Raw genomic sequence first — 44,920 nt, 5'->3', positions numbered from 1 at the left:
GGGCAAACCCAAGCTCGTCGCCCTCATCGCCGTCGCCAGAAAGCTCATCACCATCCTCAACGCCATCGTCCGGGATCAGCAACCATGGCGCGAACAAACCGCTTGACTAACAAGACAGTCGCTCACCCCGGCCCTCTCCCGCGAGGGGAGAGGGGGCGCGAACGGGTGGGCCGGCGCCTTGGTTCGGGAGTGCGGAAGCAGACGGCGATGCCCGCCCGTTAACTCCTCCCCCTCGCTTTGGACGGACGCCCGGCTCCCCTCTCCCCTCGTGGGAGAGGGGTCGGGGGTGAGGGGGAGGCGCCCTGCGCCTGATGCCGCCGATGAATACCCCGCGCCCCCCCCTCACCCCGACCCTCTCCCGCAAGGGGAGAGGGGGCGCGAACGGGTGGGTCAGCGCTTTATTCGGCAGAGGGCGTAAGCAGAGGCCGATGCCCGCCCGTCGACACCTTTCCCCTCGCTTCGGACGGACGCCCGGCTCCCCTGTCCCCTCGTGGGAGAGGGGTCGGGGATGAGGGGGAAGCGCCCTGCGCCTGATGCCGCCGATGAACACCCGGCGCATCGCGCTTCCGCCAGGGAATATAGGGCGCGAACGGGTGGGGTGGCGGCATGCGCGCCGGCCTCAGTTACCGCCGCCGCCTTCTCCCCCGCCTCCGCCGTCCCCGTCTCCGTCTCCCGAGCCGCCGCCGCTGTCGTCGCCATTCTCGGCGTCGTCGCGGGCGCTGGTGGAATTGCCGTGGGCACGCGAGGCAGCATAGCCGACGATCACCGCGCCGCCGGCCGCCGCCGCCATGGCCCCGGCATTGCTCGCCGGGGCCTCGCTCGCCGTGTCCGCGCCGGAGCGCCCGCTCGCCTCGCGCGAGAGGCCGTAGTCGGCGGGCGCGGTTGCGCGCGGGTCGGGCTTCTGCTGGGGCGCCGGCGCGCCGCGCCCCCGCACCACCAGGAAGCCCGCGAGCAGGACCAGCGCGAACGCCAGCCCCGCGACGAAGCCGATGTCGCCGAGCCCGTCCATGGGATCAGCGCTGCTCCCGCCGCTGCAGGAAGGCCAAGCGCTCGAACAGGTGCACGTCCTGCTCGTTCTTCAGCAGCGCGCCAGCCAGCGGCGGGATCGCCTTGCGCACGTCCTTCTCGCGCAGCGTGTCGGCGTCCACGTCCACGTCCTCGGACACCAGCAGCTTCAGCCAGTCGATCAGCTCGGAGGTGGACGGCTTCTTCTTCAGCCCCGGCACCTCGCGCAGGTCGTAGAACAGCCGCATCGCCTCGGAGACGAGGCGCGGCTTGATGCCGGGGAAGTGCACATCGACAATCGCGCGCATGGTGTCGGCGTCGGGGAAGCGGATGTAGTGGAAGAAGCAGCGGCGCAGGAAGGCGTCCGGCAGCTCCTTCTCGTTGTTGGAGGTGATGATGACCACCGGGCGCCGGTGCGCCTTCACCTGTTCGCCGGTCTCGTAGACGTGAAACTCCATGCGGTCGAGTTCCTGGAGCAAGTCGTTGGGGAACTCGATGTCCGCCTTGTCGATCTCGTCGATCAGCAGCACCGGCCGCGCCTCGGCGGCGAACGCCGTCCACAGCTTGCCCTTGCGGATGTAGTTGGCGATGTCGTGCACCCGCGGGTCGCCGAGCTGGCTGTCGCGCAGGCGCGCCACCGCGTCATATTCGTAGAGGCCCTGCTGCGCCTTGGTGGTGGACTTGATGTGCCACTCGATGAGGTCGGCGCCGAGCGCCTTGGCGATCTCCTGTGCCAGCACGGTCTTGCCGGTGCCCGGCTCGCCCTTCACCAGCAGCGGGCGTTCGAGGACGATGGCCGCGTTGACCGCCACCTTCAGGTCATCCGTGGTGACGTAGCTTCCCGTTCCCTCGAACCGCATGTGCCTTGCCCTCGTCGTCGCCGGCCATTCCGCGCTGCGGCAAGGTCGGCACCCTGCGGCGCGCCGTCAAGCCCCGGTGCGGCCGGCGTGCGGTGCGAACGGCGGTTGTCGCGGCGTGCGGGCGTCGATATAAGCGCGGCGACCTTGGAGTTCGCTTGCGCCCGTGCCGGCACCGGCCGGATGGGGTGAGGGGGCTCCGGATCGTTGATGGGGCAGGGGTCTCGCGTGCGCCGCTCATCTCCGGGTGGGGCACGGGACGCACCTGCGCCACGGGGATCAGCGACGTTGTAGCGAGGACATGGCTGATGTCGATCCAAATCGACGAGGACTATCGCCCCCGCGAGGACGAGCCCTTCATGAACGACCGGCAGCGGGAATATTTCCGCCAGAAGCTGCTGCGTTGGAAGGACGACATCCTCAAGGAGGCGCGCGAGACCCTGCAGCACCTTCAGGACGAGAACCAGAACCACCCCGATCTGGCGGACCGGGCCTCGTCCGAGACCGACCGTTCCATCGAGCTGCGCGCCCGCGACCGCCAGCGCAAGCTCATCGCCAAGATCGACGCCGCCCTCCTGCGCATCGAGGACGGCACCTACGGCTATTGCGAGGACACGGGTGAGCCCATCGCGCTGAAGCGACTTGAGGCGCGCCCCATCGCTACCCTCTCGGTGGAGGCCCAGGAGCGGCACGAGCGGCGCGAACGGGTCTACCGGGACGATTGAGCCCCGCCCTCGCGGGCGCCGGGATCGCCAGGCAGGACAAAAGAAAAGGCCGGCGCGGGATGTCCCGCGCCGGCCTTTCACATTCGGCGGCCCGCTGGCCGGCCTCAGCGGCCGGAGCCGCGGCCGAGCAGGTTCGCCATCTCCGAATCGAGATCGTTGAACGGATCGTTGGCCGGGCTCGGCGGCGGCTCGGACGGCTTCTCCGCCTTGACCACCGGCGCGGCCGGCTCGGCCTCGGGCCGGGCCGCCACGGGCGGGCTCTCCCACCGGCGCGGCGGGCTCAGCGGCGCGGGGCGCGCCGGTGCCTCGTCGGGCTTGCGCTCGGCATCGCGGCGCAGCGGCTCGCGCAGGCGCGCCACCGACGGACCACGGTCGAGGGAGGGGCGCTCCAGAGCGGGGCGATCCGGGGACGCGCGATCCAGGGCCGGGCGCGCACCCGGCTCGGCCGCGGGACGCCGCAGCGCATCGAGCCGCGGGGTTTCGCGCGCAGGGACTTCGCGCGGAGGGGCTTCACGCGGAAGAGCTTCACGCGGGGGACGGGCGGCGGCATCGCTGGGGCGGAAGGCGAACTCGCGCGGGCGCTGGCCCGGCTCGCGCACCGAAGGCTCGCGCACGGACGGCTCGCGCGGCGCGAAGTCGGGACGGGGCGACGGCTCCAGCCGCGGTGCCGGCTCCAGGCGGGGGCGTTCGGTGCGCTCCGGACGCTCGCCGGCCGCCGGCAGAACCGGGCGGATGTCGCGCAGCCGCTCGCGCGGGCGCTCGACGGGGGCGGCTGCGAGGGGCGGCTCGATCTCGGCGCTCTCGATGGTATCGGCCTCGGAGACGACGATCTCCGGCGCTTCCATCTTCGGCGCCTCGACCTTGGGCGCCTCGGCGGCAACGGTTGGGGCCTCGTCGGTCGCTTCGGCCTGCGCGCCGATCACCTCGAGATCAAGCTCGGCCGCCAGCTCGGAAACGAGATCGATCTCGATCCGGTCGGCAGCCTGGGCGGGAGCCGCCGGCTCGGCCGGCTCGTCCAGGAGGTCGGAGAGGCTGAGGCGCGGGGCCTCGGCGGCGGGCTCGGCCAGAGCGAGGTCGAGCTTCTGCGCGATGTCGTCGAAGTCGGGCTCCGGCTTCGGGGCCGGTTCGGGAGCGACGGCGACCACGGCCGCGCGGGCGGCGTCCGCAGTGGGAACGGTCTCGGGTGCCGCGGCGAGCGGCACGAGGGCCGGGCGCTCCAGCGCCGGGCGGCGCTCCGCCTGCGGCTCGTGGGCGGGTGCGGAGGTGCTGCGGCCCATGGCGGCGGCGGTGCCGCGCGACAGGCTGGGCCGGGGCGCCGGCGCCGGGGCGGGCGTGGCCGGCCGGCCGGACAGGCTGCCGTCGGACCGCGGCAGCGGGCGGCGCGCCGGCATCGGCCGGCGGATCTCCTGGGCCGGTGCCTCCTCGGGCGCCGGAACGGCGGCTTCGGCAGCCGGCAGCGCGTCGAGCGCGGGCGCCGGGGCGATGCGCGGCGCGGCGGGCTCGCGCGCCAGCGCAGGCCGGGCCTGCGGGGCCTGGATCTGCGCCGCCGGGGCGGCCGGCTCGCGTGTCTCGAACGCCGGCTGCGCCACGGCGACGGCCTCGGCCTTGCCGATGTCCGCCTCGACGACGATGTCGCTTGTGCCGCCGATGAGGATCAGGTGCTCCACATCGTCGCGGCGCACCAGCATCAGCTTGCGGCGGGCGTCGACGTTCAGGCTGTCCACAAGCGTCAGGCGGGGGCCGGAGCGGCCCCGCGTCATGATCGCCCGCCGCCCGCCGATGGCGCGCATGAGCATGACCGTCGCGCCGAGCAGCACGGCGATGACGAGGATAGCGACCCCGAGCCGGACCGGAAAGTCGAGCTGGGTGCCGAAAATCTGCTGCAACATCATGCCTCCGCTGGCTGCATGCGGGAACGGGAGTCAGGGCGGACGGATGACCATAGGGCCACGATGCACGATCTTGCGCGTCCAGGCCCTAAGGTTTTCTTGATAATCATGGCAGGATTTAAACCGGACGCGAATCTAGAGGCGTTTGAACCCATTTGCGCGGGGCGCCGGGGAGGGGCCGACCATGGCTGACGCAACGCGAGGGGCCCGCCGCCAGCGGGCGCGGGCGAGCGCCGAACTGCTGCCGCGCGGGCCCGGAGGCTATTTCTTCCTCGCTCTGGCGGCCCTGGCCGGCGGCCTGCTCGCCACCGGGGCGTTCGCCGGCGACGTCGGCGGCATCAAGGCCGCCGTGGTCGGCATGTTCGCCGTGCTGGGCGCGCTCGCGGCGCTCGCGGGGGTGGCGCGGACCTTCCGCCGGCGCGGTGCGGAGACCGACCGGCTCGGCGCCGCCGCGCTCGCCGCGACCGGCGACGCAATGGCGGTGGTGGAAAACGGCACCGCTGTGGTGGAGGCCAATGCCGCCTATCGCCGCCTGTGCCACGGCGGCGCCGGCGATCTGCCGGTGCCTGAGACCGTGCTCGGCCGCATTCCGGGCGCGCAGGCGCTCGCCGCGGAACTGCTCAACGCGGTGGCGGACGGGCGCGCGCACCAGTCGTCCACCGCCTTCGACGCCGCCGACCCGGCGCGCAGGCTGCTCGCCTCGGTGGCGCCGCTCGACGGCCCGCAGCGGGTGCTGTGGACCCTGCGCCTGCCGCCGGAGCCGGCGTCCCCGCTGCCGGGACCCGTGGCGCCCCCGGCGCGCGTCCAGCCGCCCGTTGTTCCAATCCCTGCCGCAGCCGCGGCGCCCTCCGGCGCCATTCCCGCTGCCTCCTTTGCCGCTGGCGCCGTGGCACCCGGCGCGGCGGAGGCCGCGACACTGGTGCCCGCAATGCCCGCCGCTTTTCCGGTGCGCGAGTCGCTCCGCGCCGAGATGCTGCGGCAGGACGCGGCGCGGCACGAAAGCCAGCGCGCGGAGAGCCGCGCGGATGCCCTGGTGGAGGCGTGGGAGCAGGCGCCGGCTGGCGTCGCGCGCCTGTCCCAGCGCTTCGTGCGCACGCCGAGCGCCGCCTTCTGCCGCATGCTGGGCTATGGCCTCACCGCCTGGGAGCCGGCCGGCAAGGCGATCGAGGAGGTGTTCGCGCCGGCCGACGTCGCCACCCTGCGCGGCCGCCTCGCCCGCAAGGACACCGTCGCGGAGGTGCTGCCGGTGACGCTGGTGATGCAGGACGCGCGCCGGGTTCCCGGTCTCGTCGCGCTCGGCCCGAGCGACGCGGCGGGTGAGGCCACCATGGTGATCCTGCCCGGCGCGGGCCGCGCGGCGCTGGCGGGGGCCAGGGCGCCGGAGCCGGGCGGAAGCAGGGGCGAAGCGTCGGGCGCGAGCAAGGGGGAGGAGGAAGGCCGCTTCTTCCTCAACGCGCCGCTCGCCATGGCGCTCACCGACGCCGCCGGCGGCATCCGCGCGGCCAATGCCGCCTTCGACCTGCTGTTCGCGCGCTCCGGCGCGGCGCCGCAGGCGCGGCTCGCCGATCTCGTGGGAGCGGCCGACGCCGCCGCGGTAGCCGCGCTGCTGGACGGCGCCCAAGCGGGCCGCACCGCGCCGTGCGACGTGGTGCGGGGCGGCGAGGGCGGGCGCAGCGCGCGCCTCTATGCGGCGCCGCTCGGCGGCGGCGAGATCGCCCTGTGCGCCATCGACACCACCGAGCAGAAGGCGCTGGAGGCGCAGTTCGCCCAGTCCCAGAAGCTCCAGGCGGTGGGGCATCTGGCCGGCGGCATGGCGCACGACTTCAACAATCTTCTGACCGCCATCATCGGCTATTGCGACCTGCTCCTGGTCAGACACCGCCCGTCCGACCCGTCTTTCCCGGACATCATGCAGATCAAGCAGAACGCCAACCGGGCCGCCGGCCTGGTGCGCCAGCTTCTGGCCTATTCCCGCCGCCAGACCCTGCGTCCGCAGGTGATCGAGCTGTCGGACGTGATCGCCGACACTTCCGAACTGCTGCGCCGGCTGATGGGCGAGCGGATCGCGCTGGAGGTCGAGCACGGGCGCGGCCTGTGGCCGGTCAAGGTGGACCTGAACCAGTTCGAGCAGGTGATCGTGAACCTCGCCGTCAATGCGCGCGACGCCATGCCCGAGGGCGGCACGCTGCGGGTGCGCACGCGCAACGTGCCGGCGGACGAGGTTGCCGCCATCGGCGCCAGGGACCTGCCGGCGGGCGATTATGTTCTGGTGGAGGTGGAGGACACCGGCACCGGCATCCCGCCGCACATCATGGACCAGATCTTCGAGCCGTTCTTCACCACCAAGGAGGTGGGCAAGGGCACCGGGCTCGGGCTCGCCACCGTCTACGGAATCGTCCAGCAGACCGGCGGCACCATCCTCGCCTCCAGCGTGGAAGGGCAGGGCACCACCTTCCGTGTTCTGCTGCCGCGCCACGAGGGCGGCTCCGACGCCGAGGCCACGCCCGCGGCCGAAGCCGAGCCGCGCGCCGCCGACCTCACCGGCCAGGGCACCGTGCTGCTGGTGGAAGACGAGGACGCGGTGCGCGCCTTCGCCAGCCGCGCTCTGGCAGGGCGCGGCTATGACGTGCTCACCGCGGCGAGCGGCGTCGAGGCGCTGGAGGTGATGGAAGGCTGCGGCAAGCGGCTCGACCTCGTGGTCTCGGACGTGGTGATGCCGGAGATGGACGGCCCGACGCTGCTGAAGGAATTGCGGGCGCGCGATCCGCGTCTCAAGGTGGTGTTCATCTCCGGCTATGCCGAGGAGGCGTTCGCGCGCAACCTGCCGCCGGGCGAGGATTTCGCCTTCCTGCCGAAGCCCTTCTCGCTCAAGCAGCTGGTGGCAGCGGTAGGCGAGGCGCTGAAGGCGTGACGGCGCCGCCGGCGACCCGCCTGCCCTGTGGCGCTTGAGCCATGTCATTTTGTTCGGGCTCGCGCGGCGCGAGCCTGAAATCGGCCGATATTCCATGTGCCTTAATTGGGCTCACGCATGGCCGGGGCGAGAGGTGCGCCCCGCGCCCGCGATGGAGAAGACGATGAAGCAGCACGGGCGGCGTTGGGGGGCGGCGGGCTGGTCCCGGCTCGCGGTGGCCCTGACCCTGGGGTGGACGTCGAGCCTTTATCCCGCGCTGGCGCAGACGCCCGCCGGCACCGGCTCGGCGGCCGGCAGCCCGGTTCCGGCCGGATCGTCCTCCACCGCGTCGCCGGTCCAGCCGCTTCCGGCCCCGAACGCCCCAGCCCAGGCCCCCGCCCAGGCGGCGCAGCCGCCGGCCGCGGATGCGTCCGGCCAGACTGCCGTCACCCCCCCTGCGGCCGCGCCGGATGCTGTGTCGCCGGCCGTCCCGCCGCAGAGCCCCGCCAATGCCGCTGCGCCGCCGCCGCCGGCGCAGGTTCCCCAGGCGCCTGTGCCGACGGATGCCGCCCAGGCGCCGCCCGCATCCGGCACGCCCGCGCCGCCTGCCGGCCAGCAGCAGACGACCTATTCGGAAGCCGAGCTCCAGCAGCTTCTGGCGCCCTATGCGCTCTATCCCGACACGCTGCTGGCGCAGATGCTGCCGGCGACCGCCTATCCCATCGAGCTGGTGCAGGCGCAGCGCTGGCTGGAGCGCAACAAGACCGCGGTGAAGAAGGGCAACTTCTCCGGGGTCGACAGCCAGAGCTGGGACCCGGCGGTGAAGGCGCTGGCGCGCTTTCCCACCGTGATCGCCAAGCTCAACGAGAACCTCGACGCCACCACCGCCCTCGGCAGCGCCTTCATCTACCAGCCGGAGGACGTGAGCGTCGCCATCCAGGTTCTGCGCGCCAAGGCGGAGGCCAACGGCGCGCTCAAGACCAACAAGCGCCAGAACGTGACCAGCCGCAGCGAAAACGGGCGCAACACCATCTACATCACCTCGGCCGATCCGAACGTGGTGTACGTGCCGTATTACGACACCGACATCTATACCGTCGCCGGTGTGGGGCTGCTGACCTTCGGCGCCGGCGTGGTGGTGGGCAATGCCTGGTGGGGCTCCTGGAACTGGTGGAACGGCTGGGTCTATCCGCCGTACTGGCCGGGCTATCCCGGCTGGCGTCCGTGGGTGGGACCGCGTCCGCCGTGGCCCGGCCCCGGCCCCTGGCCGGGTCCTGGACCCTGGCCCGGACCTGGCCCCCGTCCGCCGTGGGGTGGGCCCGGTCCCTGGCCGGGTCCCGGCGGCCTGAAGCCCTGGCAGCCCAATCCCATCAAGCCGCTGCCCGGCCGCCCGGGCGGTCCCGGCGGAGTCTGGGGGCCGGGCCGTCCCGGCCTCGCACCGGGGCTCCGCCCCGGCGGCCCGCTCGCGCCCGGCGTGCGTCCGGTGCTGCCCGGACGGGTTCCCGGCGCGGCCGTGCGGCCGGGCGTGGTCAACCCGGCGCTGAACCGCGGGACGACTCAGATGCGTGCCCAGCAGTTCCGCAACCAGCAGCTCCGCACGCAGCAGCTTCGGACCCAGCAGTTTCGGTCGCAGCAGATGCGCACCCAGCAGTTCCGCTCCCAGCAGCTGCGCACCCAGCAATTGCGCACGCAGCAGTTCCGCGGCCAGCAATTCCGGGGCCAGCAATTCCAGGCGCAGCAGTTCCGGGGCCAGCAGTTCCGCGCGCAGCAGTTCGGCGGGGGCGGGGCGCAATTCCGCTCCGCGCCGCAGTTCCGCGGCGGCGGAGGGGCCATGGGCGGCGGCTTCCGCCGGCGCTGATCGAGAGGGGGCGGCGGGTTGCGCGTTGCGTCTCGCCGTCCCGATCCTCACATCCCGTCGGGTATGAGCGCGCGGCGCGGCGAGAATCACGCTGCTCCCGTGGTGAAGATGCCGCACCGGCAGGTCGGCTGAAGAGGGGACCCGCGGCGGCAGAGGGCCGCTTCTGCCGTTTCTTTTCCTGTGGGCGGCCGCATCCGGCGCCCGCCGGAAGGCGCCATGGACGGCAGCAGGGTGCCGCCGTCCCCGTTTGTGGCGCTGCAGCAAGATCACGGCTCCGAGGTGTCGCGAGCGCGGCGCCGCCGCGGCCAAGGACCCGGGGGGCGGCTTCAGGTTCTAGGCCGAAGCGCGCTCTTGCCTCCCATCTGGCGCTGCGATAAGGCTGCCTCGTCGTTTCGAACTCCTCCAACCGAGGCCGGCGCGGTAACGCTTCAGGCGGATCGCCCACGCGCCCCGAGGTGCGGACCAATGAACGCATTGCTCATGGACTACCTGCCGGTGGTCATCTTCATCGGCGTCTCGCTGGTGATAGGCTTGGCCCTGCTGGTGTCGCCCTTCATCGTCGCCTACCAGAACCCGGACCCGGAGAAGCTCTCCGCCTATGAGTGCGGCTTCAACGCATTCGACGACGCGCGCATGACCTTCGACGTGCGATTCTATCTGGTGGCGATCCTGTTCATCATCTTCGACCTGGAAGTGGCCTTCCTGTTCCCCTGGGCCGTGACGTTCGGCGGCCTCGGCGATCTCGGCTTCTGGTCCATGATGATGTTCCTCGGCGTATTGACGGTCGGCTTCATCTACGAGTGGCGCAAGGGAGCTTTGGAATGGGATTGACCCCTTCAGCCACGGTGCCCGACGTCGAGACCGACCATCAGGGCATCGTCGACCCCTCCACCGGCCGCCCCGTGGGCGCGGACGATCCCTTCTTCCAGGAGATCAGCGCCGAGCTGGCCGACAAGGGCTTCCTCGTCACCACGGTGGACGACCTCATCACCTGGGCGCGCACCGGCTCGCTCATGTGGATGACGTTCGGCCTCGCCTGCTGCGCGGTGGAGATGATGCAGGCCTCCATGCCGCGCTACGACGTGGAGCGCTTCGGCTTCGCGCCGCGCGCCTCGCCGCGCCAGTCGGACGTGATGATCGTCGCGGGCACGCTGACGAACAAGATGGCCCCGGCGCTGCGCAAGGTCTATGACCAGATGCCGGAGCCGCGTTACGTGATCTCCATGGGGTCGTGCGCCAATGGCGGCGGCTACTATCACTTCTCCTACTCGGTGGTGCGCGGCTGCGACCGCGTCGTGCCCGTGGACATCTACGTGCCCGGCTGCCCGCCTACGGCGGAAGCGCTGCTCTACGGCATTCTGCTGCTGCAGAAGAAGATCCGCCGTATCGGAACCATCGAACGCTGAGCCGCCACGCGGTCCAGAACGGGACGTGTCGAGATGGACGAGACGTTGAATGACCTTGCGGCCCACGTCACCGGCGCCGCTGCGGTTGCGGGCGCGGTGCGGGCGTGGACGCTCGCGCACGGCGAACTGACCCTTGAGGTCGAGCCGGCCCAGATCGTGAAGCTCGCAACCTTCCTGCGGGACGACCCGGCCTGCCTGTTCCAGTGCATCGTCGACGTGTGTGGTGTGGACTATCCGGCGCGCGAGAAGCGCTTCGACGTGGTCTACCACCTGCTCTCGCTGAAGCAGAACCTGCGCATCCGCCTCAAGGTGGCGACCGACGAGGACACCCCGGTGCCCTCCATCACCTCGGTGTTCCCGGGCGCCAACTGGTTCGAGCGCGAGGCCTACGACCTCTACGGCATCCTGTTCACCGGCCATCCGGAGCTGCGGCGCCTTTTGACCGACTACGGCTTCGACGGCCACCCGCTGCGCAAGGACTTCCCGACCACCGGGTTCGTGGAGGTGCGCTACGACGACGAGCTGAAGCGCGTGGTCTACGAGCCGGTGCGCCTGCCGCAGGAGTTCCGCAACTTCGACTTCCTCTCTCCCTGGGAGGGCGTCGAATACGTCCTGCCGGGCGACGAGAAGGCGCCGCCGCCCGCGCCGCCCAAGGCCGGGTGAGGGACAAGGCCATGGCACAGACCCTCGACGACATGAAGCCCGTGGACAAGGTCCGCAACTTCCAGATCAATTTCGGCCCGCAGCATCCCGCGGCGCACGGCGTGCTGCGCCTCGTGCTGGAGCTGGACGGCGAGGTGGTGGAGCGGGTCGATCCGCATATCGGCCTGCTGCACCGCGGCACCGAGAAGCTGATCGAAACCAAGACCTATCTCCAGGCCGTGCCCTATTTCGACCGGCTCGACTATTGCGCGCCGATGAACCAGGAGCACGCTTTCTGCCTTGCGGTGGAGAAGCTGCTGGGCATCGAGGTGCCGAGGCGCGCCCAGCTCATCCGCGTGCTCTATTCCGAAATCGGGCGGCTGCTGTCGCATCTGCTCAACGTCACCACGTTCGCCCTCGACGTGGGCGCGCTCACCCCTCCTCTGTGGGGGTTCGAGGAGCGCGAGAAGCTCATGATCTTCTATGAGCGCGCCTCGGGCAGCCGCATGCATGCCGCCTATTTCCGCCCCGGCGGCGTGCACCAGGACCTGCCGCGCCAGCTCGTCGAGGACATCGGCGCCTTCTGCGACCCGTTCCTGAAGCTGGTGAAGGACCTCGACGACCTCGTCACCGAAAACCGCATCTTTAAGCAGCGCACCGTGGACATCGGCGTGGTGTCGCTGGAGGACTGCCTGGCGTGGGGCTTCTCCGGCCCGGTGCTGCGCGCCTCCGGCGCGGCGTGGGACCTGCGCCGCGCGCAGCCCTACGAGTGCTATTCGGAGCTCGAGTTCGACATCCCGGTGGGCCGCCACGGCGACTGCTACGACCGCTACGCGGTGCGCATGGAAGAGATGCGCCAGTCCACCAGGATCATGAAGCAGTGCGTCGAGCGCCTGCTGAAGGAGAGCGGCCCGGTGCACACGCCGGACCACAAGGTGGCGCCGCCGAAGCGGGGCGAGATGAAGCGCTCCATGGAGGCGCTCATCCATCACTTCAAGCTCTACACCGAGGGCTTCCACGTGCCGGAAGGCGAGGTCTATGCCGCGGTGGAGGCGCCCAAGGGCGAGTTCGGCGTCTATCTGGTGTCCGACGGCACCAACAAGCCGTATCGCTGCAAGATCCGCGCGCCGGGCTTCGCCCATCTCCAGGCGATGGATTTCCTCAGCCGCGGCCACATGCTGGCCGACGTCTCGGCGATCCTCGGCTCGCTCGACATCGTGTTCGGGGAGGTGGACCGGTGAGCCGCGCCCTCCGTCCTCGCCTTTCGCTCCGGTGCCTTTGCTGCACCGACGCCCGCATTGCCGGCCTGGGAACCTGACATGTCCGTCCGCCGCCTCGCCGCCGAGCAGCCCGACAGCTTCGCCTTCACGCCGGAGCTGGAGGACATCGCCGTCAAGCTGATCGCCAAGTATCCGGAAGGGCGCCAGGCGAGCGCCGTGGTGCCGCTGCTCTGGGAGACCCAGAAGGCCGCCGGCGGCTGGCTGCCCGAGCCCGCCATCCGCGCCGTGGCGGACCGACTCGGCATGCCGCACATCCGCGTGCTGGAGGTGTGCACCTTCTACACCATGTTCAACCTGGAACCGGTGGGGAAGTATTTCGTGCAGCTCTGCGGCACCACGCCCTGCATGCTGCGCGGCGCCGAGGACATCAAGGCGGTCTGCCGCAAGAAGATCGGCGAGGAGCGCCACATCACCGCCGACGGCACCTTTTCCTGGCTGGAAGTCGAGTGCCTGGGCGCCTGCACCAACGCGCCGATGGTGCAGATCAACGACGACTATTACGAGGACCTCACGCCCGAGAACTTCGAGAAGCTGCTCGATGATCTCGCCGCCGGCCGTCCGGTGAAGGTGGGGCCGCAGAATTCGCGCCACGGCGCCGAGCCCGAGGGCGGGGCGCGCGTGCTCACCGACCCCGCGCTCTACACCCGCGGATCGAGCGCCAACGGGACCTCGACCGCCGAGGCGCCCGTGTCCGGCGACGCCGCGCCGACCCCCGGGGAGTGACCGCCATGCTCGCCGACAAGGACCGCATCTTCACCAATCTCTACGGCCTGCACGACTTCGGTCTGGAGGGCGCGCTCAGGCGCGGCAACTGGGACGGCACCAAGGCGATCCTGGAGAAGGGCCGCGACTGGATCATCAACGAGATGAAGGCGTCCGGCCTGCGCGGCCGCGGCGGCGCCGGCTTCTCCACCGGCATGAAGTGGTCCTTCATGCCGAAGCAGTCCGACGGGCGCCCCCATTATCTGGTGGTGAACGCCGACGAATCCGAGCCCGGCACCTGCAAGGACCGGGAGATCATGCGCAACGATCCGCACACGCTGATCGAGGGCTGCCTGATCGCCTCCTTCGCCATGGGCGCGCACGCGGCCTACATCTATATCCGCGGCGAATACATCTTCGAGCGCAAGCGCCTCCAGGCGGCGATCGACCAGGCCTATGAGGCGCGCCTCATCGGCAAGGACAACGTCCACGACTATCCCTTCGACCTCTATCTGCACCACGGCGCCGGCGCCTATATCTGCGGCGAGGAGACGGCGCTGCTGGAGAGCCTCGAAGGCAAGAAGGGCATGCCGCGCCTGAAGCCGCCCTTCCCGGCGAACATGGGCCTCTACGGCTGCCCCACCACGGTCAACAACGTGGAGAGCATCGCGGTCGCCCCCACCATCCTGCGGCGCGGCGCCGCCTGGTTCGCTGCCATCGGCCGCCCGAACAACGTGGGCACCAAGCTGTTCTCGCTGGCCGGCCACGTGAACACGCCCTGCGTGGTGGAAGAGGCCATGAGCATCCCCTTCAAGGAGCTCGTGGAGAAGCACGGCGGCGGCATTCGCGGCGGGTGGGACAACCTGCTCGGCATCATCCCCGGCGGCGCCTCCTGCCCGGTGATCCCGGCGGAGCAGTGCGCCGACCTCATCATGGACTTCGACGGCACCCGCGCTGTGAAGTCGTCCTTCGGCACGGCGGGCGTGCTGGTGATGGACAAGTCCACCGACATCATCAAGGCGATCGCCCGCATCTCCGCCTTCTTCAAGCACGAGAGCTGCGGCCAGTGCACGCCGTGCCGCGAGGGCACCGGCTGGATGTGGCGCGTGGTGAACCGCATGGCCGAGGGCCGCGCCCAGAAGCGCGAGATCGACATGCTGCTGGAGGTGACGACCCAGATCGAGGGCCACACCATCTGCGCGCTGGGCGATGCGGCCGCGTGGCCGGTGCAGGGCCTGATCCGCCACTACCGGCACGTGATCGAAGAGCGCATCGACCAGTATGCGGCGAACCCGCATCCGGACCCGGTGCCGGTGGCGGCGGAGTAGGGGGAGGGGATGGCGCGCATCACCCAGCTCTGTCCCACTCTGCCGGCGGCCGATCCCTCGGCGGCCGCGGCGTGGTACCGCGACAAGCTGGGCTTCGCGGTGAAGTGGACGATGGATGACTACGCCATCGTCGGCCGCGACGCGGACTTCGAGATCCACTTCTGGCGCTGCGCCGACAAGGCCATCGCCGAGGCGACCTCGGTCTATGTGCGGCCGGACGATATCGAGGCCCTGCACGCGGCCATGGCGGGCGCGGCGGAGGGCGGGCGCATCTCCGAGGTCCAGGACCGGGAGTGGGGCATGCGCGAATTCTATGTGTGGGACCCGGACGGCAATTTGTTGCGGTTCGGGGTTCCGGTTCCCGGCTGAAGGCACGGGGTGGTTTGACGGGATGGGCGCGGCCGCGAGGCGCGCTCCTGGTCTCAAGTTGTTCGGGGAAGTGAGCGGATGGCCAAGATCATCGTCGATGGCACCGAGGTCGATGTGCCCGCCGAGTTCACGCTGCTCCAGGCGTGCGAGGCGGCGGGCGTCGAGATTCCGCGCTTCTGCTTCCATGAGCGCCTGTCCATCGCCGGCAATTGCCGCATGTGCCTGGTGGAAGTGAAGGGCGGGCCGCCCAAGCCCACGGCGTCCTGCGCCATGGCGGTGAAGGACCTGCGCCCCGGCCCCAACGGCGAGCCGCCCGTGGTGCTCACCAAGAGCCCCATGGTGAAGAAGGCGCGCGAAGGGGTGATGGAGTTCCTGCTCATCAACCACCCGCTGGACTGCCCGATCTGCGACCAGGGCGGCGAGTGCGACCTGCAGGACCAGGCCATGGCCTACGGCGCCGACACCTCGCGCTTCGCCGAGAACAAGCGCGCGGTCGAGGACAAGTATATCGGCCCGCTGGTGCGCACCTCCATGAACCGGTGCATCCAGTGCACCCGCTGCGTGCGCTTCTCCACCGAGGTGGCGGGCGTCGCCGACCTCGGCGCCATCGGCCGCGGCGAGGACATGGAGATCACCACCTATCTCGAGCACGCCATGCGCTCGGAGCTCCAGGGCAACGTCGCGGACCTGTGCCCGGTGGGCGCGCTCACCCACAAGCCCTACGCTTTCCATGCCCGGCCCTGGGAGCTCATCAAGACCGAGTCCATCGACGTCATGGACGCGGTCGGCTCCAACATCCGCATCGACACCCGCGGCCGCGAGGTCATGCGCATCCTGCCGCGCATGAACGAGGCGGTGAACGAGGAGTGGATCTCGGACAAGACCCGCTATGTGTGGGACGGCCTGAAGATGCAGCGCCTCGACCGGCCCTATGTGCGCAGGGACGGCCGGCTCGTTCCCGCCACCTGGAGCGAGGCGTTCGCCGCCATCGCCGCCAGGGTGAAGGCCGCCGCGCCGGCCAAGGTGGGCGCGCTGATCGGCGACCTCGCCAGCGTCGAGGAGGTGTTCGCCCTCAAGGCGCTGATGGACAGGCTCGGCTCTAAGAACATCGACTGCCGCCAGGACGGCGCCGCGCTCGATCCTGCGTCCGGCCGCGCCACCTATGTGTTCAATCCCGGCATCGCCGGCATCGAGGATGCGGACGCGATCCTGCTGGTCGGCACCGATCCGCGCCACGAGGCGAGCGTGCTCAACGCCCGCATCCGCAAGCGCTGGCGCATGGGCGGCCTGAGGGTGGGCGTCATCGGCCCGCAGGTGGACCTGACCTACTCCTATGAATATCTCGGCGCAGGTCCCGAAAGCCTCGCCGACCTCGCCGGCGCCGGCACCTTCGCCGAGACCCTGCGCGCCGCCGAGCGGCCCATGGTGATCGTCGGCCAGGGCGCGCTCGCCCGTCCGGACGGCGCCGCCGTGCTGTCGCTCGCCGCCAAGGTGGCGCTGGCGGCCGGCGCTGTGAAGGAAGGCTGGAACGGCTTCGCCGTGCTCCACACCGCCGCCGCCCGCGTCGGCGCGCTCGATGTCGGCGCGGTGCCGGGCGAGGACGGGCTCGACGTCGCCGCCATGTGCGCCCCCGGCGCGCTGGACGTCGCCTTCCTCATGGGCGCGGACGAGGTGGACGTCGCCCCCGGCGCCTTCGTGGTCTATCTCGGCACCCATGGCGATCGCGGCGCCCACCGGGCGGACGTGATCCTGCCCGGCGCCGCCTATCCCGAGAAGAGCGGCCTCTACGTGAATACGGAAGGCCGGGTGCAGTTCGCCAACCGCGCCGCCTTCCCGCCCGGCGAGGCGCGCGAGGACTGGGCGATCCTGCGCGCGCTCTCCGAGGTGCTCAAGCAGACGCTGCCGTTCGACAGCCTGATGGCGCTGCGCGCCCTGCTGGTGGAGGCCTATCCGCACCTCGGCCATGTGGACGAGGCGCTCGCCGCCGATCCCGCCGCGCTCTCGGCGCTGGCGCAGAAGGGTGGGGCCACCGACAAGGCGGCGTTCGTGTCGGCGGTCGAGGACTTCTACCTCACCAACCCCATCGCCCGCGCCTCGGCCGTGATGGCCGAGTGCTCGGCCCTGCGCCTGGAGGCCGCCGCGGAAGCGGCGGAATAGGGGATGGGCGCAAGCGAAATCTCCCTCCCCCGCTTGCGGGAGAGGGCCGGGGAGGGGGCCAGGGAGCGGGCCAGGGGCGCATCGCGTGATCGCGCCGCTGCCCGGCCGGCGCCTTTCCCCCTCCCAACCCTCCCCCGCAAGCGGGAGAGGGCAAGCCGCCAGATAAGCAGCACGGGATCAAGGACATGAACTGGCAGGACACCCTTATCCAGGTGCTCATCATCCTCGGGCAGAGCCTCGCGCTGCTCGTGGCGCTCCTGATCTTCGTCGCCTACATCCTGCTCGCCGACCGCAAGATCTGGGCGGCGGTGCAACTGCGGCGCGGGCCCAACGTGGTGGGGCCGTTCGGCCTGCTGCAGTCGTTCGCCGACCTGCTGAAGTTCGTGCTGAAGGAGCCCACCATCCCGGCGGGCGCCAACAAGGCGGTGTTCCTCCTGGCGCCGCTGGTCACCTGCGTGCTGGCGCTCGCCGCCTGGGCCGTGGTGCCGATCGCCGACGGCTGGGTGATCGCCGACCTCAATGTCGGCGTGCTCTACATCTTCGCCATCTCGTCGCTCGGCGTGTACGGCATTATCATGGGCGGCTGGGCTTCGAACTCGAAGTATCCCTTCCTCGCCTCGCTGCGCTCGGCGGCGCAGATGGTGTCCTACGAGGTCTCCATCGGCTTCGTCATCATCACCGTGCTGATGTGCGCCGGCTCGCTGAACCTTTCCGAGATCGTCGAGGCGCAGAACGGCAGGCTCGGGCTGCTGAACTGGTACTTCCTGCCGCTGTTCCCGATGTTCGTGATCTTCTACGTGTCGGCGCTGGCGGAGACCAACCGCCCGCCCTTCGACCTCGTCGAAGCGGAATCGGAGCTGGTCGCCGGCTTCATGACCGAGTACGGCTCGACGCCCTACCTGCTGTTCATGCTGGGCGAGTACGTGGCCATCCTGACCATGTGCGCCATGGCCACCATCCTGTTCCTCGGCGGCTGGCTCTCGCCGCTGCCGTTCGCCCCCTTCACCTGGGTGCCGGGCCTCGTGTGGTTCGTCATCAAGGTGTGTTTCATGTTCTTCCTGTTCGCCATGGCCAAGGCCATGGTGCCGCGCTATCGCTACGACCAGCTCATGCGGCTCGGCTGGAAGGTGTTCCTGCCGATCTCCCTCGTCGCCGTCGTGGTGGTCGCGGGCGTCCTGCACTTCACCGGGATGGCGCCGAAATGACCCGCTCCGCTCCTCAAACGCACCGCCTTCCGGGAGAGCGCACATGAAGCTCGATCAGGCCGCGCGCGCCCTGTTCCTCACCGAGCTGGTCTCGGGGTTCTTCCTCGCCATGCGCTATTTCTTCAAGCCCAAGGCGACGCTGAACTATCCGTTCGAGAAGGGCCCGCTCTCGCCGCGCTTCCGCGGCGAGCACGCGCTGCGCCGCTATCCGAACGGGGAAGAGCGCTGCATCGCGTGCAAATTGTGCGAGGCGATCTGCCCGGCGCAGGCCATCACCATCGAGGCCGGCCCGCGCCGCAACGACGGCACGCGCCGCACCACGCGCTACGACATCGACATGGTGAAGTGCATCTATTGCGGCTTCTGCCAGGAGGCGTGCCCGGTGGATGCGATCGTCGAGGGGCCGAACTTCGAGTTCGCCACCGAGACGCGCGAGGAACTCTATTACGACAAGGAAAAGCTGCTCGCGAACGGCGACCGGTGGGAGCGCGAGCTGGCGCGCGCCATCGCCATGGATGCGCCATACCGCTGAGCAGGCGGGGATCGGCCGGCCTCAAGCCGGCCGCGGGGATTGGATCGGTGCCGGGCGTCCTGCGCGGCATCTCGACAGTGGACTTTTGGGATGCGTGAAGGCAATCGATCGACCGGCCGCCGTCCGGCGCCGGCAATGACCGGCGCGGGCGCGCCGCGGGCAGGGGGGCTCGGCGCATGAGTGTCGCGGCAGCGTTCTTCTATCTCTTCGCCTTCGTGCTGATTGCGTCCGCCTTCATGGTGATCTCCTCGCGCAATCCCGTGCACTCGGTGCTGTTCCTCATCCTCGCCTTCGTCAACGCGGCGGGCCTGTTCATCCTGATCGGCGCGGAGTTCCTCGCGCTGATCCTGGTGGTGGTCTATGTGGGCGCGGTGGCGGTGCTGTTCCTGTTCGTCGTCATGATGCTGGACGTCGACTTCGTGGAGCTGCGCCAGGGCTTCCTGCAATATCTGCCCATCGGCATGATCGTCGGCGCCATCTTCCTCGCCGAGCTGGTGCTGGTGCTGGGCGCCTGGGCCACCGGGCCGGGGGTCGCCCAGGCGGTGTCCGCTGCCGCCAACGTGGCGCCCGCCGGCGCCGAGGCGGTGAGCAACGTGCGCGCCATCGGCCAGGTGCTCTACACGGACTACATCTACTTCTTCCAGGCGGCGGGCTTCGTGCTGCTCGTCGCCATGATCGGCGCCATCGTGCTCACGCTCCGCCACAAGGCCGGGGTAAAGCGCCAGAGCATCTCCGCCCAGGTGGAGCGCACCGCCAAGACCGCCATCGAGGTGGTCAAGGTGCGCCCCGGCCAGGGCCTTTGAGGGGGCGGCAATGGACATCGGTCTCTCCCACTACCTCACCGTCGCGGCGATCCTGTTCACGCTCGGGACGCTCGGCATCTTCCTCAACCGGAAGAACGTGATCGTCATCCTGATGTCGGTGGAGCTGATCCTGCTCGCCGTGAACATCAACCTCGTGGCCTTCTCGGCCTTCCTCGGCAATCTCACCGGCCAGATCTTCGCGCTGCTGGTGCTGACGGTCGCGGCGGCCGAGGCGGCCATCGGCCTCGCCATCCTCGTGGTGTTCTACCGCAACCGCGGTTCGATCGCCGTCGAGGACATCAACGCCATGAAGGGCTGAGGCCATGTATCAGGCGATCGTCTTCCTGCCCCTCGTCGGCTTCCTCATCGCCGGCCTGTTCGGCCGCTCCATCGGCGCCCGCGCGAGCGAGATCGTCACCACTTCGCTCCTGTTCGTGGCCTGCCTGCTCGCCTGGATCGTCTTCATCGACGTCGGCTTCTCCGGCCACGATGCGCGCGTGCAGGTGATGAAGTGGATCTATGTGGGCGACCTGAAGATCGACTGGGCGCTGCGCATCGACACCATGACCGCGATCATGCTGATCGTCGTCACCTCCGTGTCCTCGCTCGTGCACCTCTATTCCATCGGCTACATGCACGAGGACCCGAGCCGCCCGCGCTTCTTCGCCTATCTGTCGCTGTTCACCTTCGCCATGCTGATGCTGGTGACCGCCGACAACCTGGTGCAGCTGTTCTTCGGCTGGGAGGGCGTGGGCCTCGCCTCGTACCTGCTGATCGGCTTCTGGTACCAGAAGCCGTCCGCCAACGCCGCCGCCATGAAGGCGTTCGTGGTCAACCGCGTCGGCGACTTCGGTTTCATGCTCGGCATCTTCGCGCTGTTCGTGATGACCGGCTCGGTGGCGTTCGAGACCGTGTTCGCCCAGGCGCCCTCGCTCGCCGGCAAGACCATCCACTTCCTCGGCCATCACTGGGATGCGCCGACGGTGATCGCGCTGCTGCTGTTCGTCGGCGCCATGGGCAAGTCGGCGCAGTTCCTGCTGCACACCTGGCTGCCCGACGCCATGGAGGGCCCGACCCCGGTGTCGGCGCTCATCCATGCCGCCACCATGGTGACGGCCGGCGTGTTCATGGTGGCGCGCATGTCGCCCATCTTCGAGCTGTCGCCCACCGCGCTCGACATCGTCATGCTGGTCGGCGCCACCACCGCGTTCTTCGCGGCGACCATCGGCCTGGTGCAGAACGACATCAAGAAGGTGATCGCCTACTCCACCTGCTCCCAGCTCGGCTACATGTTCGTCGCCATGGGGGCGGGGGCCTATTCCATCGGCATGTTCCACCTGTTCACGCACGCCTTCTTCAAGGCGCTGCTGTTCCTCGGCGCCGGCTCGGTGATCCACGCGATGCACCACGAGCAGGACATGCGCCACATGGGCGGGCTGTGGAAGAAGATCCCCTTCACCTACGGCGTGATGCTGGTGGGCACGCTCGCCATCACCGGCGTGCCGCCGCTCGCGGGCTATTATTCCAAGGACGCCATCATCGAGGCGGCCTATGCCAGCCACAACTACTTCCGGGTCTACGGCTACTGGCTGACCGTGATCGCCGCCGCGCTCACCGCCTTCTATTCGTGGCGCCTGGTGTTCATGACCTTCCACGGCAAGCCGCACGACCACCACCACTACGACCACGCCCATGAGAGCCCGCTGGTGATGACCATCCCGCTGGCCGCGCTGTCGGTCGGCGCGATCTTCGCCGGCATGGCCTTCTACGGCGTGTTTGTCGGCCATGGGGTGGAGCACTTCTTCCGCCACTCCATCTTCATGGGGGCGGAGAACCACATCCTGCACGCCATGCACGAGATTCCGGGCTGGGCGGTGTGGGCGCCGACGCTGATGATGCTGATCGGCACCGCCTTCGCGGTCTGGTTCTACGTGCTCGACCCATCGGTTCCGGGGCAGCTCGCGCGGTCGCAGGACGCGCTCTACCGCTTCCTTCTGAACAAGTGGTACTTCGACGAGATCTACGACTTCCTGATCGTCAAGCCGGCGCTCTGGCTCGGCCGGTTCCTGTGGAAGCGGGGCGACGGCACCGTCATCGACGGCCTCGGGCCGGACGGCATCTCCGCGCGCGTCATGGACGTGACGGGGCGGGTGGTGCGGCTCCAGTCCGGCTACCTCTACCACTACGCCTTCGTGATGCTCATTGGCGTCGCGGCTTTCATCACCTGGTTCATGTTCGCCGGAGTGTGACGCGATGACCGGTTGGCCCATCCTCTCCGTCGTCACCTTCCTGCCATTGGTGGGGGCGCTGTTCATCCTGGCGGTGAGGGGCGACAGCGAAGTCACCGCGCGCAACGCCCGCTGGGTGGCGCTGTGGACGACGCTCGTCACCTTCGTCGTGTCGCTGCTGCTGCTGCCGGGCTTCGACCCGGCCGCCCCCGGCTTCCAGTTCGTGGAGAAGAAAGCCTGGCTCGGCGACGTCGCCGCCTACCACATGGGCGTCGACGGCATCTCGCTGCCGTTCGTGATCCTGACCACCTTCCTCATGCCGTTCTGCATCCTCGCCTCGTGGGAGAGCGTGCACAAGCGGGTGAAGGAATACATGATCGCCTTCCTGGTGCTCGAGACCCTGATGGTCGGCACCTTCTGCGCGCTCGACCTCGTCCTCTTCTACTTCTTCTTCGAGGGCGGCCTGATCCCGATGTTCCTCATCATCGGCATCTGGGGCGGGCAGCGGCGCATCTATGCGGCGTTCAAGTTCTTCCTCTATACGCTCGCCGGCTCGGTGCTGATGATGCTCGCCATCATGGCCATGTACTGGCAGGCCGGCACCACCGACGTGCCCACCCTGATGAAGTTTGGCTTCCCGTCCGGCATGCAGACCTGGCTGTGGCTCGCCTTCTTCGCTTCGTTCGCGGTGAAGATGCCCATGTGGCCGGTGCACACCTGGCTGCCCGACGCCCATGTGGAGGCGCCCACCGCCGGCTCGGTGATCCTTGCCGGCATCCTCCTGAAGATGGGCGGCTACGGCTTCATCCGCTTCTCGCTGCCCATGTTCCCGGAGGCGAGCCACCTGTTCGCGCCGCTGGTGTTCACGCTCTCGGTGGTGGCGATCATCTACACCTCGCTGGTGGCCCTCGTGCAGGAGGACATCAAGAAGCTGATCGCCTACTCGTCCATCGCCCACATGGGCTTCGTGACCATGGGCATCTTCGCCATGAACGAGGCGGGGCTGCAGGGCGCCATGTTCCTGATGATCTCGCACGGCTTCGTCTCCGGCGCGCTGTTCCTGTGCGTGGGCGTGATCTACGACCGCATGCACACGCGCCAGATCGCCGCCTATGGCGGGCTGGTGCACCGCATGCCGCTCTACGCCACCGTGTTCATGGTGTTCACCATGGCGAACGTGGGCCTGCCGGGCACGTCGGGCTTCGTGGGCGAGTTCCTCACCATGCTCGCCGCCTTCGAGCGCAACACCTGGATCGCCTTCTTCGCCGCCACCGGCGTGATCCTGTCGGCGGCCTATGCGCTCTGGCTCTATCTGCGCGTGATCTTCGGGCCGCTGGAGAAGGACAGCCTGAAGGCCATGGCCGACCTCTCGCCGCGCGAGATCGCGATCATGGCGCCGCTGGTGGTGCTGACCATCCTCTTCGGCGTGTGGCCCGCGCCGATCCTCAACATGACGTCGAGCGCGGTGGGCACGGTGATCGCGCGCACCGACCAGGTGGCGGCGGCGGTGAAGACCGCGCTGCTCCTTCCCTTCTGATCCCGGATGACCGCCATGTCGCAGCTCCTGCCTCCCGTCGCCGCGGTCCTGCCCGAGCTTGTGCTCGCGGTGTCGGCCATCGCGCTGATCCTGATCGGCGCGTTCCGCGGGGAAGCCGCGGCGAACCTCGTGACGGGGCTCGCCATCGCTGTGCTCGCGGCGGCGGCGCTGCTGGTGCTGCTCGCCCCCGCCGGCGAGGTGGTCGCCTTCAACGGCTCGATGGTGATCGACACCTATTCGCGCTTCATGAAGTTCCTGGCGCTCGCCGGCGCCACGGTCTCGCTGGTCATGGCGGTGGACTGGCTGAACCGGGAGAAGCAGCAGAAGTTCGAATATGCCGTGCTGGTGCTGCTGGCGACGCTCGGCATGTGCATCCTGGTGTCCGCAGGCGACCTGATCGCGCTCTATCTCGGCCTCGAACTGATGAGCCTCTCGCTCTACGTGGTGGCCGCGATCAACCGCGATTCGGTCCGCTCCACCGAGGCGGGCCTGAAGTATTTCGTCCTCGGCGCGCTCTCCTCGGGCATGCTGCTCTACGGCGCCTCGCTGATCTACGGCTTCACCGGCTCGGTGAACTTCTCGGTGATCGCCACCGTGGTGAAGGAGCCGTCGCTCGGCCTGATCTTCGGCCTAGTCTTCCTCCTGGCCGGCCTGTGCTTCAAGGTCTCCGCCGTGCCGTTCCACATGTGGACGCCGGACGTCTATGAGGGCGCGCCGACCCCGGTCACCGCCTTCTTCGCCACCGCGCCCAAGGCCGCCGCCATGGCGATCTTCGTGCGCGTAACGGCGGAGGCGTTCCCGCACGTCACCCACCAGTGGCAGCAGATCGTCGCCTTCGTCGCCATCGCCTCCATGGTGCTCGGCGCCTTCGCCGCCATCGGCCAGCGCAACATCAAGCGCCTGCTCGCCTATTCCTCCATCGGCCACATGGGCTTCGCGCTGGTGGGCCTCGCCGCCGGCACCGAGCAGGGGGTGCGCGGCGTTCTGGTCTACATGGCGATCTATGTCGCCATGACGCTCGGCTCGTTCGCCTGCGTGCTCGCCATGCGCCGCAAGGGCCAGGCGGTGGAGAGCGTCGAGGATCTCGCGGGGCTCGGCACCCGCAACCCGGTGATGGCGCTGCTGCTGGCCGCGCTCATGTTCTCGCTCGCCGGCATCCCGCCGCTCGCCGGGTTCCTCGCCAAATATTATGTGTTCCTCGCCGCGATCCAGGCCGGGCTCTATTGGCTCGCGGTGATCGGCGTGCTCGCATCGGTTGTGGGCGCCTTCTACTACCTGCGCATCGTCAAGATCATGTATTTCGACGAGCCGGCGGAGGCGTTCGACCCCATGCCGTCCGAGCTGAAGGCGGTGCTCGGCGTGAGCGGGCTTTTCACGATCTTCTATTTCGTCTATCCCGCTCCCCTCATCGAGGCGGCGGGTGCCGCCGCCCGCTCGCTCTTCTGATCGAATGGCCGCATACGAATTCCAGGGTTCCACGGTTCCCATCGTCCGCTACACCGAGATCGGCTCCACCAATGCCGAGGGGCTCGCGCGCCTTGCGCGTGGCGAGACCATGCCGGTGTGGCTGGTGGCGGACGTGCAGACCGCCGGCCGCGGCCGGCGCGGCCGCCCCTGGACCTCCGAGGTGGGCAACCTGTTCGCCACTCTGGTGCTGCCGAACCCGGCGCCGGCCGCGAATCTCGCCCAGTTGTGCTTCGTCGCCGGCCTCGCGCTGCGCGATGCGGTGGCGCGGGCGGCGCCCGACATCGGCGCCGACCGCCTCAAGCTGAAATGGCCCAACGACCTCCTGATCGACGGCGCCAAGCTCGCCGGCATCCTGGTGGAGGGCGGCTCCGACGCCTATGGCCGCCCGGCTGCGGTGATCGGCTTCGGCGTCAACTGCCTGCACCATCCGGACGGCCTCGCTTATCCCGCGACCTCGCTTGAGGCCGCGGGCGCCCCCGCCGCGCCCGACCGGGTGCTGGAGGCGCTCGACATCGCCATGGCGGCCCGCATCAGCCAGTGGAACGCCGGCGCCGGCTTCCCCGAGATCCGCACCGAATGGATGCGCCATGCTCTCGGCATGGGCGACCAGGTGAGCGTCAAGGTGGGCGAGCGCGAGGTGGTGGGCCGGTTCGAGAACATCGACGCGCGCGGCGCCCTGATGCTGAGGCGCAAGGACGGCGTCGCGGAGATCATCACGGCCGGCGACGTCTCCCTCATCAAGCCGGACCTCTAGGGTCCGCAGCCGCGGCGCACGGCGCGCCGCGGGATGGAAACGGCGGAACAGATGGCACAACCCGACGAGTTGGTATTCGCGCCCTTGGGCGGCGTCGGCGAGATCGGCATGAATCTCGCCCTCTACGGCTACGGCCCGCGCAAGGCGCGCACCTGGCTGGTGGTGGACCTCGGCATGAGCTTCGCCGGTCCCGAGGCGCCGGGCGTCGACCTGGTGCTGCCCGACATCCGCTTCCTGGAGGCGGAGAAGAAGCACATCGCCGGCCTCGTCATCACCCACGGCCACGAGGACCACGTGGGAGCGGTGCTGGACCTGTGGCCGCGCCTCAAGTGCCCGATCTACACCACGCGCTTCACCGCCGGCCTGCTGGAGGCCAAGCGCTCCGGCGAGCCGGGCGCGCCCTCGTCGCTGCCGGTCACTGTGGTGCGCTCGGGCGCGTCGGTGGACATCGGCCCGTTCTCGGTGGAGTTCGTGCCGGTCGCCCATTCGATCCCGGACAGCCATGCCCTTGCCATCCGCACCGGGGCCGGCCTCGTGGTGCATACCGGCGACTGGAAGCTCGACCCGACGCCGCTGGTGGGCCCGCCCACCGACACCGAGCGGCTGAAGGCGCTGGGCGACGAGGGCGTCCGGGCGCTGATCTGCGATTCCACCAATGCCATCCGCGAAGGCGTCTCGCCCTCCGAGGCGGACGTTGCGGCAGCGCTCACCGAGATCGTCGGCAAGGCGAAGCACCGCGTCGCCTTCACCACCTTCTCCTCCAACGTGGCGCGCGTGCGCGCCATCGCCCAGGCGGCGCGCGCCAACGGGCGCGAGGTGGTGGTGGTGGGCCGGGCGCTGGAGCGCGTCATCGGCGTGGCGCGGGAGGAGGGGCTGCTCGACGGCGTGCCCGCCTTCCGTGGCGCAGACGCGTTCGGCTTCCTGCCGCGCGAGAAGGTGGTGGCCATCCTCACCGGCAGCCAGGGCGAGCAGCGCGCGGCGCTGCGGCGCATCGCCGACGACGACCATCCCGAGATCGCCCTCTCGCCGGGCGACCTCGTGGTGTTCTCTTCGCGTACCATCCCCGGCAACGAGAAGGTGGTGAACCACATCATCAACGCTCTGGTGCGCCGGGGCGTGGAGGTGATGACCGATCGCGACGGGCTGGTGCACGTCTCCGGCCACCCGCGGCGCGGCGAACTCAAGCAGATGTACGAGATGGTGCGCCCGCAGGTGGCGATCCCCGTGCACGGCGAGGCGCTGCATCTGCACGAGCATGCGAAGCTCGCCAAGAGCCTCGGCGTGCCGGAGGTGGTCACCTGCTATGACGGCCACGTGGTGCGCCTTGCGCCAGGCCCGGCGGAGCGGGTGGACGACCTGCCGTTCGGCCGGCTCTACAAGGACGGCCGCCTGCTGGTGGCCGAGACCGCCCGCGCCATCCCCGAGCGGCGCAAGCTCTCGTTCGCGGGCGTGGTGTCGGTCTCGGTGGCGGTGGATCGGCACGGCGGCATCGCCGGCGATCCCTCGGTGGAGATCACCGGCATTCCCGAGCGCGGGGAGGGCGGCGTCGACATGCTCGACCATGTGCTCGACACCGTGAGCGCGACCCTGGAGAACCTGCCCAAGGCGCGCCGGCGCGATCCCGAGGCGCTCGCCGAGACGCTGGAGCGGGCGGTGCGCGCGGCGGTGAACGCGGTATGGGGCAAAAAGCCGGTTTGCCACGTGCACGTTCTCGAAGTCTGATAGCGACATCGGCGCGCGACGCGAGGAGGGGATCATGATCGGACGGCTGAACCACGTGGCCATCGCGGTGCGCGACCTTTCCGCCGCCGCCGCCCTCTATCGCGACACGCTGGGGGCTGAGGTGTCCGAGGCGGTGCCCCAGGTGGAGCACGGCGTCACCACCGTGTTCGTCCATCTGCCGAACACCAAGATCGAGTTCCTGGAGCCGCTCGGCGCCGACTCCCCGATCCTGAAGTTCCTGGAGCGCAACCCGGACGGCGGCATCCACCACATCTGCTACGAGGTGGACGACATCCTGGCGGCCCGCGACCAGCTCAAGGCCAATGGCGCGCGGGTGCTCGGCACCGGCGAGCCGAAGATCGGTGCCCACGGCAAGCCGGTGCTGTTCCTTCACCCGAAGGACTTCAACGGCACGCTCGTGGAGCTGGAACAGGCGTGATCCCGTGAGCCCGCTGACCTTCCTCGCCATCTATTTCATCGTCTGGTGGGTGACGCTGTTCGCGGTGCTGCCGTGGGGCGTGCGCTCGCAGGCGGAGAGCGCCGACATCACCCCCGGCACTGACCCCGGCGCCCCGGTGCGCCCGCTGCTGCTGAAGAAGCTGATCGCCACCACGGTGGTCGCCGCGATCATCACAGGCGGCCTGATCTATCTCGTCACCAGCGGCGTGGTGTCGATGGACGACTTCCCCATGCCGTTCGACACCCGCCCGCTCTGAGGCACGCTCCCCGGACGCATGCAGCGTCATCGGAATGCGAGCCGGGGCCCAGCGCAAGAGTTCGCCGAAGGCTGCTCATTCCGGCTGGCGGCAGGGGCTCGATACAGCGTCGGGATATTGGCATTCCCTGCTTCGCAGGAGTCCTGCGCTGGGCCCCGGATCGGCGCTTCGGCTGCGCCGTCGCTTGTCCGGGGTGCGGCGCCGGCTGTGCCGTGGCGGCGCGGGGATTGACTCCGCCCTCGTGCCCCGGACGCATGCAGCGCCAGCGGAATGCGAGCCGGGGCCCAGCGCAAGAGTTCGCCGAAGGCGGCTCATTCCGGCTGGCGGCAGGGGCTCGATACAGCGTCGGGATATTGGCATTGCCTGCTGCGCAGGAGTCCTGCGCTGGGCCCCGGATCGGCGCTCCGGCTGCGTCGTCGCTTGTCCGGGGCGCGGGACAAAAAACAAAGGCGAGACCCGGAAGGTCTCGCCTTTTTCGTTCACGGCTCCTGAGCGACGCCTGGAAGTCTAAGCTTCCTTCTCGCGTCAAAAGGACGATCCGCAATGCCGATTCCGTGTTGGACCCCCGCAAGGTGGTCATCGGTCGGCGATTTTTGTCGATTCCTCCCGAGACCTGGACCAATTTCACCGGCCAGAGGCTGCGGTGACGATCCCCTTTCTTATGCGGCCACACGTTAGAACAAGAATCTGTCGCTTGTCATCCTTGCGCCGCAATAACCGTTCGCTGCAATGCAATATGAGCGAGCGGTTGCGCGGTCCTTCCCGTCCGGCGCGCGGCCCCGCGGGGCGGGGCGCGGGCGGCGAAAGGTGTGGCGCGCGGGCCATCGCTCTTGTGTTTCGCGGCCGGTTCCGGTTTCTCTGCGGCCCACCTTCCCCTCGCACGCCAGGGACGACCGATGCGCCTCTCCCGTTATTTCCTTCCCATCCTGCGCGAGGTGCCCAAGGAGGCGGAGATCGTCTCCCACCGGCTGATGCTGCGCGCCGGCATGATCCGCCAGGAGGCGGCGGGCATCTATGCCTGGCTGCCGCTCGGCCACCGTGTGCTCAACAAGGTGTGCAACATCATCCGCGAGGAGCAGAACCGGGCCGGCGCCATCGAGATGCTGATGCCCACCATCCAGTCGGCGGACCTGTGGCGCGAGAGCGGCCGCTACGACGACTACGGCAAGGAGATGCTGCGCATCAAGGACCGGCACGAGCGCGACATGCTGTTCGGGCCGACCAATGAGGAGATGATCACCGAGATCGTGCGCGCCTATGTGAAATCCTACAAGGCGCTGCCACTCAACCTCTACCATATCCAGTGGAAGTTCCGGGACGAGGTGCGCCCGCGCTTCGGCGTCTACCGCTCGCGCGAGTTCCTGATGAAGGACGCCTATTCGTTCGACCTCGACCAGGCGGGGGCGCGGCACTCCTACAACAAGATGTTCGTCGCCTATCTGCGCACTTTCGCGCGCATGGGGCTCAAGGCCATCCCCATGGTGGCCGATACCGGCCCGATCGGCGGCAACCTCAGCCACGAATTCATCATCCTCGCCTCCACCGGCGAGAGCGAGGTGTTCTGCCACGGCGACTATCTGGACATGGCGCCGCCGCCGGCCAGCCTCGACTTCGACGACAAGGCCGGCCTCCAGGGCCTGTTCGACCAGTGGACCAGCCTTTATGCCGCCACATCGGAGAAGCACGACGAGGCGGCGTTCGCCGCCATCCCCGAGGCGCGGCGCATGGCGGCGCGCGGCATCGAGGTGGGTCACATCTTCTATTTCGGCACCAAATATTCCGAGCCCTTCGGCGCCAAGGTCCTCGGGCCGGACGGCAAGGAGCACGTGATCCACATGGGCTCCTATGGCATCGGCCCCTCGCGCCTCGTGGCGGCCATGATCGAGGCCTCCCATGACGAGGCCGGCATCGTGTGGCCGGACGCCGTCGCCCCGTTCGACGTGGGCATCCTCAACCTGAAGACCGGGGACAGCGCCACGGATGCGGCCTGCGGCGAGCTTTACGCGACGCTTACCGGCCTGGGCTACGATGTGCTGTACGACGACACGGAAGAGCGCGCCGGCGCCAAGTTCGCCACCGCCGACCTCATCGGCCTTCCCTGGCAGGTTCTGGTGGGGCCGAAAAGCCTCGCGGAGGGCAAGGTGGAGCTGAAGCGCCGGGCCGACGGATCGCGCGAGCTGCTGTCGCCCGCCGATTTGGTGGAGAGGCTGAAGGCATGAGTGAAGGCCGGGTCGAGACCAGCGCACCCACCGAGACGACGGGCACGCGGCCCTTCGCCCCCTTCGAATGGATGCTCTCGCTGCGCTACCTCCGGGCGCGCCGCAAGGAGGGCTTCATCTCGGTCATCGCCGGCTTCTCCTTCCTCGGCATCGTGCTCGGCGTGGCGACGCTCATCATCGTCATGGCGGTGATGAACGGCTTCCGCCAGGAGCTTCTGTCCAAGATCCTCGGCCTCAACGGCCATGTGCTGATGCAGCCGCTCGAATCTCCGCTCACCGACTACCAGGCGGTGGCCGAGCGCATCTCCAAGCTCAACGGGGTGCGGCTCGCGGTGCCGCTGGTGGAGGGGCAGGCGCTGGCCTCATCGCCGTTCGGCGCCTCCGGCGTGCTGGTGCGCGGCATGAGCGAGCAGAACCTGCGCGGCCTGCCCTCGGTCTCGCACCACATCATCTCCGGCACGCTGGAGAATTTCGATCGCGGCCAGGGCCTCGCTATCGGCAAGCGCCTCGCCGACCAGCTCTCACTCCGGGTGGGCGACAACATCACGCTGGTGGCGCCGCGCGGGGCGGTGACGCCCATGGGCACCTCGCCGCGCATCAAGGTCTACAAGGTGGCCGCGATCTTCGAGATCGGCATGTCGGAGTACGATTCGGCCTTCGTCTTCATGCCGCTGCCGGAGGCGCAGGCCTATTTCAACCGCAACAGCGACGTGAACGCGGTGGAGATCTACGTCGACAATCCCGACGATGTGGAGGAACTGCGCGGCGCCATCCAGGCGGCGGCGCAGCGGCCCGTCTACCTCGTGGACTGGCGGCGGCGCAACGCCACCTTCTTCAACGCGCTCCAGGTGGAGCGCAACGTGATGTTCCTGATCCTGACGCTGATCGTGCTGGTGGCGGCGCTCAACATCGTCTCCGGCCTCATCATGCTGGTGAAGGACAAGGGCCACGACATCGCCATCCTGCGCACCATGGGCGCGACCCAGGGGGCGATCATGCGGGTGTTCCTGATCACGGGCGCCGCCATCGGCGTGGTGGGCACCTTCGTGGGGCTGGTGCTCGGCGTGGTGGTGTGCCTCAACATCGAGACCATCCGTCAGTTCATCTCCTGGCTCACCGCCACCGAGCTGTTCTCGCCCGAGCTGTACTACCTCAGCCGCCTGCCGGCGCAGATGAACATCAGCGAGACCACCTCGGTGGTGGTCATGGCGCTGGTGCTGTCGCTGCTGGCCACGCTCTATCCCTCCTGGCGGGCCGCCCGGCTCGATCCGGTCGAAGCCCTGAGGTACGAGTGATGGATCAGCCGGTGGAGACCCGCGCGCCGCAGCCCACGCCGCCCGGCGGGCCGGGCGGCGGCGAGAAGCGCGAGCCGGCGCTGCTGCTCGCCGGCGTCAAGCGGCGCTACGCCCAGGGGGCCCAGGCGCTGGAGATCCTGCGCGGGGTCGACCTGAAGGTGGCGCCGGGCCAGTCGGTGGCGCTGGTGGCGCCCTCCGGTTCGGGCAAGTCCACGCTGCTGCACATCGCCGGCCTGCTGGAGCATTCCGACGAGGGCGAGGTGTTCATCGCCGGAACCTCAACGGCGCGGCTCGCCGACCGCGAGCGCACGCGGCTGCGGCGCCTCAACATCGGCTTCATCTACCAGTTCCACCATCTGCTGGGAGAGTTCTCGGCGCTGGAGAACGTGGCCATGCCGCAGCTGATCCGCGGCCTCTCCCGCGCCAAGGCGGAGGAGCGGGCCAAGGAGATGCTGACCTATCTCGGCCTCGCCGCGCGGCTCACGCACCGGCCCTCGGAGCTCTCGGGCGGCGAGCAGCAGCGCGTCGCCATCGCCCGCGCGCTCGCCAACGCCCCGCGCCTGCTGCTGGCGGACGAGCCCACCGGCAACCTCGATCCCAAGACGTCGGACCATGTCTTCGGCGCGCTCACCGAGCTGGTGCGCGCCACCGGCGTCGCGGCGCTGATCGCCACCCACAATCTGGAGCTGGCGAGCCGCATGGACCGGCGCGTCACGCTGCGCGAGGGCAAGGTGGTGGAGCTCGCCTGAGCCCGGCCGGCCGCGCTTCAGGCGCGGGCTGGGGCATAACAGGGCAGGGCAGAGGGGAGATGGCGGGGCAGCCTCGGCCGCCCGCGCGCTCACACCAGCCGGCTCTGGTTCTTCGCCGCGCCCACGAACGAGGCGAACAGCGGGTGCGGCTCGAACGGACGCGACTTCAGCTCCGGATGGAACTGCACGCCGATGAACCAGGGGTGGTTGGAATATTCCACGATCTCCGGCAGGAGCCCGTCCGGCGACATGCCGGAGAACTTCAGGCCGTGCTCCTCCAGCCGCTCGCGATAGGCGGTGTTCACCTCGTAGCGGTGGCGGTGGCGCTCGAAGATGTCGCCCTTGCCATAGACGCCCTCCACCCGGCTGCCGCTCTCCAGGTGCGCCGGATAGGCGCCAAGGCGCATGGTGCCGCCGAGGTCGCCGGCCGCGTTGCGCTTCTCCAGCTCGTTGCCGCGCATCCATTCGGTGAGCAGGCCGACGACGGGCTCGTTGGTGGGGCCGAACTCGGTGGAATTGGCCGCCACGACGCCGGCGAGGTTCCGCGCCGCCTCGATCACCGCCATCTGCATGCCGAAGCAGATGCCGAAATAGGGCACCGCCCGCTCGCGCGCGAACTGGGCCGCGCGGATCTTGCCCTCGGCCCCGCGCTGGCCGAAGCCGCCGGGCACCAGGATGCCGTGCACGTGCTCCAGGAACGGGGCGGGATCCTCGCGCTCGAAGGTCTCGCTCTCGATCCAGTCGAGGTTCACCTTCACCTTGTTGGCGATGCCGCCATGAGCGAGCGCCTCGATCAGCGACTTGTAGGCATCCTTCAGGCCCGTGTACTTGCCGACGATGGCGATGGTGACCTCGCCCTCGGGGTTGCGCACGCGGGTCTCGATGTCGGTCCAGCGCTTGAGGTTCGGCGCCGGCGCCGGCTCGATGTGGAAGGCGGCGAGCACCTCCTTGTCGAGCCCTTCGGCGTGATAGGCGGACGGCACGGCGTAGATGTTGTCCACGTCGCGCGCCTCGATCACCGCGCTTTCCCGCACGTTGCAGAACAGCGAGAGCTTCCTGCGCTCCTCGCGCGGGATCTCCCGGTCGGTGCGGCACAGCAGGATGTCGGGCTGGATGCCGATGGAGCGCAGCTCCTTCACCGAATGCTGAGTCGGCTTGGTCTTCAACTCGCCGGCGGAGGGGATGTAGGGCAGCAGCGTGAGGTGGATGAAGATGGCGTGGCCGCGCGGCAGCTCGTTCTTCAGCTGGCGGGTGGCCTCGAAGAAGGGCAGGCCCTCGATGTCGCCCACCGTGCCGCCGACCTCGATCAGCACGAAGTCGAAGCCCTCATTGCCCTCCAGGACGAAGTCCTTGATGGCGTTGGTGACGTGGGGGATCACCTGGATGGTGGCGCCGAGATAGTCGCCGCGGCGCTCCTTGGTCAGGATGTCCTGATAGATGCGGCCGGTGGTGATGTTGTCCTGCCGGGTCGCCGGGTGGCCGGTGAACCGCTCATAGTGCCCGAGGTCGAGGTCGGTCTCCGCGCCGTCGTCGGTGACGAACACCTCGCCGTGCTGGTACGGGCTCATGGTGCCCGGATCCACGTTGAGATACGGGTCGAGCTTGCGCAGGCGGACCGTGTATCCGCGCGCCTGGAGCAGGGCGCCCAGCGCCGCGGAGGCGAGGCCCTTGCCGAGGGAGGACACGACGCCGCCTGTGATGAAGATGTAGCGCGCCATGGGCCCCGACCTTACCTCGTGCAAACGCGATTCGGCGAGGGCGAAGCCGCGACGGCCCCGCCTCGCCTGTGGAGAATGGGGGCCGCGCCCGTTTCGGGGCGCGACCGGGTCACTGGGACTGGGGAACGGCCGGGCCCGAGGGGGCCGCGGGCGCCGCCGGGGCGGGCGCCGCGGGCGCGCCGGGCGCAGCCGGAGCGCCGCCTTGCGGGCGAATCTGGTCGAGGATGGAGCCGCCGCTCTGAGGCACCTGCGGGCCCGAGGGCGCGGTGGTCGGCAGGATCGAGCGCGGCGCGCGGTGCCAGCCGGCATTGATGGTCAGCGCCAGCGAGGTGATGAAGAACATCACCGCGAGGATGGCCGTCGCCCGCGTGAGCACGTTGGCCGAGCCGCGCGCGGTGAAGAATCCGCCGCCGCCACCACCGCCGCCCCCGCCGCCGATGCCCAGTCCACCGCCCTCGGAGCGCTGGATGAGCACCACGCCGATAAGCGCGAGCACCACCATCAGGTGAATCACAATCAGAACGGTCTGCATGGAATCCATCATGTTCGCGCCCGGCTCGCCGGGTGCGTCGTCGGGGGCGTGTTACACGATCCCGCCGCGGGATGGAAGGGTATCGCCGCCGGCCGGTTCTACTCCACCGCCATCAGCAGCGCCGAGGCGAGCGCGATCGCCCAGACCGCGCCGCTCACCTCGCGCCCGCGCCCCGCGATCAGCTTCACCGCCGCATAGGCGATGAAGCCGAGGCCGATGCCCGTGGCGATGGAGAAGGTGAAGACGATGCCGAGCGCGGTCAATGCCGCCGGCAGCGCCTCCGCCGGATCGTCCCAGGGCAGGTCCTTGAGCGGCGCCATCATGGCGAGGGCGACGAACACCAGCGCCGGCGCGGTGGCGAAGGCCGGCACCGCCAGCGCCAGCGGCGCGATGAACAGGCAGGCGAGGAACAGGCCCGCCGTCGCCACGCTGGCAAGGCCCGTGCGCCCGCCCGCGGCGATGCCGGAGGCGCTCTCGATGTAGGAGACCGTGTTCGAGGTGCCCAGCACCGCGCCCACCATGGCGCCGCCCGAATCGGCCAGCATCACCCGGCCGAGCCGGGGCACCGTGCCGTCCGCGCGCATCAGTCCGGCGCGGCCGATCGTGGCGATGAGCGTGCCCATATTGTCGAGCAGTCCCACCAGGAAGAAGGCGAACACCACGCTTGCCATGGAGAGCTTCAGCGCGCCGGCAAGGTCGAGCTGGAGCAAGGTCGGCGCGAGCGAGGGCGGGGCCGAGACCACGCCCGAGAACAGGGTCAGCCCGAGCGGGACGCCGGCCAGCGTCGCGGCAGCCACGGCGATGAGGATCGCGCCGGGCACCTGGCGCGCGGCAAGCCCGGCCATCAGCACGAAGCCGCCGCAGGCGATGAGCACCTTCGGATCGGCGACGTCGCCGAGCCCGATCATGGTGGCGGGCTTCGCCACCACGAGGCCCATGCCCTGGAAGCCGAGCAGCCCGAGGAACAGGCCGATCCCCGCGCCGATGCCGAGCTTGAGCGAGAGCGGGATGGAATTCACCAGCCATTCGCGCACCTTGAGCACGCTCACCAGCAGGAAGGCGACGCCGGAGAGGAACACCGCGCCGAGCGCGGTCTGCCAGGGCACGCCCATGCCCAGCACCACGGTGTAGGTGAAATAGGCGTTGATCCCCATGCCCGGGGCGAGGGCGATGGGATAGTTGGCGATCAGCCCCATGGCGAGCGAGCCGAGCGCGGCGGCCAGGCACGTGGCGGTGAAGGCTGCGCCACGGTCGATGCCCGCGGCGGCGAGGATCTGCGGGTTCACCACCAGGATGTAGCTCATGGTGAGGAAGGTGGTGAGCCCGGCGGCAAGCTCGATCGGGACCGAGGTTCCGTTCGCGCCGAGCCCGAACAGGCGCTCCAGTGTCGTCCGCATGCGCGCCCCCGTGCCGGCACAGCCCATCCGACCCCGAATATTCTCCGGCGGCCGTGAAACGAGAAGGGCCGCGGCACCGTTTCAGCAGGAAAAGCGCGCCATGGGCGCATCGGATCGTGACAATTTGTGCGGGGGACGCGCGCGTCCATTGACGCCGGCCGGAGCCCATAGAATTTTACCAGTCGTCGTTGCCGACTCCCATATTCCCAACTGATGTCTGGAGAGGACTCCAAGATGCGTACTCTCGCGAGCCTTCTGCTGGCGGTGCCGATCCTGGCCGCCGCCACCGTCGGTGCCGGCGCCTTTCCGGCGCTGCCCGCTCCGGCCGATGCCGGCCCGACACTGGTTGCCCAGGGCTGTGGTTATGGCGGCTGGCGCGGCCCGTGGGGCGGCTGCCGCTACGGCTATTACGGCCGGCCGGTGGTGGTGCCGGGGCCGTATCTGACGCCACAGGGCTGCCCGCCCGGATACTGGCGCGGGCCCTGGGGCCATTGCCGCGACACGCCCTATCACGGGCCGCTGCCCGGCGGCGGCTACAAGTATTGATGCGCGGACGCGGCCCGAACGGGCGTGCCCAGGTTCAACCCCAGCGACATGAGACACCCATGATCCGTCTTTCCTCGCGCCTTGCGGCGCTCGGCCTGACCGGCCTCATCGCCGTGACGGCCGCCGGCCCGGCCGCGGCCCAGAACGCGCCGGCCAGCGCACCGGCCGCCGCCGCGCAGCCCGCCGACCCGGCGCTGGCGTCTCCACCCTTCACGGAGGAGGACGCCCGCGCCATCCGCAATGCCCGCATCGCCGCGCTGAAGACGGTGGTCGAGCTGACCCCCGAGCAGGAAAAGCTCTGGGCGCCGCTGGAGAAGGCGATCCGCGACATCGCCCGCAACTCCGCCCAGCGGCGCGAGAAGCGCTTCAGCGCGCCGCCGCCCGCCGACTTCCTGGCCGCGCTGGAAGAGGTGGCCGATGCCGAGGCCGCCCGCGCGGCGGACCTCAAGGCGTTCATCGCCGCTGCGAAGCCCTTCGTCGCCTCGCTGACGCCGCAGCAGAAGCACCGCATCCCGGTGTTCCTGGGCCTCGTCGACGCGCCCGGCGGGCCGCCGTCCAGCTCGCTCTGGATCTTCGAGGAAGAGCAGGGCTGAGACCCGCGCCGGTCCCGAAATGAAAGCGCCCGGCAGTGCCGGGCGCTTTTTTGTTTCGGGATGCGGATGAGAGCCGGCGGCGAAGCGGGCCGCCGCCGGCCGGACGTCATCCGCCGTGGCCCAGCACCGCCAGCAGCAGCAGCGCCACGATGTTGGTGATCTTGATCATCGGGTTCACGGCGGGGCCCGCCGTGTCCTTGTAGGGATCGCCCACGGTGTCGCCGGTCACGGAGGCCTTGTGCGCCTCCGAGCCCTTCATGTGGCGCACGCCGTCCTTGTCCACGAAGCCGTCCTCGAACGACTTCTTGGCATTGTCCCACGCGCCGCCGCCCGAGGTCATGGAGATGGCGACGAACAGGCCGGTGACGATCACGCCCAGCAGCATGGCGCCGAGGGCCGAGAAGGCCGCCGACTTGCCCGCCGCGCCGCCGCCCGCCACGAAGTAGATGACGAAGTAGCAGACGATGGGCGAGAGCACCGGCAGCAGCGAGGGGATGATCATCTCCTTGATCGCCGCCTTGGTGAGCATGTCCACCGCGCGGGAATAGTCCGGCTTCTCGGTGCCGGCCATGATGCCCGGCTTCTCGCGGAACTGCCGGCGCACCTCCTCGACGATGGCGCCGGCCGCGCGGCCCACCGCCGTCATGCCCATGGCGCCGAACAAATAGGGCAGGAGGCCGCCGAACAGCAGGCCCACCACCACGTACGGGTTCTCCAGCGAGAAGTTCGGCGCCACGCCGGCGAAGTAGCTGCCGGGCGCCGCCTGGGCGACGAAGTACTTGAGGTCCTGGCTGTAGGCCGCGAACAGCACCAGCGCGCCGAGGCCCGCGGAGCCGATGGCATAGCCCTTGGTCACGGCCTTGGTGGTGTTGCCCACCGCGTCGAGCGCGTCGGTGGACTGGCGCACCTCCTTGGGCAGGCCCGCCATCTCTGCGATGCCACCGGCATTGTCCGTCACCGGGCCGAAGGCATCGAGCGCGACGATCATGCCTGCGACGCCGAGCATGGTGGTGGCGGCGATGGCGATGCCGAACAGGCCGGCGAGGCCGTAGGCCACCAGGATGCCGGCGATGATGACGATGGTGGGCAGCGCGGTCGATTCGAGCGAGACCGCGAGACCCTGGATGATGTTGGTGCCATGGCCCGTCACCGAGGACTGGGCGATGGACACCACCGGGCGATAGCCGGTGCCGGTGTAGTATTCGGTGATGACGACGATGGCGCCGGTCACCGCGAGGCCCACGAGGCCGCTGATGAACAGGCTCGTGCCGGTGTAGCCGGTGGTGCCGATGGGGCCGAAGCCGGGCAGCAGCCAGGTCACCAGCGCCAGCGCGAGAACCGAGAAGCCGGCCGTCGCCATGAGGCCCTTATAGAGCGCGCCCATGATCGAGGAGGTCGGCCCCAGCCGCACGAAGAAGGTGCCGGCGATGGAGGTGAGGATGCACGCGCCGCCGATGGCGAGCGGGTAGATGATCATGGTGTCGAGCAGCGCCGGGGTGGCGGCGAAGAAGATCGCGGCCAGCACCATGGTGGCGACCACCGTCACCGCATAAGTCTCGAACAGGTCGGCCGCCATGCCGGCGCAGTCGCCGACATTGTCGCCGACGTTATCGGCGATGGTGGCGGGGTTGCGCGGGTCGTCCTCGGGGATGCCGGCCTCCACCTTGCCGACGAGGTCGCCGCCGACGTCAGCGCCTTTGGTGAAGATGCCGCCGCCGAGACGGGCGAAGATGGAGATCAGCGACGCGCCGAAGCCGAGCGCCACCAGCGCGTCCACCACGGTGCGGGAATTGGGGGCGAGGCCCAGCCCCTTCACCAGCACGGCGTAATAGACCGTGACGCCGAGCAGGGCGAGGCCGGCCACCAGGAGGCCCGTCACCGCGCCCGCCTTGAAGGCGAGGTCGAGGCCGCCCGCCAGCGACTTGGTCGCCGCCTGGGCGGTGCGCACGTTGGCGCGGACCGAGACGTTCATGCCGATGAAGCCGGCGAGGCCGGAGAGGATGGCGCCGATGGCGAAGCCCACGGCCACCAGCCAGCCGAGGAAGATGCCGACGAGAACGAAGATCACGACGCCCACGATGCCGATGGTCGTGTACTGCCGCTTGAGATACGCCTGCGCGCCCTCAGCGATGGCGGCGGCGATCTCCTGCATGCGGGCGGTGCCCGCGTCCGCGGCCATGAGGGCGCGCACCGCCCATACGCCGTAGGCCACGGCCAGCAGGCCGCAGACGATAATCAATAGCAAAGCCAGCATTTTCCCACCTTTTGTTTCCAGCCTGTTCTTGTTGGTGCGGAAGTGTGAGCGGTGCCGCGCGCGCGCGCAACGGGCTGGATCACTTTTCGACCACATTGGAGCAATTGGACGCGGGCCGTGGCAGCGAACACGCGGCGGCCTCGGCGGCGGAACCTGGCGGCTCCCGTCCGGAGGCCCCCGGGCGGCCGCGCTGCCGCATCGGCAGGCACCGCCGCGGTGGGGGGCGGGCCCTCCAGCCGTCCGATTTGCGTTAATCGGCACCGGTTTATCGAAACATCTTTTTTCGCCCGGAGGTATCCGTCCGCAAGTCCCTCAGGTCGCAGGGGAGTTGCCGCCGAAAGAGGGGCGGGCCGCGACCGATCGGGGCGAAATGGGCGCATTTTCTTGTCCCAATCCGGGCCGGCAGCCCGTATGGTGCCGCTCGCGCCGACGCGCACTTCCGGGGCCGGATGAAGTTCTCCTTTGATTGGAGTGCCTTGGCCGTCCCACCCGTGAAAGCCCGCGGCCCCCGTCTCCCCATGGAGCCGGCCTGCCCGGCCCAGCCTGAGGGAGACCCGCTTATGCGTCGTGGCCTCGACCATGTCGTTCATCTCGTTCGTGACCTCGATTCGGCGGGGGAGATCTACGATCTGCTCGGATTCACCGTGGGCGCGCGCAACCGCCATCCCTTCGGCACCGAGAACCGTATCGTCCAGACCGACGGCTTCTTCATCGAGTTGCTCCAGGTGGTGGAGCCGGAGAAGATCCCGCCCGCGACCGAGACCGCCTTTTCCTTCGGCGCCTTCAACAAGGCGTTCCTGGAGCGCAATGGCGAAGGCCTCACCATGGCCGTGTTCGAGGGCCGCGATCCTGTGGCCGACAAGGCTGAGTTCGACGCCGCCGGCTTCGGCGGGTTCGACACCGTGGACTTCTCCCGCAAGGCGCGCCGCGCCGACGGGCAGGACGTGGACGTCGCCTTTTCGCTCGCCTTCGCGGCATCGCCCACGGCGCCCGATCTCGGCACCTTCACCTGCCTCCAGCGCAAGCCGGAGAACTTCTGGTCCGCCGACCTGCAGCGCCACGCCAACGGCGTGACCGGCCTCGCCGGGATCGTGCTGGTGTCCGAGAGCCCGGTGGACGACATCCCGTTCCTCGACACGGTCAGCGGCGTGTCGGTCAACCGCGCCTCGGAAGGCTGGTTCGTCGGCCAGACGCCGCGCGGACAGATCGACCTCATGAGCCGCCAGCTCTATAGCGACCGCTACGGCGTGCCGGGGCCGGTGGGCGAGGGGCTGCGCCTCGCCGCCGTTCGCTTCGCCACCACCGGCGCGCCGGAACTGCGCCGCGCGCTCGCCGCCCGCCGCATGGTGGAAGAGGCGATCGAAGGCATGGTGGTGGTGCCGCCGCGCGCCGCATTGGGCGCGGCCATCGTGTTCGAGCGCGACGTGTGAGGGACCGGCAGGGGTTTTAATTCCCCTCGGTAAACACTATTTACTCAATGCCAGGGCGGACGACCGCCCCCATCCGTTCGAACCCGGCGGGACGACCCGCCGCGGAGCGTTCCTCCCATGGCTTGGGTCTATCTGTTCGTCGCCGGCCTCCTGGAAGTGGGCTGGGCCATCGGCATGAAGTATTCCGACGGCTTCACCCGCCTGTGGCCGAGCGCCATCACGGTCGTCAGCATCGTCGTTAGCCTGTTCCTGCTCAGCCTGTCGCTGAAGTCGATCCCCATCGGCACCGCTTATGCGGTATGGGCGGGAATCGGCACGGTGGGCACCGCCATCGTCGGTATCGCGGTGTTCTCCGAATCGACCGACATGCTGCGACTCGCCTCCATCGGCCTGATCGCCGTGGGGCTGGTCGGGCTGAAGCTGGTCACCCCCTGATACCGGCGTCGTGCCGTATCGCCGCGGTGCCGGAGCGGGGCAGGGGGTGGCGGACGCCTTTGCTGCCACCTTTTGGCATCCGGACCCGGTGGAAATGGCGCGAAACTCTGCTTTTTGTTGGGGTGGTACCGCCTCAGGCTTGACGCAGAGCGACTCTGCGGCTAGAAGCGGCCCACTTTCGCGGCAGGCGGTCGGCGTCTGAGCGGTCGGTTCTTTATTCCCTGCTTCGACCCGAAGCCTGGAAAGTCCCGACCTGGAGAGCCGAAACGCTGCCAGGAACAGCACTGCGATAACATCAGGTGCACGATCGCGGCGCCGCCCTTCGGGGACCGAGCGTTGTGATCCTCTGTCGCGACAAGGCGCGTCCGCCCCTCTTCGGCGGTGGACCGCGCCTTTTGCGTCGTGGTGCGGCCGGCGGGATCCCGTCGCGCCGAAGGGTATTTGAGGCCGCTCTCGGGCGGCCACCGTGGCGGCCCCTCGGGGCCGTCGAACCGAAGAAGAAGCGGCCCTGGGCCGCAAGCAGGACGAGGCGAAGGCGTACATGCCGACGATCAACCAGCTGATCCGCAAGCCGCGCGAGGCCCAGAAGGCCCGCGACAAGGCGCCGGCGCTCCAGGCGAGCCCCCAGAAGCGCGGCGTCTGCACGCGCGTCTACACCACGACCCCGAAGAAGCCGAACTCGGCGCTTCGCAAGGTCGCCAAGGTGCGGCTCACCAACAGCTACGAAGTGATCGGCTACATTCCCGGCGAGGGTCACAACCTTCAGGAGCACTCCGTGGTGATGATCCGCGGCGGCCGCGTGAAGGACCTTCCCGGCGTGCGCTACCACATTCTGCGCGGCGTGCTCGACACGCAGGGCGTCAAGAACCGCAAGCAGCGCCGTTCGAAGTACGGCGCGAAGCGGCCGAAGTGAGGATCTGAGCGATGTCCCGTCGTCACAAGGCCGAGCGCCGCGAAGTCATCCCGGACGCCAAGTATGGCTCCACCATCCTGTCGCGCTTCATGAATTCCGTCATGCGCGACGGCAAGAAGTCGGTTGCCGAAGGCATCGTCTATGGCGCCCTCGACGTGGTCGAGGCGAAGGCCAAGCACGATCCGGTGGACGTGTTCATCCAGGCGCTCGAGAACGTGGCGCCGGCGGTGGAAGTGCGCTCCCGCCGCGTCGGCGGCGCGACCTACCAGGTTCCCGTGGAAGTGCGCACCGAGCGCCGCCAGACCCTGGCCATCCGCTGGCTCATCGCCTCGGCCCGCGCCCGCAACGAGAAGACCATGGTGGAGCGTCTCTCCTCCGAGCTTCTCGATGCTGCCAACAATCGCGGCAACGCGGTGAAGAAGCGTGAAGACACGCACCGGATGGCGGAAGCCAACCGCGCCTTCTCGCATTATCGCTGGTGATCGGAGAGGACTGAGCCATGCCCCGTACTCACGCGATCGAGGACTACCGCAACTTCGGCATCATGGCCCACATCGATGCCGGCAAGACCACGACCACCGAGCGGATCCTCTATTACACCGGCAAGAGCCACAAGATCGGCGAAGTCCATGACGGCGCCGCCACCATGGATTGGATGACCCAGGAGCAGGAACGCGGCATCACCATCACGTCGGCCGCGACGACTGCCATCTGGGCGGGCAAGCGCCTGAACATCATCGACACCCCCGGCCACGTGGACTTCACCATCGAGGTGGAGCGCTCGCTCCGCGTGCTCGACGGCGCCGTGTGCGTGCTGGACGGCAACCAGGGCGTCGAGCCGCAGACCGAGACCGTGTGGCGCCAGGCGGACAAGTACAACGTGCCGCGCATCGTGTTCGTCAACAAGATGGACAAGATCGGCGCCGACTTCTACCGCTGCGTCGAGATGATCGTGGACCGCGTCGCCGGCAATCCGGTGTGCTGCCAGCTGCCGATCGGCTCCGAGAACAACTTCAAGGGCGTCATCGACCTCGTCCGCATGAAGGCGGTCGTGTGGGAAGATGAAGCCCTCGGCGCCAAGTACCATGACGAGGAGATCCCCGCGGATCTCGTCGACAAGGCCGCCGAATACCGCAACAAGCTGGTGGAAGCCGCCGTCGAGCTCGACGACGACGCCATGGCTGCCTATCTCGACGGCACCGAGCCGGACGAGGCGACCCTCAAGCGCCTGATCCGCCTCGCCGTCATCGGCCGCAAGTTCAATCCCGTGTTCTGCGGCTCGGCCTTCAAGAACAAGGGCGTCCAGCCTCTGCTCGACGCGGTGGTGGACTATCTGCCGTCGCCCATCGATCGCGGCGCGATCAAGGGCATCGACTTCAAGACCGAGGAAGACACCGTGCGTCTTCCCTCGGACGAAGAGCCGACCTCCGTCCTCGCGTTCAAGATCATGGACGACCCGTTCGTCGGCACCATCACCTTCTGCCGCGTCTACGCCGGCAAGATGGAAACCGGCATGGGCCTGCTCAACTCCACCCGCGACAAGCGTGAGCGCGTCGGGCGGATGCTGCTGATGCACGCCAACAACCGGGAAGACATCAAGGAAGCCTATGCGGGCGACATCGTCGCCCTCGCCGGCCTCAAGGATGTGCGCACCGGCGATACCCTCTGCGATCCGGCCAAGGCCGTGATCCTGGAGAAGATGGAATTCCCCGAGCCGGTCATCGAGATCGCGATCGAGCCGAAGTCCAAGGCCGACCAGGAGAAGCTGGGCATCGCCCTGTCGAAGCTGGCCGCCGAGGACCCGTCCTTCCGCGTGTCGACCGACTTCGAGAGCGGCCAGACCATCCTCAAGGGGATGGGCGAACTGCACCTCGACATCAAGGTCGACATCCTGAAGCGCACCTACAAGGTGGACGCCAACATCGGTGCGCCCCAGGTCGCCTATCGTGAGACCCTCACGAAGAAGACCGAGGTGGACTACACCCACAAGAAGCAGACCGGCGGTACCGGCCAGTTCGCGCGGGTGAAGTTCGTGGTGGAGCCGAACGAGGCGGGCAAGGGCTTCGCCTTCGAGAGCGCCATCGTCGGCGGCGCGGTGCCGAAGGAGTACATCCCGGGCGTCCAGAAGGGCCTCGAGAGCGTGCTCGGCGCCGGCGTGCTGGCGGGCTTCCCGGTGGTGGACGTCAAGGTGACGCTCATCGACGGCGCCTACCACGAGGTGGACTCGTCCGCCCTCGCGTTCGAGATCGCGTCCCGCGCCGGCTTCCGCGAGGCCCTGCAGAAGGGTGGCTCGGTGCTGCTCGAGCCGATCATGAAGGTCGAGGTGGTGACCCCCGAGGACTACACCGGATCGGTGATCGGCGACCTCAACTCCCGCCGTGGCCAGATCCAGGGCCAGGACATGCGCGGCAACGCCAACGTCATCAACGCGATGGTGCCGCTCGCCAACATGTTCGGCTATGTGAACACCCTGCGCTCCTTCAGCCAGGGCCGCGCCACGTTCACCATGCAGTTCGACCACTACGAGCAGGTGCCGTCGAACGTCGCCCAGGAGGTCCAGGCCAAGTACGCGTGATCGCGTCGGCCTGAACCTCACTTCACCCTTTCGGATCACGCCAGAGAGACCCAACGGAGAGTCCCATGGCCAAAGAGAAGTTCAACCGTTCGAAGCCGCACTGCAACATCGGCACCATTGGTCACGTTGACCATGGCAAGACGTCGCTGACGGCTGCGATCACGAAGATTCTGGCGGAGTCTGGGGGCGCGA

Annotated in this window: 40 protein-coding genes and 1 pseudogene; 34 read left to right on the top strand and 7 right to left on the bottom strand. The window is 69.2% G+C overall.

Going from position 1 to position 44,920, the window contains the following annotated elements; genetic code table 11:
- Nucleotides 1-106, top strand: a pseudogene (locus tag D9R14_RS21425) (IS110 family transposase); the annotation flags it as partial.
- Between the two features lie 513 nt (nt 107-619).
- Here the strand turns inward: D9R14_RS21425 and D9R14_RS21420 are convergent.
- Nucleotides 620-1,009 carry a hypothetical protein gene (locus tag D9R14_RS21420; RefSeq protein WP_121625459.1) on the bottom strand — a complete coding sequence of 130 codons (390 nt, stop codon included), beginning with the start codon at nt 1,007-1,009 and terminating at the stop codon, nt 620-622.
- 4 nt (nt 1,010-1,013) lie between these two features.
- Nucleotides 1,014-1,865 (bottom strand): AAA family ATPase, encoded by an 852-nt coding sequence (locus D9R14_RS21415; protein WP_121625457.1) that lies wholly within the window; start codon nt 1,863-1,865, stop codon nt 1,014-1,016.
- 305 nt (nt 1,866-2,170) lie between these two features.
- Here D9R14_RS21415 and dksA point away from each other — a divergent pair, with 305 nt between their 5' ends.
- Nucleotides 2,171-2,587 carry an RNA polymerase-binding protein DksA gene (dksA, locus tag D9R14_RS21410; protein ID WP_121625455.1) on the top strand — a complete coding sequence of 139 codons (417 nt, stop codon included), beginning with the start codon at nt 2,171-2,173 and terminating at the stop codon, nt 2,585-2,587.
- 104 nt (nt 2,588-2,691) lie between these two features.
- Here the strand turns inward: dksA and D9R14_RS23450 are convergent, their stop codons facing one another.
- Entirely contained in the window at nt 2,692-4,476 is a 1,785-nt protein-coding gene (locus D9R14_RS23450) for a flagellar biosynthetic protein FliO (RefSeq protein WP_170168701.1), read from the bottom strand.
- 184 nt (nt 4,477-4,660) lie between these two features.
- On the opposite strand from D9R14_RS23450, the gene D9R14_RS21400 reads away from it, so the two are divergent.
- The 24 genes from D9R14_RS21400 to D9R14_RS21285 all read left to right on the top strand — a co-directional run bounded on the left by D9R14_RS21400 (nt 4,661) and on the right by D9R14_RS21285 (nt 32,335).
- Nucleotides 4,661-7,387, top strand: coding sequence for a hybrid sensor histidine kinase/response regulator (locus tag D9R14_RS21400; protein ID WP_245420927.1), 2,727 nt, complete (start codon nt 4,661-4,663; stop codon nt 7,385-7,387).
- Nucleotides 7,388-7,550: 163 nt separating this feature from the next.
- Nucleotides 7,551-9,224: a DUF3300 domain-containing protein gene (locus tag D9R14_RS21395; RefSeq protein ID WP_121625451.1), complete on the top strand. Its 1,674-nt coding sequence runs from the start codon at nt 7,551-7,553 to the stop codon at nt 9,222-9,224.
- Nucleotides 9,225-9,689: 465 nt separating this feature from the next.
- Nucleotides 9,690-10,055 (top strand): NADH-quinone oxidoreductase subunit A, encoded by a 366-nt coding sequence (locus D9R14_RS21390; protein ID WP_121625449.1) that lies wholly within the window; start codon nt 9,690-9,692, stop codon nt 10,053-10,055.
- Nucleotides 10,046-10,630 (top strand): NuoB/complex I 20 kDa subunit family protein, encoded by a 585-nt coding sequence (locus D9R14_RS21385; RefSeq protein WP_121625447.1) that lies wholly within the window; start codon nt 10,046-10,048, stop codon nt 10,628-10,630. Before D9R14_RS21390 ends, D9R14_RS21385 begins: the two co-directional genes overlap by 10 nt.
- Before the next feature lie 33 nt (nt 10,631-10,663).
- Entirely contained in the window at nt 10,664-11,293 is a 630-nt protein-coding gene (locus D9R14_RS21380; RefSeq protein ID WP_121625445.1) for an NADH-quinone oxidoreductase subunit C, read from the top strand.
- A gap of 32 nt (nt 11,294-11,325) precedes the next feature.
- Nucleotides 11,326-12,513, top strand: a complete 1,188-nt coding sequence (locus D9R14_RS21375) for an NADH-quinone oxidoreductase subunit D (RefSeq protein WP_121625471.1) — start codon at nt 11,326-11,328, stop codon at nt 12,511-12,513.
- 78 nt (nt 12,514-12,591) lie between these two features.
- The gene (gene nuoE, locus D9R14_RS21370) at nt 12,592-13,275 is read left to right on the top strand and encodes an NADH-quinone oxidoreductase subunit NuoE (RefSeq protein WP_121625443.1); all 684 of its coding nucleotides are present in this window, start codon (nt 12,592-12,594) and stop codon (nt 13,273-13,275) included.
- A 5-nt stretch (nt 13,276-13,280) separates the two neighbouring features.
- On the top strand, nt 13,281-14,582 hold the full coding sequence (gene nuoF, locus D9R14_RS21365) for an NADH-quinone oxidoreductase subunit NuoF (protein WP_121625469.1): 1,302 nt from the start codon (nt 13,281-13,283) through the stop codon (nt 14,580-14,582).
- Between the two features lie 9 nt (nt 14,583-14,591).
- Entirely contained in the window at nt 14,592-14,951 is a 360-nt protein-coding gene (locus D9R14_RS21360) for a DUF8817 family protein (protein ID WP_121625441.1), read from the top strand.
- A gap of 78 nt (nt 14,952-15,029) precedes the next feature.
- Nucleotides 15,030-17,108 carry an NADH-quinone oxidoreductase subunit NuoG gene (nuoG, locus tag D9R14_RS21355; RefSeq protein WP_121625439.1) on the top strand — a complete coding sequence of 693 codons (2,079 nt, stop codon included), beginning with the start codon at nt 15,030-15,032 and terminating at the stop codon, nt 17,106-17,108.
- A gap of 185 nt (nt 17,109-17,293) precedes the next feature.
- Nucleotides 17,294-18,313 carry an NADH-quinone oxidoreductase subunit NuoH gene (gene nuoH, locus D9R14_RS21350; RefSeq protein WP_121625437.1) on the top strand — a complete coding sequence of 340 codons (1,020 nt, stop codon included), beginning with the start codon at nt 17,294-17,296 and terminating at the stop codon, nt 18,311-18,313.
- 43 nt (nt 18,314-18,356) lie between these two features.
- Nucleotides 18,357-18,845, top strand: coding sequence for an NADH-quinone oxidoreductase subunit NuoI (gene nuoI / locus D9R14_RS21345; protein ID WP_121625436.1), 489 nt, complete (start codon nt 18,357-18,359; stop codon nt 18,843-18,845).
- Nucleotides 18,846-19,021: 176 nt separating this feature from the next.
- A complete protein-coding gene (locus D9R14_RS21340) occupies nt 19,022-19,648 on the top strand; it encodes an NADH-quinone oxidoreductase subunit J (RefSeq protein WP_121625435.1) in 627 nt (208 codons plus the stop codon).
- Between the two features lie 10 nt (nt 19,649-19,658).
- Nucleotides 19,659-19,967 (top strand): NADH-quinone oxidoreductase subunit NuoK, encoded by a 309-nt coding sequence (nuoK, locus tag D9R14_RS21335; protein ID WP_121625434.1) that lies wholly within the window; start codon nt 19,659-19,661, stop codon nt 19,965-19,967.
- Nucleotides 19,968-19,971: 4 nt separating this feature from the next.
- A complete protein-coding gene (nuoL, locus tag D9R14_RS21330; RefSeq protein WP_121625432.1) occupies nt 19,972-21,897 on the top strand; it encodes an NADH-quinone oxidoreductase subunit L in 1,926 nt (641 codons plus the stop codon).
- A 4-nt stretch (nt 21,898-21,901) separates the two neighbouring features.
- Nucleotides 21,902-23,413, top strand: a complete 1,512-nt coding sequence (locus D9R14_RS21325) for an NADH-quinone oxidoreductase subunit M (RefSeq protein ID WP_121625430.1) — start codon at nt 21,902-21,904, stop codon at nt 23,411-23,413.
- A gap of 15 nt (nt 23,414-23,428) precedes the next feature.
- Entirely contained in the window at nt 23,429-24,859 is a 1,431-nt protein-coding gene (gene nuoN / locus D9R14_RS21320) for an NADH-quinone oxidoreductase subunit NuoN (RefSeq protein ID WP_121625467.1), read from the top strand.
- 4 nt (nt 24,860-24,863) lie between these two features.
- Nucleotides 24,864-25,634, top strand: a complete 771-nt coding sequence (locus D9R14_RS21315) for a biotin--[acetyl-CoA-carboxylase] ligase (RefSeq protein WP_121625428.1) — start codon at nt 24,864-24,866, stop codon at nt 25,632-25,634.
- A 51-nt stretch (nt 25,635-25,685) separates the two neighbouring features.
- Nucleotides 25,686-27,356 carry a ribonuclease J gene (locus tag D9R14_RS21310; protein WP_121625426.1) on the top strand — a complete coding sequence of 557 codons (1,671 nt, stop codon included), beginning with the start codon at nt 25,686-25,688 and terminating at the stop codon, nt 27,354-27,356.
- A 34-nt stretch (nt 27,357-27,390) separates the two neighbouring features.
- Entirely contained in the window at nt 27,391-27,795 is a 405-nt protein-coding gene (mce, locus tag D9R14_RS21305) for a methylmalonyl-CoA epimerase (RefSeq protein ID WP_121625424.1), read from the top strand.
- A gap of 4 nt (nt 27,796-27,799) precedes the next feature.
- Nucleotides 27,800-28,072 (top strand): DUF1467 family protein, encoded by a 273-nt coding sequence (locus tag D9R14_RS21300; RefSeq protein ID WP_121625422.1) that lies wholly within the window; start codon nt 27,800-27,802, stop codon nt 28,070-28,072.
- Between the two features lie 896 nt (nt 28,073-28,968).
- The gene (gene proS, locus D9R14_RS21295; protein WP_121625420.1) at nt 28,969-30,291 is read left to right on the top strand and encodes a proline--tRNA ligase; all 1,323 of its coding nucleotides are present in this window, start codon (nt 28,969-28,971) and stop codon (nt 30,289-30,291) included.
- A complete protein-coding gene (locus D9R14_RS21290) occupies nt 30,288-31,586 on the top strand; it encodes a lipoprotein-releasing ABC transporter permease subunit (RefSeq protein WP_121625418.1) in 1,299 nt (432 codons plus the stop codon). Before proS ends, D9R14_RS21290 begins: the two co-directional genes overlap by 4 nt.
- Nucleotides 31,586-32,335 carry an ABC transporter ATP-binding protein gene (locus D9R14_RS21285; RefSeq protein WP_121625416.1) on the top strand — a complete coding sequence of 250 codons (750 nt, stop codon included), beginning with the start codon at nt 31,586-31,588 and terminating at the stop codon, nt 32,333-32,335. Before D9R14_RS21290 ends, D9R14_RS21285 begins: the two co-directional genes overlap by 1 nt.
- 89 nt (nt 32,336-32,424) lie before the next feature.
- On the opposite strand, the gene pyrG is transcribed toward D9R14_RS21285, so the two are convergent.
- From pyrG to D9R14_RS21270, 3 genes are all read right to left on the bottom strand, one after another.
- The gene (pyrG, locus tag D9R14_RS21280; protein WP_121625414.1) at nt 32,425-34,053 is read right to left on the bottom strand and encodes a CTP synthase; all 1,629 of its coding nucleotides are present in this window, start codon (nt 34,051-34,053) and stop codon (nt 32,425-32,427) included.
- A gap of 109 nt (nt 34,054-34,162) precedes the next feature.
- Nucleotides 34,163-34,585: a preprotein translocase subunit SecG gene (secG, locus tag D9R14_RS21275; RefSeq protein ID WP_121625465.1), complete on the bottom strand. Its 423-nt coding sequence runs from the start codon at nt 34,583-34,585 to the stop codon at nt 34,163-34,165.
- 98 nt (nt 34,586-34,683) lie between these two features.
- Nucleotides 34,684-35,982, bottom strand: coding sequence for an NCS2 family permease (locus tag D9R14_RS21270; protein WP_121625463.1), 1,299 nt, complete (start codon nt 35,980-35,982; stop codon nt 34,684-34,686).
- 234 nt (nt 35,983-36,216) lie between these two features.
- On the opposite strand from D9R14_RS21270, the gene D9R14_RS21265 reads away from it, so the two are divergent.
- Both D9R14_RS21265 and D9R14_RS21260 read left to right on the top strand, forming a co-directional pair.
- Nucleotides 36,217-36,528 (top strand): GCG_CRPN prefix-to-repeats domain-containing protein, encoded by a 312-nt coding sequence (locus tag D9R14_RS21265; protein ID WP_184759698.1) that lies wholly within the window; start codon nt 36,217-36,219, stop codon nt 36,526-36,528.
- A gap of 59 nt (nt 36,529-36,587) precedes the next feature.
- The gene (locus D9R14_RS21260; RefSeq protein WP_121625412.1) at nt 36,588-37,121 is read left to right on the top strand and encodes a Spy/CpxP family protein refolding chaperone; all 534 of its coding nucleotides are present in this window, start codon (nt 36,588-36,590) and stop codon (nt 37,119-37,121) included.
- A gap of 106 nt (nt 37,122-37,227) precedes the next feature.
- Here D9R14_RS21260 and D9R14_RS21255 read toward each other — a convergent pair whose 3' ends face one another.
- Nucleotides 37,228-39,375, bottom strand: a complete 2,148-nt coding sequence (locus D9R14_RS21255) for a sodium-translocating pyrophosphatase (RefSeq protein ID WP_121625410.1) — start codon at nt 39,373-39,375, stop codon at nt 37,228-37,230.
- Nucleotides 39,376-39,935: 560 nt separating this feature from the next.
- On the opposite strand from D9R14_RS21255, the gene D9R14_RS21250 reads away from it, so the two are divergent.
- The 6 genes from D9R14_RS21250 to D9R14_RS21225 all read left to right on the top strand — a co-directional run.
- On the top strand, nt 39,936-40,805 hold the full coding sequence (locus D9R14_RS21250; protein WP_121625408.1) for a VOC family protein: 870 nt from the start codon (nt 39,936-39,938) through the stop codon (nt 40,803-40,805).
- A gap of 117 nt (nt 40,806-40,922) precedes the next feature.
- Complete coding sequence (gene sugE, locus D9R14_RS21245) at nt 40,923-41,240, top strand: quaternary ammonium compound efflux SMR transporter SugE (RefSeq protein WP_121625406.1); 318 nt, start codon at nt 40,923-40,925, stop codon at nt 41,238-41,240.
- A 541-nt stretch (nt 41,241-41,781) separates the two neighbouring features.
- Nucleotides 41,782-42,153 carry a 30S ribosomal protein S12 gene (rpsL, locus tag D9R14_RS21240; protein WP_012113697.1) on the top strand — a complete coding sequence of 124 codons (372 nt, stop codon included), beginning with the start codon at nt 41,782-41,784 and terminating at the stop codon, nt 42,151-42,153.
- An 11-nt stretch (nt 42,154-42,164) separates the two neighbouring features.
- Complete coding sequence (rpsG, locus tag D9R14_RS21235; protein ID WP_121625404.1) at nt 42,165-42,635, top strand: 30S ribosomal protein S7; 471 nt, start codon at nt 42,165-42,167, stop codon at nt 42,633-42,635.
- 17 nt (nt 42,636-42,652) lie between these two features.
- On the top strand, nt 42,653-44,728 hold the full coding sequence (gene fusA / locus D9R14_RS21230; protein ID WP_121625402.1) for an elongation factor G: 2,076 nt from the start codon (nt 42,653-42,655) through the stop codon (nt 44,726-44,728).
- A 65-nt stretch (nt 44,729-44,793) separates the two neighbouring features.
- Nucleotides 44,794-44,920 (top strand): GTP-binding protein (locus D9R14_RS21225; RefSeq protein ID WP_245420775.1); only part of this gene is annotated, 127 nt, incomplete at its 3' end.

It is taken from the genome of Xanthobacter tagetidis (assembly GCF_003667445.1).
GTDB lineage: Bacteria > Pseudomonadota > Alphaproteobacteria > Rhizobiales > Xanthobacteraceae > Xanthobacter > Xanthobacter tagetidis.
The sequence above is the reverse complement of the archived record's forward strand: the minus strand, read 5'-3'. Positions and strand labels throughout refer to the sequence as shown.

Excerpts from the sequence above, each read along its gene's own strand:
- D9R14_RS21420 (WP_121625459.1), bottom strand. The coding sequence starts at position 1,009 with ATGGACGGGCTCGGCGACATCGGCTTCGTCGCGGGGCTGGCGTTCGCG.
- D9R14_RS21415 (WP_121625457.1), bottom strand. The coding sequence starts at position 1,865 with ATGCGGTTCGAGGGAACGGGAAGCTACGTCACCACGGATGACCTGAAG.
- dksA (WP_121625455.1), top strand. The coding sequence starts at position 2,171 with ATGTCGATCCAAATCGACGAGGACTATCGCCCCCGCGAGGACGAGCCC.
- D9R14_RS23450 (WP_170168701.1), bottom strand. The coding sequence starts at position 4,476 with ATGTTGCAGCAGATTTTCGGCACCCAGCTCGACTTTCCGGTCCGGCTC.
- D9R14_RS21400 (WP_245420927.1), top strand. The coding sequence starts at position 4,661 with ATGGCTGACGCAACGCGAGGGGCCCGCCGCCAGCGGGCGCGGGCGAGC.
- D9R14_RS21395 (WP_121625451.1), top strand. The coding sequence starts at position 7,551 with ATGAAGCAGCACGGGCGGCGTTGGGGGGCGGCGGGCTGGTCCCGGCTC.
- D9R14_RS21390 (WP_121625449.1), top strand. The coding sequence starts at position 9,690 with ATGAACGCATTGCTCATGGACTACCTGCCGGTGGTCATCTTCATCGGC.
- D9R14_RS21385 (WP_121625447.1), top strand. The coding sequence starts at position 10,046 with ATGGGATTGACCCCTTCAGCCACGGTGCCCGACGTCGAGACCGACCAT.
- D9R14_RS21380 (WP_121625445.1), top strand. The coding sequence starts at position 10,664 with ATGGACGAGACGTTGAATGACCTTGCGGCCCACGTCACCGGCGCCGCT.
- D9R14_RS21375 (WP_121625471.1), top strand. The coding sequence starts at position 11,326 with ATGAAGCCCGTGGACAAGGTCCGCAACTTCCAGATCAATTTCGGCCCG.
- nuoE (WP_121625443.1), top strand. The coding sequence starts at position 12,592 with ATGTCCGTCCGCCGCCTCGCCGCCGAGCAGCCCGACAGCTTCGCCTTC.
- nuoF (WP_121625469.1), top strand. The coding sequence starts at position 13,281 with ATGCTCGCCGACAAGGACCGCATCTTCACCAATCTCTACGGCCTGCAC.
- D9R14_RS21360 (WP_121625441.1), top strand. The coding sequence starts at position 14,592 with ATGGCGCGCATCACCCAGCTCTGTCCCACTCTGCCGGCGGCCGATCCC.
- nuoG (WP_121625439.1), top strand. The coding sequence starts at position 15,030 with ATGGCCAAGATCATCGTCGATGGCACCGAGGTCGATGTGCCCGCCGAG.
- nuoH (WP_121625437.1), top strand. The coding sequence starts at position 17,294 with ATGAACTGGCAGGACACCCTTATCCAGGTGCTCATCATCCTCGGGCAG.
- nuoI (WP_121625436.1), top strand. The coding sequence starts at position 18,357 with ATGAAGCTCGATCAGGCCGCGCGCGCCCTGTTCCTCACCGAGCTGGTC.
- D9R14_RS21340 (WP_121625435.1), top strand. The coding sequence starts at position 19,022 with ATGAGTGTCGCGGCAGCGTTCTTCTATCTCTTCGCCTTCGTGCTGATT.
- nuoK (WP_121625434.1), top strand. The coding sequence starts at position 19,659 with ATGGACATCGGTCTCTCCCACTACCTCACCGTCGCGGCGATCCTGTTC.
- nuoL (WP_121625432.1), top strand. The coding sequence starts at position 19,972 with ATGTATCAGGCGATCGTCTTCCTGCCCCTCGTCGGCTTCCTCATCGCC.
- D9R14_RS21325 (WP_121625430.1), top strand. The coding sequence starts at position 21,902 with ATGACCGGTTGGCCCATCCTCTCCGTCGTCACCTTCCTGCCATTGGTG.
- nuoN (WP_121625467.1), top strand. The coding sequence starts at position 23,429 with ATGTCGCAGCTCCTGCCTCCCGTCGCCGCGGTCCTGCCCGAGCTTGTG.
- D9R14_RS21315 (WP_121625428.1), top strand. The coding sequence starts at position 24,864 with ATGGCCGCATACGAATTCCAGGGTTCCACGGTTCCCATCGTCCGCTAC.
- D9R14_RS21310 (WP_121625426.1), top strand. The coding sequence starts at position 25,686 with ATGGCACAACCCGACGAGTTGGTATTCGCGCCCTTGGGCGGCGTCGGC.
- mce (WP_121625424.1), top strand. The coding sequence starts at position 27,391 with ATGATCGGACGGCTGAACCACGTGGCCATCGCGGTGCGCGACCTTTCC.
- proS (WP_121625420.1), top strand. The coding sequence starts at position 28,969 with ATGCGCCTCTCCCGTTATTTCCTTCCCATCCTGCGCGAGGTGCCCAAG.
- D9R14_RS21290 (WP_121625418.1), top strand. The coding sequence starts at position 30,288 with ATGAGTGAAGGCCGGGTCGAGACCAGCGCACCCACCGAGACGACGGGC.
- D9R14_RS21285 (WP_121625416.1), top strand. The coding sequence starts at position 31,586 with ATGGATCAGCCGGTGGAGACCCGCGCGCCGCAGCCCACGCCGCCCGGC.
- pyrG (WP_121625414.1), bottom strand. The coding sequence starts at position 34,053 with ATGGCGCGCTACATCTTCATCACAGGCGGCGTCGTGTCCTCCCTCGGC.
- secG (WP_121625465.1), bottom strand. The coding sequence starts at position 34,585 with ATGCAGACCGTTCTGATTGTGATTCACCTGATGGTGGTGCTCGCGCTT.
- D9R14_RS21270 (WP_121625463.1), bottom strand. The coding sequence starts at position 35,982 with ATGCGGACGACACTGGAGCGCCTGTTCGGGCTCGGCGCGAACGGAACC.
- D9R14_RS21265 (WP_184759698.1), top strand. The coding sequence starts at position 36,217 with ATGCGTACTCTCGCGAGCCTTCTGCTGGCGGTGCCGATCCTGGCCGCC.
- D9R14_RS21260 (WP_121625412.1), top strand. The coding sequence starts at position 36,588 with ATGATCCGTCTTTCCTCGCGCCTTGCGGCGCTCGGCCTGACCGGCCTC.
- D9R14_RS21255 (WP_121625410.1), bottom strand. The coding sequence starts at position 39,375 with ATGCTGGCTTTGCTATTGATTATCGTCTGCGGCCTGCTGGCCGTGGCC.
- D9R14_RS21250 (WP_121625408.1), top strand. The coding sequence starts at position 39,936 with ATGCGTCGTGGCCTCGACCATGTCGTTCATCTCGTTCGTGACCTCGAT.
- sugE (WP_121625406.1), top strand. The coding sequence starts at position 40,923 with ATGGCTTGGGTCTATCTGTTCGTCGCCGGCCTCCTGGAAGTGGGCTGG.
- rpsL (WP_012113697.1), top strand. The coding sequence starts at position 41,782 with ATGCCGACGATCAACCAGCTGATCCGCAAGCCGCGCGAGGCCCAGAAG.
- rpsG (WP_121625404.1), top strand. The coding sequence starts at position 42,165 with ATGTCCCGTCGTCACAAGGCCGAGCGCCGCGAAGTCATCCCGGACGCC.
- fusA (WP_121625402.1), top strand. The coding sequence starts at position 42,653 with ATGCCCCGTACTCACGCGATCGAGGACTACCGCAACTTCGGCATCATG.